This window comes from Leifsonia sp. 21MFCrub1.1 (assembly GCF_900107895.1).
GTDB lineage: Bacteria > Actinomycetota > Actinomycetes > Actinomycetales > Microbacteriaceae > Leifsonia > Leifsonia soli.
The window spans coordinates 3,730,546-3,785,185 of sequence record NZ_LT629867.1 but is presented as its reverse complement, the minus strand read 5'-3'; the positions used below and the strand labels follow the sequence as shown (position 1 = coordinate 3,785,185).

Here is a 54,640-nt window from a genome sequence, read left to right as displayed (position 1 = left end):
GGCGCGCACGCCGCACCATCGGGGTAACCCCCGAACAGACCCTGATCCGGTTCGCCGCTACTGCTGCGGCGCCTCGGCAGCCGGAGCCGCGGGCGTCGACGGTGTGGTGGGCTCCTCATCGGCGACCCACAGCTCGTCGTCTGCGCGGAAGGTCTGCCAGACGGCGTACAGCAGACCGACGGCCGCGACGATTCCGAGACCGATCGCGATCACGCCACCGGCGCCAGGGCCGGACTTCTGTGCGGGAGCCTTCGGCTTCTTCGAGAGCTCCTTGCCCGCCTTCGTGAAGTCGCCGGCGAAAGCGGCCGCACGGGCTGCTCGAGCGTGGTCGACCACCGAGAGCGCGGTGCCGACGGCCGTGCCCACCGCAGGGATGACGTCGTTCACCACGCGCTGCCGTGCCTGGCCCGCATAGTGGGTCGCCGTCTTCTTCGCGGTGTGAGCCGCCGGACGCACGTACTGGTCGTAACCGTCACGGACGCGCGGCGCGATCTCCTCACGCGTGTAGTAGGCCGCCTGCTTGCGCGCCTCGGCAGCGAGGGCGTTGGCGTTGGCCAGAACCTCCTGCTGCTGAGTCCACAGGTCCTCGGCTCCGCTGCGCAGTCGCTTGAGCTCCTTCTTGCGCTTCCGTGTCAGGCTCATCTGTTCCTCCGTTGGTCGGGGTGGCGACTGACTCCATCTTGCCACCGAAAGGGCTGGGGATGGCCCGAGAGGTCTCGAGCCCGCCCAAGTCAGCTATACGCGCTGTGCAAGAATTGGTGCCATGTCTAAGCACACCGCTGTCGCCACGCTCCACACTAACTACGGAGACATCAAGGTCAACCTCTTCGGCAACCACGCGCCGAAGACGGTGCGGAACTTCGTCGGGCTGGCGACGGGCGAGATCGAGTGGACGCACCCCGCCACGGGAGAGAAGTCCAAGACTCCTCTCTACGACGGCGTGGTCTTCCACCGCATCATCCCGGGCTTCATGATCCAGGGCGGCGACCCGCTCGGCCAGGGCGTCGGCGGACCGGGCTACCAGTTCGACGACGAGATCAGCCCCGACCTCGACTTCACGCAGCCCTACATCCTCGCGATGGCCAACGCCGGCATCCAGGGCGGCCGCGGCACGAACGGCTCGCAGTTCTTCATCACCGTCGCGCCGACCACGTGGCTGCAGGGCAAGCACACCATCTTCGGCGAAGTCGCCGACGACGCGTCCCGCAAGATCGTCGACAAGCTGGCCGAGGTTCCCACGGACGCGCGGGACCGGCCCCTCGACGACGTCGTCATCGAGTCCATCGACATCGAGCAGGTCTGAGGAAGGACGGGCGAGCAGCACACATGACTCAGCCCGTCGACGCGCGCGCGAACTACTGTTACCGGCACCCCGACCGGCAGAGCTATGTGCTCTGCCAGCGCTGCGGCCGGACGATCTGCGGTGAATGCCAGACCCCGGCCGCGGTCGGGTTCATCTGCCCGGAGTGCATGGCGCAGCAGCGTGCCACCCATCCGCGCACCAAGCCCGCGTGGCTGACTCGTCTCACCGGTTCCGGAGCTCCGGTCGTCACGTACGCGATCATCGCGGTCTGCGTGGTCGTCTTCATCGTCCAGACTCTGGGGTCGCTGCTCGGCCTGCCGGTGAATTCCGCATTGGTGTACGCCGGGGCCTACTCGTACCCGGGCGGCACCTTCGGCGTCGGCTTCGAGCCGTGGCGGATGTTCACGAGCGTGTTCGCGCACGCCAACATCATCCACATCGCGCTGAACATGTACACGCTGTTCGTGTTCGGCATGGCCCTGGAGCCTCTGCTCGGCCGAGCGCGCTATCTCGCGTTGTTCCTGATCAGCGGATTCGCTGGATCGCTGGGCGTGCTGCTGCTGGCGTCGCCGGTGCAGCCCGTCCTCGGCGCCTCCGGCGCCATCTTCGGCCTGTTCGGGGCCTTCTTCATCATCCAGCGCCGACTGGGCGGCAGTGCGACGCAGATGCTCGTCCTGCTCGCGATCAACCTCGGCATCGGCTTCCTGCCCGGCTTCAACATCGCGTGGCAGGCCCATGTCGGTGGACTGATCGGCGGTCTCCTGGTCGGGCTGATCTATGTGGAGACCCGGCAGCCGCAGCGCCGGCGCTGGCAGCTGCCCCTGCTGGTCCTGCTCTGCGTCATCTTCGTCGCCATCAGCCTCATCCACTTCTTCGTGTAGTTCCCCACACGGCGTGGATAAGTTATCCACAGGCTTATTAACACTGTGGGGAATTACACGCCTGTAACTCTCCACAGGCTTATTAACACTGGGGAAATCCCGGCCGAACGAGCGGCAACTGTTCACAGGGACCCTGTGGAGAACTGTGGAAAACACGAAGCCCGGGGCGGCTGACGCCGTCCCGGGCCCGGAAGACACGGAGAGTCGCGGGCTACCGCCAGCGCGTGGTCATCAGGAAGCCGATGAACGCGATGCCGAAGCCGACGAGGATGTTCCACGCGCCGAGCGCGGGGATCGGGTACTGATTCTGGCTGACGTAGAAGACGATGATCCAGATCAGGCCCAGCAGCATGAAGCCGAACATGACCGGCTTGAACCAGACGGGGTTCGGGGCCTCTTCGCCGGATGCCGCGGCGCTGCGCTCTGCGCGCACGGGGCGCTCGGTTCTGGTCTTGGACTTGCTGCGTGCCATAGCACCACAGTGTAGCGGGCAAGCTCCGGAGGACGCTGATGCCCCCGAACGGGGGAGGCCTGTGGACAACCACGAGGATTCCCAGCGACAGTCCCTAGAATCGGCGACGTGACCACCCCTCGCAGGCGCGCCGCTCGGCCGCACCGCCGACCCACCGTGCTCGGTGTCATCGGCGAGCTTCTGGTCACGGCCGGCGTGCTGGTCCTGCTCTTCCTCGGCTGGCAGGTCTGGTGGAACAACCTCGTTCTGGCCGGGCAGCAGACGAACGCGGCCGCCGAGCAGAGCCAGAAGTGGATCGACGACGCCCTCAAGGCGCCGAAGCCCGCCCCCGACACGTCCACTGCCCAAGTCGATCCGCCCGTGATGGCGAAGCCCGCTCCGTACCAGCCGTTCGCGGTCATGTACGTTCCCCGGCTCGGCGCCGACTGGAAGCGCACCATCCGGCAGACCGTCGACGTCGAGCGCGTGCTGAACAGCTACACGGCGGGCGTCGGCCACTACATCGACACCCAGCTTCCCGGCCAGGTCGGCAACTTCGCCGTGGCCGGTCACGATTCGGGGTGGGGCAACACCTTCATCGACCTCTCGAAGCTGCACATCGGCGACCGCATCTACGTGCAGACCGCCGACGGCTGGTACACCTACGTCTTCCGCAACTTCGAGTACGTCCAGCCATCGGCCGTGCAGGTGCTGCTGCCCGTTCCTCGGCAGCCGCAGGCCACCCCGACCGAACGACTGATGACCATCACGACCTGCAACCCCCCGTTCCACGCGGGGGAGCGGCTCATCGCGTACAACGTCTTCCAGTCGTACGCGCCGCCGCAGGACGTTCCGAGCGAGATCGCTGCCGCGGTCGGGCAGGGAGGCTGATCGTGTACGGAGCTCTGTGGCGCGTGCTGCCCGGTCCGGTGTGGCTGCGCATCCTCCTCCTGCTCGTCCTCGTGGCGGTGGTGCTGTTCGCCCTGGTGACCTGGGTGTTCCCCTGGGTGGATTCGCTCCTCGGGCCGCAGGAAGGTACCGTGGGCCCGTGACCCGCGTACTCGTCATCGACAACTACGACAGCTTCGTCTACACGCTGAACGGCTACCTGCGCGAGCTCGGGGCCGAGACCGACGTGGTGCGCAATGACGACATCGCCGTGGCCGACCTCCCGGCGAAGCTCGCCGAGTACGACGCGGTGCTCGTCTCACCCGGCCCGGGCAAGCCCGCCGACGCCGGCGTCTCGATCCCGGTCGTGCAGCAGGCGCTCCTCACCGGTCAGCCGCTGCTCGGCGTGTGCCTCGGGCACCAGGCCATCGCCGAGGCGTTCGGCGGCGTCGTCACCAATGCCGAAGAACTGATGCACGGCAAGACCTCGCAGGTCAGCCACGACGACAGCGACCTGTTCGACGGCGTCGCCCAGCCGTTCACGGCCACCCGGTACCACTCACTCGCCGTCGTGGACGGGACGCTTCCCGACGACCTGCAGGTGACCGCGCGCACGGCGGGCGGTGTGATCATGGCGCTGCAGCATGTCGAGGCGCCGATCTACGGCGTCCAGTTCCACCCGGAGTCCGTGCTGACCGAGGGCGGTTACCGGATGCTCGGCAACTGGCTCGAGGTCGCCGGCCTCGCCGGTGCAGCGGAGGCGTCCCGCGCACTCAACCCGCTGGTGAAGCTGGGCTGATCCCCGGCCGGTCGACCGGGTCGGCTCAGCCCGAGCAGTAGGTCAGATCGACCGTCGACCCCTGCGGCACGTCGCCCGGTGAGACGGACTGCGTGTGGACCATGGTCGCGCCCTTGTCCTGGGGGCACGTCGGGTCGGGCTTCGGATTCCCGGTCAAGCCGAGCTGGGACAGGATCCCCGTCGCCGCCTGGATGGTCTGGCCGGTCAAGTCGGTCAGGGTCACCTTGCCACTCGACACATGCAGGCCGATCGGATCGCCCTCGTGCGCCGAGGCGTTCGCGGCCGGATCGGTCGTGATCACCACGTTCGCCGGCACGTCGGGGGAGTTCTCCGACGTCTTCGGACCGACCGTCAGGCCGGCCTGTTGCAGGGCCTGGGTGGCGGCATCCACCGTCATGTTGTGGACATCCGGCACCGAGACCGTCTTCTTGCCGGTCGAGACGTAGAGCGTGATGGTGTCGCCGGTCGCGACGACGATGCCCGCGCCCGGATCGGTGCGGATCACCTGGCCCTCGGCGTAGGTGGGGCTCGACTCCGTGGTCTGCACCCACTTCAGCTTCATCTCGTCGAGCTGCGAGGTGGCCTTCTCGAGGGTCTGCCCGGAGAGGTTCGGCACCTTGCGGGACGAGTCGGGCATGGTCGTGCTCGGGGCGAGCCTGAGCACCCAGGCGAGCACGGCGACGATGACCACCGCCATGATCGCGATTCCGGCCCAGATCCAGATCACGGGTGGACGACGCTGGGTGCGCGTCATCGTCTGGTCCTCGGCCAGCTGCCGGAAGGCGGCCTCCGGACCGGAGACAGAGCTCGGCGGTGCCCCGAACAGGGTTTCGGCGAGCTCGTCCTCGTGCTTGCGCTTCGGGATGCGGCCGGCGGCGGCCTCCTCGAGGTCGGCGCGGAACTCGGCGACCGTCTGGTAGCGCTCGAAGCGGTCCTTCGTCATCGCCCGGGCGACGACCACATCCATCGCCGGGGAGACCTTCGGGTTGATGGTGCTCGGCGGGACCGCGGTCTCGCTGACGTGCTGGTAGGCGATCGCCACCGGGGTGTCGCCGCGGAACGGCGGCCGGCCGGTGAGCATCTCGAAGAGCACGACGCCCGTCGAGTAGAGGTCCGTGCGCGCGTCGACCGACTCGCCCTTGGCCTGCTCGGGTGAGAAGTAGCTGGCGGTGCCGAGAACGGCGGTGGTCTGGGCCACGGTCGCCGAGGAGTCGCTGATGGCGCGGGCGATGCCGAAGTCCATCACCTTGACCTGGCCGGCCTTCGTGATCATCACGTTGCCCGGCTTGATGTCGCGGTGGACCACACCGGCACGGTGCGAGTACTCGAGCGCGGTGAGGATGCCCTCGGTGACGCGCACGGCCTCCGCGCGTTCCAGCGGGCCCTTCTTGATGAGGTCTTTGAGGAGGACGCCGTCGACGTACTCCATCACGATGAAGGGAAGCTGCGCCTCGTGGCCGTCCGGCTCGCGCACCGTCTCTTCGCCGGCGTCGAAGACGCGGACGATGGTCGGGTGCGTCATGCGCGCGGCGGCCTGGGCCTCCTGCCGGAACCGCGTGCGGAACGCCGGGTCGGTGGCGAGGGACGGCTTGAGCAGCTTGATGGCCACTGTGCGGCCCAGCCGGGTGTCGGTTCCGCGATGGACGTCCGACATGCCGCCCCGGCCGATGAGTTCGCCCACCTGATATCGGCCTGCGAGCAGGCGGCTATCTGGGCTCAATGCGAACTCCTTCTCGGTGACGACTCCGGCTAGTGTAGCGGGGCGATTCTGGGGAACTCCCCGAGCGTTTCGAAGCGACTATTTGTTGCCGGTTCCTCCGGTGCCCCCGCCTCCGCCGGTGCCGGATGTCGGCGGCGCGGAGACGACCTCGTACGAGGTGGCCGGCGACTGGCTCGACTCCACAGACTCTCCGCAGAAGATCGTGTACGTGAGCTGGTAGGTGGCTGCCGCGCTCGGCGACCAGACCATCTTGGTGTCGTTGACCGGCGTCTGCGGCTGCCCGTTGATGTAGAGGCGGCGGCCGACGAGGTTCTGCCCGGCCGGGCAGGTGGCGGAGCCGAAGTTCACCGTGATCTGCGAGTTCGGGGTGCCCTGACCGGACGGCGGGGTGGCCGAGACGGTGTCCGTCGGCGTCGGGATGGGGGCGACCGGGCCGTACACCTTCACCGAGACCGTCGAGCCCTTCGGCACAGGGCCGGTCGGGTTGACCGAGTAGACCTTGTTGGCCTGGTCGTTGGTGGTCGCCGCGTTGCCCTGCGAGACGTCGGCGACCATGCCGAGCCCCTGCAGCTTGTCGCGGGCCTGGTCGGCGGTGAGACCCAGGAAGTCGCTCTCGGTGATCTGGACCGTGTTGCTGGTCGGTGTCGGAGTGGGCTTCGGGGTCGTCGGCTGGGTCTGCGTCGGGGTGTTCGACGGCGTGTTCGACGGAGCCGGCTTCGGGGCGACCACCAGTGTGATGATCGTGCCGATCAGCACGAGGGCGAGCAGTGCGATGAGGGCGATCAGCGGCCACGTCCACCGGCTGCGCTTGCGCTCCTCCACGGGGGCGGCGGCCTCCTCGTCCACGACCGGCGCGACGGCCGTCGCGGGGAGGACGGTGGTGGCCGCGGTCGGAGCGGCCGGCGGCTGCATGAGGACGGTCGAGGCGTCGGCCAGGGCGGCGCCGCCGAGGATGGCGGGCACCGACTGCGCCGCAGCGCGCACGTCCCCACGGCGGAGCGCCTGCGCGGCGCGGGCCAGGTGGGCGGCGGAGGCGGGGCGGTCGGCCGGGTTCTTGGCGATGCACGCGAAGACGAGGTTGCGCACCGGCTCTGCGACGGTCGCCGGAAGCTCCGGCGGCGCCTCGTTGATCTGCGCCATGGCGATGGCGACCTGCGACTCGCCCGTGAACGGCCGGCGGCCGGCCAGGCACTCGTAGGCGACGATGCCGAGGGAGTAGATGTCGGTCGTCGGGGAGGCCGGGTGACCGGACGCCTGCTCCGGCGAGAGGTACTGCACCGTGCCCATGACCTGGCCGGTGGCGGTGAGCGGCACCTGGTCGGCGATGCGCGCGATGCCGAAGTCGGTGATCTTGACGCGGCCGTCGGGCGTGATGAGGAGGTTGCCCGGCTTGATGTCGCGGTGGACGAGACCGGCGGCGTGAGCTGCGTGCAGAGCTGCCGCGGTCTGCGCGACGATGTCGAGCGTCCGGTCGGTGCTGAGGACGTGCTCCCGCTCCAGGATGCTCGAGAGCGCCTCACCGGGGACGAGCTCCATCACGAGGAAGGCGCTGCCCTCCTCCTCGCCGTAGTCGTAGACGTTGGCGATGCCCTCGTGGTTCACGAGGGCGGCGTGGCGGGCCTCTGCGCGGAAGCGCTCGAGGAAGCCCGGGTCGCCGAGGTACTCGTCCTTCAGGATCTTGATGGCGACGGTCCGGCCGATGACGAGGTCGGTGGCCTGCCACACCTCGCCCATCCCGCCGATCGCGATCCGCGACTGCAGCTCGTAACGTCCCCCGAAGGTGAGCCCTGCTGTGGGTCTCATTTATTCAGCACCGCCTCTAGTACTTTCCTCGCGATCGGAGCGGCGATGGAGTTACCCGTGCCGCTCTGACCCTGTCCACCGCCATTTTCGACAACTACAGCCACAGCGAACTCCGGGTCGTTCGCCGGCGCGAAACCGGTGAACCAGAGCGAGTAGGGATCGTTGTCCCCGTTCTGCGCCGTACCCGTCTTACCGCCGACCTGAACCCCACCTATTCTTGCATTGCTCGCCACGCCGTGATCGACGCCGTCGACCATCATCTGCTTGATGGTGTCGGCGTTCTGCTGGCTCAGCGGCCGCGAGAACTCCTTGGGCTGGAAGCTCTCCAGCGTCTGCAGATCCGGCGACCGGATGGAGTCGACGAGGTTCGGGGTCATGAGCGTGCCGCCGTTGGCGATCGCCGCGGAGACCATCGCCATCTGCAGCGGCGTCGCCCGGTCGTCCTTCTGCCCGAAGGAGCCCAGGGCGCGCTCGGCCGCGTCGGGGTAGAGCGGGTACACGCTCTTCTCGACCGGGATGGGGATGTCGAACGACCGGTTGAACCCGAACTTGTCCGCCTGCTCCTTGATGACCTCCGGCTTCAGCTGCATCCCGAGCTCGGCGAACGGGATGTTGCACGACAGGATCTGGGCCGTTGCGATCGACACCGTCTCACCGGGGCCGCAGGTCGTCAGCGAATCGTTCTTCACGACCGTGGGCGAGTCGGGGAGCTGGAGGGAGGCCGGGTTGGGGAGCTGGCTGTCCTTCGTGTACTGACCGGTGCCGAAGGCGGAGGCGCTCATGACCGGCTTGAACGTCGACCCGGGCGGATTGAGGTCACCGCCGATGGTCCGGTTGATGAGCGGGTCGCCGGGAGCGGCGAGAAGCTGGTCGTAGGTCGACTGGACCGCGTCGCCGTCGTGCGACGCGAGGGCGTTCGGATCGTAGGTGGGCTTGGAGACCATCGCCAGGATCTTGCCGGTCTTGGGCTGCAGCAGCACGACGGCGCCCTGGTAGTCGCCGAGCGCATCCCACGCCGCCTGCTGCGCGACGGGGTCGATCGTCGTCTCGACGGTCGCGCCCTGCGGGTTCTTCCCGGTCAGGATGGCGTTCACGCGCTCGAAGAACTGGGCGTTCGACGAGCCGCTCAACTTGGAGTCGAGGGCGCCCTCCAGGCCGGTCGGCTCGCCGTTGATCGGGAAGAAGCCGGTGACGGCGGAGTACAGCGGACCGTTGCTGTAGACGCGCTGCCACTTGTAGACGTCGTTCGACGGCACGGACTGCGCGATCGGCTGCCCGGCGACGAGGATGGCGCCGCGCTGCGCAGAGTAGCTGTCGTTCCTGGCGCGGGTGTTGCGCGCGTCGGCGCCCAGAGCATCCGTCTGGATCGCCTGGATGATCGAGGTCGACACCAGCAGCGCCAGGAACATCGCCAGCACGATCGTGCTGACGCGCTTGATCTCGCGATTCATCTCAGCTCACCACCAGCCGGGGTTGATTGCGGACGGTGTCGGACAGCCGCAGCAGCAGCGCCACGATGATCCAGTTGGCGACGAGGGACGAGCCGCCGGCCGCGAGGAAGGGGGTCGTGAGTCCCGTCAGCGGGATGACACGGGTCACGCCGCCGATGACGATGAAGCATTGCAGCGCCACCGTGAACGACAGGCCGACGGCGAGCAGCTTGCCGAAGTCGTCCGCGCCGGCGAAGCCGATGCGGAGGCCGCGCGCCACGAAGACCAGGTAGAGCGCGAAGATCGCGAACAGACCGGCCAGACCGAGCTCCTCGCCCAGGCTGGCGATGATGTAGTCGCTCTGCGAGATGGGGGTGATCCACGGCTGGCCCTGCCCGAGACCGGTGCCGATGAGGCCGCCGTGCGCCAGGCCGAACAGACCCTGCACCAGCTGGTAGCTCCCGCCGAGCTCGGCGTCGTACCGGCCGGACGAGAACGGCGTGAGCCAGTTCGCGAACCGGTCGTGCACGTACGGCAGCACCTGGCTGGCGATGACGGCGCCGCCGACGACCAGCAGGAGGCCGAGGATGACCCAGCTGATGCGGGCCGTCGCCACGTACAGCATGACGAGGAACAGGCCGAAGATCAGGAGGCCGGTCCCGAGGTCGCGCTGGAAGACGATGACGGCCATCGACATGAGCCAGACGATGAGGATCGGGCCGAGGTCCCTGGCGCGCGGGAACCGCATCCCGAGGAACTTCTTGCCCACCATGGAGAGCGAGTCGCGGGCCTGGACCAGGTACCCGGCGAAGAAGATCGCGAGGCAGATCTTGGCGATCTCACCGGGCTGGAAGCTGAACGGGCCGATGCCGATCCACACCCGGGCGCCGTTGATCTCGCGCCCGATGCCCGGAAGCATCGGCAGCAGCAGGAGCACCAGCGCGGCGAATCCGAAGAGGTAGGTGTAGCGCTGCAGGATGCGGTGGTTGCGGAGGAGGATCACCACGAGGATCGCGCAGATGATCGCGATGGCGCTCCAGGCGATCTGCTTGACGCCCGCGCTGTCCCATCCGGCGTCCTTGTAGTGGATGTCGATGCGGTAGATCTCCGCGATGCCGATGCCCGTGAGGAGGGTCGCGATGGGGAGGAGGAACGGGTCGGCCTGCGGAGCGACGAACCGGAGCGCGATGTGCATGCCGAGCACGAGCGCGGAGAGCCCGGCGCCGAGGTAGACCAGCGTGAGGTCGACGTGCCCGAGCGCACCCAGCTGCACCAGCACGACGGCGGCAGCGTTGATGGCGCAGGCGATGAGGAGGAGGACCAGCTCGCGGTTGCGGAGCTTCGCGGGCAGGCGCAGCCGCTTCACCGGCCCGGTGGCGTTCCGGGTCGGGGCCGCCTGCTCGCGCGCGGCCGTATTACTCTCGGCCGGCATCGCTCAGCTGCTCCACGATCGTCTTGGCCGCCGGAAGGTCGTCGGCGTTGATGGTCTGCTCGACCTGCTGCTTGTCGTACGCGGGGAGGTCGTCCACCTTCACGTCGGACTCCTCGTACAGGTGCGACAGGCTGATCGGCCCGATGCCCTGCTGGACGCCCTGGTAGATCGCCACATGGCGGCTCGGCGACATTCCCACGTAGTAGCGGGACTGCGTCCACTCGTAGCCGAAGACGATGGCGAGGACGATGGCGACGACCAGCAGGATGAGGCCGATCATCCAGGTCAGTCTGCGGCGGCGGACGCGGCGAGCATCCTCCTCGATGAGCTCGTCGAGGTAGTCCTCGGACTGCGGCTCGAAGTGGGTGGGGCCGGTGGCGGGCCGGATGGGGTGCAGCCGCAGTCCGGGCAGGCGCGCCGCGCGGGTGGTCGGCTTCGGCTCGGAGCCGAACTGCAGCGGCGCCGCGGCGGATCCGACCGTGACCGGCTCCTTGAGCACCTCGCCGGGGGTGGTGTCGGCGATGTCGACGATGACCACCGTCACGTTGTCGGGGGCCCCGGCGTCCAGGCTGTGCTTGAGGAGGCGGTCGGCCACCTGCTTCGGGCCGTCTTTGGAGGCGAGGGCCGCCAGCATGTCGTCGTGCTTCACCACCCCGCTGAGGCCGTCGGAGCAGATCAGCCAGCGGTCGCCGGGGCGCGTGTCGAGCGTCCAGGTGTCGATCTCGGGCGACGCGTCCACGTCGCCGAGCACGCGCATCAGCACCGAGCGGCGAGGGTGGACCATCGCCTCCTCCTCGGTGATGCGGCCGCTGTCGACCAGGCGCTGCACGAACGTGTGGTCAGTGGTGACCTGCTTCAGCTCGCCGTCGCGGAACAGATAGATGCGGGAGTCGCCGATGTGCGCGAACGCGATCTGGTCGCCGACGCGGACCATCGCGCTCACGGTGGTGCCCATCCCGGTCAGCTCGGGATGCTCGAACACGGTCTCGGCGAGGAGCGAGTTGGCGGCGATCAGCGCCGACTGCAGGGCGAACTCGGCCTCGGCCGGCGAGGCGTACTCGCGGTCGGCCTCGCGGATGCGGGTGACCGCGATGGCCGAGGCGACGTCGCCTCCGGCGTGACCGCCCATGCCGTCGGCGACGACGAACAGGTCCCGGCCGGCATAGCCCGAGTCCTGGTTGTTCGAGCGGATCTTCCCGACGTGGGAGAGGGCCGCCGCCTTGTTCGCCGCCACCCGTCTACCGCCGCAGCTCGAACGTGGTCGTGCCGATCTTGATCGGCGTGTCGAGCGGGACCTGGGTCGGGACGGTCACCCGGCGGCCGTCGAGGAACGTGCCGTTGGTGGAGTCGAGATCCTGGATCATCCACTCGTCGTTCCAGAGGAGCAGGCGGGCGTGGTGGGTGGAGGTGTAATCGTCGCGGATGACGAGGTTCGACTCGCCGGAGCGGCCGATGGTGATGGGATCGCGGCCGAGCGCGAGCTCGGTGCCGGCGCGGGGTCCGGACGTGATGACGAGCCGGCGCGCGCTCTGCACGCTCGCGTTGGTGTGCCCGCCCGCGCGGTTGGCGCCGGACGGCAGCGACGAGACGGGCGCGGACTTCATCACGGGCTCGGTGACGCCGGCGGGCGCAGCGGCCGGCGCGCTCGCCGCGGCTGCCGCGGGGAACGGGGATGCGGCCGCCGGCTGCGGCGACTCCGGGAGCTTGCGGACCCGCTGGCCGAACATGTCGCTGCGCAGGGCGTAGACGATGCCGAAGACGAACAGCCAGAGAACCAGCAGGAAGCCGAACCGCAGCACCAGCAGGGTCAGCTCGCTGGGGTTCACGAGGGGCTCCAGAAGTTGCCAACATCGTGCCGCCGGGTGGTGTCGTCCGCACGGCCGCGGGCTGCGGGCGCCGCCTGGGGGAGCACGCGGAACACGATGCGGGTGCGGCCGAGGGTCACGACGGACTCCGGCTCCAGGATCGCCTTGCGAAGCGGCTCGCCGTTCAGCTTGGTGCCGTTGGTCGATCCGAGGTCCTCGACCTGCGCGCGGTGGCCGTCCCAGGTGATCATCACGTGACGGCGGGAGATTCCGGTGTCGTCGACGGTGATGTCGGCGTCCGCGCCGCGACCGACCACGGTGCGGGAGTGTGTGAGCGGGTAGTGCGTTCCGTTGATGTCGAGCACCGGGGTCCAGGCGACATCGCCCTTCACGTTCTCGGACTCGACCTGGAGCATCCCGACGGAGAGCTCCGGATCCTCGGCGAGGTCGATCGAGATGCCGCCGGCGAACGCGTAGTGCTGGCTCGCGGCGTGCTTCTGCACGAAGTCGATGAGCTCGTCGGTGAGGGCGGCGCCCATCGACCGCATCCGCGCGTAGTCGGCCGTCGACATCCGCAGCACGAAGCTGTTCGGGGCCAGCACGCGGTCGCGCGCGACGACGGCGGCCTTCGTGTCGAGTTCCTTGCGGAGCGCGCTGGTGAGCTCGACCGGCTGCAGCCCGGAGCGGAAGGTCTTCGCGAACGCGCCGTTGACGGCGCGCTCGAGCCCCCGCTCGAAGTTGTCCAGAATGCCCACAGTCTCCCGCTTCCGGCTCGATGACTACATGCATGTTAGTCGGAACCCTGGAAAAGGGACTGGCTATCCGGTGAAGATACGCCCTGCGGAGCACGCGCGGATTCGTGAAGGATCGCGGCATCGTGTTAGAGTTCCTGGGTTCGCGCGAGTGGCGGAATTGGCAGACGCGCTGGCTTCAGGTGCCAGTGCCCGCAAGGGCGTGGGGGTTCAAGTCCCCCCTCGCGCACGGACGAGAAAGGGCCGGATCGAGACATCGATCCGGCCCTTTCCGCATCGCTGGAGGACTGCCGGGAACCGGTCAGGCTCGCCCGCCGGGAAGGATGTCCGCGAGGTGGGCGCGCAGCTGCGCGGCGACGTCGACGCTCGCGTGGTCGTAGAGCCACTGGTACTGCAGGCCGTCCCACAGGGCCAGCAGCCACAGTGCTTCGTGCTCCGGGTCGCGGTGCGCGGGGAGGGCGCCGTCCTTCGCGGCGGCGCGGAGCAGGGTGGCGAAGCCGTCGAGGGCGACGGTGAAGCGGTGCTCGAAATAGGCGTGGGCGTCGTGGCTGCGCGGTGTCGCCTCGGACGAGATGACCGCGTAGAGCTCGATCAGTCCCGGCTGCTCGGCCTCGTTGGCGGCGGCGCCGTCGGCGAAGCTGCGGAGCACGTCGGCCGCCGAGGCGTCGGGGTCCGTCGTGCCGCGGTCGTCGATACGGCGGTCCCGCTCGCGCATGACCTCGTGCAGCAGGGCGTCCTTCGACGGGAAGTGGTGGTACAGCGCCGACTTCGAGACGCCGACGCGTGTGGCGATGTCGAGGAGGCTGGTGTCGCCGTAGCCCTCGCGCGCGAACAGGGCCGTCGCCCCGTCGACGATCTTCGCGCGGCGCTCGCGCCCGGTCCGGTAGCCGGCGTCCGGGCCGGAGGGTTCCTCCGCGATCGGGGGCAGCTTCGGTGCGGGCGGCGACGGTTCCGTCGCCGAGGGCGTGCCGGGCGGGACCCAGCCGCGTGGATGCGCGATCAGCTCCTGATGGCGCTCCAGGGTGGCGGCGATGTCGACGCGGTCGGGAAGGTACTGCCGCAGCATCCGCAGACCGTCCCAGGCGGCGGTCAGTCGCAGCGCCTCGTCGTCGGCGGAGCGGTCGGCGGCGACGAGCCCGCGCCGGGCTCCCGCGGCGATGGCGTCCGCTCGGCCGGACCGGAGCTCGGCGGCGCGCTCGCGCATCCATGCATGGAGGGGATGGGAGGCGGCGGACGCCTCGCCCGTCAGCGCCGCGAAGAGCGGCACGAAGCCCGGGACCGCATCCTGCCGCCGGGCGGCCGCGGCAAAGGGCAGCGCGTCGAGGGGCGTGCTCGTCGCGGCGGACGCGACGTCGAGCCGTCGCGCGACCTGGCCGAGCAGCTCCTCTTTTCCGGCGAAGTGCTTCAGCAGCGCGGGATGGGTGATGCCGGCCTCGGCGGCGATGTCGCGCAGTGAGACGAACCGGTAGCCGTTGCGGCAGAACAGCTCGGTGGCGGCGTCGAGGATCGCCTGACGGGTCGCCGCGGCGCGGGCGAACCGGGACCCATCGATCACCGACGTCACGTGCACCTCCCCGACCTCATCATCGTAGTCAGGTTACCGTAGCGTCGGATTTCAGTTACCACATGGTCGCTTTTGTGTGTATGCTGGCCGCCATCGTCAAAGCCGACGGTACGAAAGGACTCGAGAAATGACAGAGCTGTCTCCCGCCGCGACAGCGGCGGCAACCGGGACCACCGGTATCAAGACGCCCGGCTCCACCCCGGCGCGCACACCCCGCGGCTACACGCCGGCGCTCTCGGCCGTGAACTTCGGCGTCCTCCTGGCGCTCCTCACCCCCGTGCTCGTGTCGATGGCCTTCAAGGTGCAGCACCTCAGCGCATCCACCGAGGAGGCGACGGCCCAGCTCGGACTCATCCTCGGCGTCGGCGCCCTGTTCGCCCTGGTGGCGAACCCCCTCGCCGGCCGGCTCTCCGACCGCACCACCTCCCGGTACGGGATGCGCCGGCCGTGGATCCTCGGCGGCAGCATCGTCGGTGTCGGCGCCTTCCTGCTGATCGGCGCAGCGAGCTCCATCTGGGTCGTGCTCATCGGGTGGTGCCTCGTGCAGGCGTCGCTCAACGCCGTCCTGGCGGCCGCCAACGCGACCCTTCCCGACCAGGTGCCGTCCGCCAGCCGCGGCAAGGTCTCCGGTCTGGTCGGTGTCACCACCCCTCTCGCGATCCTCGGCGGCAGCTTCCTGATCAACTTCATCGGCGACGACCTCCTGCGCTTCCTCATCCCCGGCCTCATCGCGCTCGTGCTCGCCGTGATCTTCGTGGCGGTTCTGAAGGACCGCCGCCTCGCCGAGAAGCCGAAGCAGCGGTTCACCGTCGGGCAGTTCTTCGGGTCGTTCGTCTTCAACCCGGTCAAGCACCGCGAGTTCGGCTGGACGTGGCTGACCAAGTTCTTCGTCATGTTCGGCTACGCGGGCATCGCGACGTTCCTGCCGTTCTACCTGACCGAGAAGTTCCACCTCGACGAGCAGGGCGCCATCTCGACCATCCTGCTGGCGAACCTCGCATCCACCGTCGGCATGGTGATCTCCAGCCCCATCGGCGGCTACCTCTCCGACCGGCTCGGCAAGCGCCGCCCGTTCGTCGCGGCGGCGGGCGTCATCATGGTGGTCGGACTGGTCATCCTCGCCTTCGCACCGACCGTCGCCATCGTCATCCTGGCCCAGGCCGTGATCGGCCTGGGGGCCGGCTCGTTCTTCTCCGTCGACCTGGCGCTCGCCACCCAGGTGCTCCCGAGCCCGGACGACACGGCGAAGGACCTCGGGGTGCTGAACATCGCCAACGCCCTCCCGCAGTCGATCGCCCCCGCGATCGCGCCAGGGATCATCGCCCTCGGCTCCGCCACCGCGATCGGCGGCTACTCGGTGTGGTACCTCTTCGGCGCCGTCGTCGCCCTGCTCGGCGCCGTGCTCGTCTACCGGATCAAGGGAGTGAAATGACCGACACCGTCACCGAAACCAGCCCCGCCGAGGCACCCGCGGGCCGGCCCTGGCTGGATGCGCAGCGTCCCGTCGCCGAGCGCGTGGAGCTGCTGCTCGCCGAGATGACCCTGGAAGAGAAGGCCGGGCTCTTCTTCCACACCATGATCGGGATGGGTCCGCTCGACGAGCCGAACCCGACGTTCTCCCTGCCCTCCGCGGTGGAGTACGTCGAGCGCAGGCACATGTCGCACTTCAACCTGCTGGGCGTCGCGCCGACGGGCCGGGAGATCGCGGAGTGGCACAACGCGCTGCAGCGTCTGGCCGCATCCACCCGGCTCGGCATCCCGGTGACCCTGTCGACGGACCCGCGGCACTCGTTCACGGACAACCCCGGGACGGCCATGCTCTCCGGACCATTCTCGCAGTGGCCAGAGCCGCTGGGGCTCGCGGCGATCCGCGACGAGGACACGGTCGAGCGGTTCGCGGACATCGCGCGACAGGAGTACCTGGCCGTCGGCCTCCGGGTGGCCCTGCACCCGCAGGTGGACCTCGCGACGGAACCGCGCTGGTCCCGCCAGGCCGCGACGTTCGGTGAGGACGCCGAGCTCACCGCGCGCCTGGGCTCCGCGTACGTCCGCGGCTTCCAGGGCAGCTCGTTCGGTGCGGGATCCGTGTCGACGATGACCAAGCACTTCCCCGGAGGCGGCCCGCAGAAGGACGGGGAGGACCCGCACTTCGCCCACGGGCGCGAGCAGGTGTACCCGGGCGACGCCTTCGAGCTGCACCTCCGGCCGTTCAAGGCGCTGATCGAGGCCGGCACCCGCCAGATCATGCCGTACTACGGGATGCCGGTCGGCACGGCCTACGAGGAGGTCGGATTCGGTTTCAACCGATCCGTCATCACCGGCCTGCTCCGCGAGCGCCTCGGATTCGACGGACTCGTGTGCACCGACTGGGGGCTGATCACCGATGCCGAGATCTTCGGCCAGCCCTTCCCCGCGCGGGCCTGGGGAGTCGAGCACCTGACCCCGCGTGAGCGGATGAAGAAGATCCTCGACGCCGGCGCCGACCAGTTCGGCGGAGAGGCCTGCCCCGAGCTCCTGATCGAGCTGGTCGAGTCCGGCGATGTCCCGGAGTCGCGGATCGACGAGTCGGCGCGGCGCATCCTGCGCGAGAAGTTCGACCTGGGGCTGTTCGAGTCGAGCCTCGTCGACCCGGAGGCCGCCGACGCGATCGTCGGACGGGACGTCTTCCGTGCCGAGGGCGAGAGGGCGCAGCGTGCCTCCATCACCCTGCTGGTCAACGGTCGCGATGGCGAGCCGCTGCTTCCGCTGCGCGGCCGTCCGCGTCTCTACGTGGAGGGCATCGATCCGGAACGCGTCGCGGCCTATGGCGACGTGGTCGCGACCCCCGACCAGGCGGATGCGATCGTCGTGCGCCTGCAGGCGCCGTTCGAGGAGCGACCGACGGTGTTCGAGAGCCTCTTCCACTCGGGCTCGCTGGAGTTCCCCGCCGAGGTCGTCGATCACGTGCGGGAGCTTGCCGGGCACGCGCCCACCATCGTGGACGTCTACGCCGACCGGCCCGCGATCCTCGAGCCGCTCGTCGGGTCGGCCACCGCGCTGACGGTCAACTGGGGCGCGAGCGCCGAGGCGCTGCTCGACGTGCTTACCGGACGGTTCTCCCCGCAGGGGTCGCTGCCGTTCGACCTCCCGCGGTCGATGCGCGCCGTGGAGGAGTCGCGCCCCGACGTGCCGTTCGACACGGCCGATCCGCTGTTCCGGTTCGGCGACGGGCTGCGCTACTGACGGGCGGGGTTCCCGGAGGTCACCGGAGGGTCACCGAGTTGGCCTGGTCGTTCATGCTGCCCAGGGACGACGCGTTGACGGCGTAGCCGTACGACGCTCCGGTGTATCCCGTCCCCTGCCACAGCTTGGTGCTGCACCCCGAGAAGCTCTTGAACGAGCTCACGCGGCCCGACCATCCCACGGAGCCCAGTGGGCCGAAGTACCAGGTGGTGCTTCCGTTGCACGCACTCGAGTTGGTGATCTGGAAGAACGATCCGCCGTATCCGGCGTCGTCGTAGAGCTGGCTCTGCACGAAGGTGGCGCGGACGCCCGCGGGCAGGAGCCGGTCCGCGGGCGCAGCGCCGGCCAGCGCGTCCGGCTGCGCCGGAGGGGTGACGACCAGCAGGTGGGTCTGCTCCAGCACGGCCCGGTTCAGGTCCTCGCCGGGATCGACGCACACCAGGGTGCGGGTGCCCAGATCGTAGGAGCACGACTGCGCGGCCGGCTCGGCGGCGGACGCGGGCCCGGCGGTGGCCGACATCCCCACCAAGAGCGCGGTCAGGGCCACGGCCGACGCCATCGATCGACGCGCCGGAACAGACGATCCCCTCATCGATTCCCCCCTGGAGTGATCAGCACCCGGACCCCTGCCGGGCACGGCCATTCTGCCCCACCGATGTCGCGGCGACCGAATTCCGGATTCGCTGAGAGGATTCGGCGGGAGGACACATTTCCTGGGTATGAGCGAGTTGGCCGAGCCGCAGCGTGCGGCGGATGCGGGGGAGGAGTCCGTTCCGACGGACCTCGACCTCCTCCGCCGGCTCGCCGAGGGCAGCAAGGCCGCGCTCGCTGCCCTCTACGACCGGTACAGCCGTGTCGTCTACGCCTACACCGCCGCCCGCCTCGAACCCCGCGAGGATGTGGAGGAGATCAGCCAGGACGTCTTCGTCACCCTGTGGCGGAAGCGGGCGACGATCACCATCGCCGGCGAGTCGGCTCTTCCCTGGCTGCTCGTCACCAGCCGCAACCTGATCGCCAACCGCCGACGCTCTCTCCAGGTGGTGGAGAAGCGGCGCAGCGACAGCCCCGCCGACGTTTCGCTCGCCGACGTCCGCCCGGGGCCGGAGGAGCTCGCCGAACGCGGCCAGCTCCTGGCCTACGTCGACTCCGTGGTCGCCGCGCTCACCGAGCCCGACCGCGCCGTGTTCGAGCTGTGCATCCGCGGCGATCACAGCTATGAGGAGGCTGCCCGCCAGGTGGGCCTGAGCGAGGGAGCCGTCCGCAACCGCCTCTCGCGGCTCCGCGGTCGCCTCCGGAACGAACTCCGCACCCTCAGGGGGATGCCATGACCGCTCACGAGCTCCTGCCCACCGACGAGCGGTTCGAGCAGATCAAGGCGAATCTGTTCGAGACCATCGCCATCGACGACCGCCGCCGGACCCGGACGCACCGCATCATCGCCATCGGAGTGGCGGGGGCAATCGTCGCCGGAACGACCGCCGGGGCGATCGCCATCGCCCGCGCAGCCCAGGGTCAGGTCAACAACGTCACCGACTGCTACGCGGCCGCCGACCTCGGGTCCCGGCACGGCACGACCGTCATGGCGACGGCGGACCTCGACGAGAAGACGCCGAACGCCCTCGACCAGCGCATCCGCCTCGCAGAGGAGATGTGCGCGGCCACCTGGCGGATCGGCACGTTCTCACCGGAAGGGTCCTCCAGCACGGCGGACCTCCCGGTGCCCCACCTGGAGACCTGCCAGCTGCCCGACGGGCGACTGGCCGTGTTCCCCTCCGACCAGGCCCTCAGCGAGCTCTGCTCGCGGCTGGGCCTCACGATCCCGCACGAGTGATGAGAAGGGGTACTCCACGACGTGCGGGATAAGGGACGGTGCCCGCCGCATCCGACGCCTGGGGGTAGGCGGCGGCGGGCACCTTCCGACCTCACCTCGCGGCGACGCGCGACCGCGACTCGTGAGGGCGACTCACGCGTGCAGGGCGCGGAGGGCCAGCCACGCCGCCGTGCGGTCGTCCGCGTCGGCGAGCGAGAGCCCGAGCAGAGCCTCGATGCGATGGATGCGTGCCGTCAGGGTCTGCCGGTGCACCCCGAGGCGCTCCGCGGTCGCGCCCCACGCGCCGTTCTCGGCGAGGAAGACCCGCAGGGTCTCGGTCAGCTGTCCGTGGCGACCCGCGGCATCCCGTAACGGATCGAGCAGCCGCGCGATGCGCCGGGCGTCGTCGTCGTCGAGCCGGTCGAGGACGAGGGAGATGGTCGGGATGGCGCGGTAGCGCACGACGCGCCGCCCTTCGGCCCGCGCCGACTCGACCGCGTGCCGGGCTTCGGCGGCACTGCCGGCGAGAGCATCGGTCGGAGCCGGCGTTCCGACACCGAGGAACATCGCCGACGAGTAGGCCTCCACCCGGGCGGCCACCGCATCCACATGGTCGTCGCGGAGGAACCCGGTCACCACGCCGTGGCTCTCGGTGTGGATGTGGGCGGCGCCCAGCTCGTCGAGCCAGTGCGACACCAGCCGCTCCACCTCGACGGAGGCCGACCGCGCGGTGAGCGCGAACGCGGTGAGCGAGCTCTCGTGCACGCCCCACTGACGCAGCAGGGAGACGGCGGCGGGGCCGCCGGCGAGCAGCGCGTCGATCATGACTGCCCGCCCCAGGCGTTCGGTGCGCGTCGGATCGTCGGTCCGGAGCACCAGGTCGAGCAGCGCGGCCGCCTGCGACCCCAGCTCGCGGGCGCGGCTGGACGACTCCGTCCGCGGGCTGACGACCAGGCGGGCCGAGAGGTCTTCGCCGGAACCGACCGTGTGCACCTGCAGCGCCCGATGCCGCACGCGCACCGGCCGGGAGAGCGCGACGGCCATCGCATCCTGCACGTGCAGACCGCCTGCTCCCGCGCTCGTGATGACCTGACCGTGCCGGTCGAGGAGCACCGCCCAGCCGTCGATGCGATGGGCGAGCTCGGCGACGACGCCGGAGACGCCGCCGCGCCGCGCGGCCAGGGTCAGCACTTTCATGGCGCTCGTGACCGCCCGGTCCTCGGCGGCCTGGTCGACGGCCAGCAGCGCGGTGAGGGTGGGGACGAGCAGCGCGTCGGAGACGGCCGTCGCCACGATCGCCGTCGTGCCGGTCCGGGCGAGGGCGCGGAGGAGGGCCGGGTCCGCGCCGTGACTGACGACGACGGCGCTGCGGAGGGCCTCGGCGCGCTCGTCGCCCGCGGTGAGGGCCGTCGCCGCCGCGCGGGCCGGAGCCACGACGAGCGTGGCGAACGCGGGATGGCCGACCACCGAGAAGTCGTCGAGCCCGACCACCGCATCCACCCGCGTCCCCGCGTCGAGGCGCCCCTCGATCAGCCGGCCCGGGAGGGAGCGGGCGACGGAGGCGATGTCGCGGCTCATGGCCTCAGTGTACGGAATGTCGAAGCAGCGCCGCGGTTCCACACTTTCTCTGGATGACACCGGCAGTCGGCGGTTCCTAGCATCGAGCGAGACCCGCACACGAAGGAGTACCCATGCAGGCCGTCGTCTTCACGGAACCGTCCGAGCCCATCCAGTTCACCGAGGTGGAGCTGGCGGCGCCCGGCCCGGGGGAGGTGCGCGTGCGCATCGCCGCGGCCGGCGTGTGCCACTCGGACCTGCACGTGAAGCGCGGCGAATGGGATGCCCCGGCGCCGCTGGTGATGGGCCACGAGGGCTCCGGCGTCGTCACCGAGCTCGGCGACGGCGTCACCTCCCTCGCCGTCGGCGACCACGTCGTCCTCAGCTGGGTGCCGCCGTGCGGCGACTGCCGGTACTGCCGTTCCGGCCACGAGGCGCGCTGCCAGAAGGTGGCGACCATCGTCGCCCCGAAGGGCGTGCTGTTCGACGGCACCTCGCGGCTGTCCCGCGACGGCGAGACCATCCACCACTACCTCGGCGTCTCCTCGTTCGCCGAGGAGGTGGTCGTGCCGGCGTCCGGAGCCGTCAAGGTGCGCGACGACGCCCCGCTCGACGTCATCGCGGTCGTCGGCTGCGCGGTCGCGACCGGTGTCGGCGCCGTGCTGAACACGGCAGCGGTCGAGCCGGGCTCGACGGTCGCGGTGATCGGCTGCGGCGGGGTCGGCCTCAACGTCGTCCAGGGCGCGCGCCTCGCCGGAGCCGAGCGGATCGTCGCGATCGACGTCCTTCCTGACAAGACCCAGATGGCCCTCCAGTTCGGCGCCACCGACCGCATCGACGCCTCCCGCGCCGACGCCGTCGAGCAGCTGTTCGAACTCATCCCCGACGGCGTCGACTACGCGTTCGACGCGATCGGCCGCACCTCCACGACCGAGCAGGCCATCCGCATGCTGGGCCTCGGCGGCGCCGCGGTGATCGTCGGCCTGCCGCCAACGGGCGCGAAGGCGTCGTTCGAGCCGCTGGTGCTGGCGGAGGCCGACCAGCGCATCCTCGGCTCCAACTACGGCTCCGTGCGCCCGTCCATCGACATCCCCGCCCTGGTCGACCGCTACATGGACGGCCAGCTGCTGCTCGACCCGCTGATCTCGGGCAGGCGTCCCCTCGCCGAGGCGGCGGAAGCCTTCGACGACCTCGAGGCCGGCTCCGTGCTCCGCACCCTCCTCATCCCCTAGCCCCCGAACCCCGACGACTCACTGGAGAGCCATGTCAACCACTGAAACCCGGGCGAGCAGCCCCACCGACGCCGGACTCCGTCGCGGCGTGATGAGCGGCCCCGAGCTGGCCGCCCAGGCGATCGCGAACATCGCTCCGAGCGCCGTCATCGCGTTCACGGCGATGTCGATCTTCGTCGGCGCCGGCAACGGGACGATCTACTCGTTCGTCCTCGCCACCATCGTCATCCTCTGCGTCGGCTACTGCGTCGTCGTGTTCGCCCGCAAGCACGCCTCGGCGGGTTCGCTGTACACGTACGTGGCGAAAGGCCTCGGGCCGACCGGCGCCTACCTCGCCGGCGTGACGCTCGTCATCGGCTGCTGGGGAATCGCCGCCGGCTCGCTCGGCGGCGCGGTCTCGTACTTCAACCAGTTCCTGGTGCTGCTCGGCGTACCGGCGGGCGGCGTCGGCTGGTACATCGGCCTCGCCGTCGTCCTGGGCGGCCTGGCGACGCTGTTCACCATCCGCGGCATCCGGCTGTCGGCCCGGGTCTCCCTGGTGCTGGAGCTGATCTCGGTGACGATCATCACCATCCTGCTCATCGCCGCGCTGGTCTGGGCCGGCCCGGCGGCGTGGGACCCGGCGCAGGTGTTCGCCACCGGCGCGCCGTTCCAGGGCATCGCCGCCGGCATGGTGCTCGGCATCCTCGGCTTCGTCGGATTCTCGTCGGCGGACGCCCTGGGCCGCGAGGCGAAGAACCCGTACACCGCCATCCCGCGCGCCATCATGTGGAGCGCCGTCGTGGTCGGCGTCCTGTACGTTTTCGCCGCGTACACGCAGATCGCGGTGCTCCACGGCGACCTTGCGACCAGCGCCAGCCCGCTGGAGGACATCGCGAAGCTGATCGGGATGCCGGCGTGGTTCGGCCCGATCCTCACCTTCGGCGTCGGGGCGTCGTTCTTCGCCGTCGTCGTCGCGCCGCTCAACGTCGTCGGCCGCGTCATCTACGTGATGGGCAAGGAGGGCGTCGTGCCGGAGCGGTTCGGCCGGACGCACGAGCGCCACCTGACCCCGCACCGGGTGCTGCTGGTCGCCGGTCCCGCGGCGATCGTCCTCGACGTGATCCTGCTGGCCGTCGGCGCGAACCCGATGGACATCGTGGTCTGGGTCGACACGTACGGCACCTACGGCTACATGGTCGCGTACGCGCTCGTCGCCATCGCGTGCATCGCCTACACGCGCCGCGCGGGCATCCCGAACACGCTGGTCTGGGTGTGCGCGGTGGTCGCGGTCGCGGCGATGGCCTACGTGTTCTTCGCGAACGTGTGGCCGGTGCCCGCGTTCCCGCTCAACGTCATCCCGTACCTGTTCCTGCTGACGCTGGTCGGCGCCGTCGCCTGGTTCGTGTACCTGCGCAAGCGCCGTCCGCAGGTGATCCAGAACATCGGCAACACCGAGACGGACGCCCTGGAGGGCGTGGGCTGAGGCTCAGCGCCGACGCGGGAGGCGCACGGTGACGATCGCGCCTCCCGCGTCGCGGTTGGCGGCGCCGACCGTTCCGTGGTGGCGGCTCACCACCTCCGCGACGAGGGCGAGGCCGAGGCCGTAGTGACGGGCCCTGTCGGCGCCGGCCTGCGCATCCCGTGCCGTGGCGAAGCGCTCGAACGCACGATCCTCGACGCCGGAGGAGAACCCGGGCCCGTCGTCCTCCACGGTCAGGACGACGTGGTCGCGCGTGGCGGACACGGTCAGCCGGACGTCGCCGGCGGCGTGATCCAGCGCGTTGTCGACCAGGGCGACGATCATCCGCCGCAGTGAGACCGGCGCCCCGGTGACAGCGGCCTCCGGGTCGCTCCGCACGGCGATCGAGATCCCGCGCTCCGCCGCGCGGCCCTCCGCCGATCGCGCGACCGTCGCGGCAAGCTCGCCGAGATCGACGCCCTCGCTCTCCGCCGTCTGCCGCGGGTCGGCCACGGCCAGGAGGTCCTGCACGATCTCGGTCAGCGCCCGGCTGTCGTCGACGATCTCATCGAGCCCGGAACGCAGCTCGTCGTCCGTCCCGGACGACTGCGCCACCACATGGCGCCGGAGGAGTTGGGCGCGCGTGCTGAGCAGGGTCAGCGGAGTGCGGAGCTCGTGGCCCGCATCCGCGACGAATCGGCGCTGCAGGGCGAGAGCGTCCGCCAGGGGCCGGATCGACCGCCGGGCGAGCACGAGGCCGACGCCCCCAGCAGCGAGGGTGGCGATCGCTCCGGTGACGACCAGCGCGAGCACCAGGCGGTTCAGCTCCTCCTGCTGCTCGCCGAGCCCGTACGCGACCTGGACCACCTTGCCGTTGCGCACATCCGTCACCGTCAGGTAGCGCTCACCATCGGCCTCCACGGAGCCGGACACCGGCGTTCCCGTGCGCATGACCTGGTCGATCGCGTGCTCGTCGGGGAGTCCGTCCGGCATGTCGGGTGAGCTCTGGCGACCCTGCGGCGTGACGACGGTGACGAGGAGGTCCCGCGGGGCGTCATGCACCGAGTCGACCATCGAGGCGTCGGCGAGCGCCCGTCGCGCGGCTTCGGCCTGACCGGCGGCGACGACGCTGTAGACGACGATGCCGAGGGCGACGAACAGGCCGACGATGATCAGCGCGAACTGCGCCGCGAGCTTGAGGGAGGCGGACCGGAGTTCGCGGTCGTCGGTGACGCTCACGGGAGCGATCCCATCCGGTAGCCGATCCCGCGCACGGTCTCGACGAGCGATCGCCCGAACTTGCGGCGCAGATGGTGGACGTACGTGTCGACGACCCCGGGGTCGTCGGCGGCGGCGAACACCTCGTCCAGCAGCAGAGCGCGCGAGAAGACCTGCCCTGGCCGCCGGGCGAGCAGCTCCAGCAGGTCGGACTCCCGCTCGGAGAGCACTGTGCGCGAGCCGTCGTCGAGCGTGACCGTGCGGCTTCCGGTGTCGAGCCGGCCCCCGGGGAAGCGGACCATCGGGACGATCGCGGCCGCCCGGCGGGTGAGCGAGCGCACCCGGGCGACCAGCTCATCGATGTCGAACGGCTTCGCCAGGTAGTCCTCGGCGCCCGCGTTCAGCCCGTCGACGCGGTCGGGGGCCGTGCCGAGTGCGGAGAGCACCAGGATGGGCGTCGTCACGCCGTCATCGCGCAGACGCCGGAGCACATCCAGCCCGTCCACCGCGGGGAGCCCGCGGTCGAGCACGATCGCGTCGAACCCGCCGGTGAGGCCGAGGTGGAGCGCTCGCTGGCCGTCACGGGCGAGCTCGACGTCGAAGCCCTCCGAGCCGAGGAGCGCGTCGAGCATGCTCGCGAGGCGGCTGTCGTCCTCGGCGACCAGCACACGCGGCTTTCCGCTCACATCCGCAGTATAGGAGCCGGACGCGCCCTGCTCGGGTGCCGCGGCCGCCGTCACGGGGTGGTCACCGGGCGGGCGAACGCGAGGTCGCCGGCGGCGCGGATGCGGCCGGCCGCATCCACGGCGAGCACCCCGCGTGCGCCGGAGCGCAGCGCGTGACCGACGCCGTCCGGTCCCATCGCGAAGACGGTCGTCGCGAGCACATCCGCGGTCGTCAGGTCGTCCGCGACGACCGTCGCGCTCAGCAGCCCCGTGGCGGGTGTCCCGTCGCGGCCGTCCACGATGTGGGCTCCGCGTTCGTAGGCGCCCGAGGTGGCGACGGCCCCATCGGCGACCTCGAGGACGGCGAGCATGGCGGAGGCGTCGTGCGGCGAGCGGATGCCGACGCTCCAGCGGCGTCCGCCGCCCGGGCTCCCCGAGACGACGACGTCGCCGCCGGCGTTCAGGCAGAAGTCGCGCAGGCCGGCGGCCCGCAGCTCCTGTGCCGCGCGTGAGGCGGCCCATCCCTTCACGACGCCGTCGAGGTCCCAGGAGCCGTCGGCGCGGCGGATCCGGAACGCACCTTCCGAGGCGCGCGCGGCGGCCTCGCCGATGGCGACGACCTCGCGGAAGTCGGCGCTCCGCGCGGTCTCGGCCGCCTGCGCAGGGGAGGCATTGACGCGGCTCACCTCGCTGTCCGGGCGGTAGGTGCTGAAGCGCTCGTCCGCTTCACGCAGCACGCGGAAGGCGCGCTCGGCGGCGGCGCGCGCATCCACGTCGTCCCGCACATCGATGGACATCGGGATGCCCATGACCGTCTCGAGGAACCTCATCGCTGGTCGATCGCCGACTGCACCGACTGGATGTAGCCCTCGGAGGTGTAGGTGGCGCCCGACACGGTGTCGATGTTCGCCGACTGGGACGCGAGCACCTCCTGCTCGAGGATGGGAAGGGCCTGGCTGTTGATCTCGACGTCACGCCCGTCGCGGTCCGGGGCCTGGAGGGTCTTGAGGGCCGTGATCGTGGTGCCGGAGAAGGTGACTTCCACCTGCACGGCGCCGTAACGGGTGTCGACGGCCGAGCCGGTGATGGTCTTCGTGGCGGACGAGGACGACGAGGCCGTCGGCGTCGGGGTGGACGAGGCGGCCGAGCCGCTGCTCGACGTGCCCGACGATCCTGTTCCCGACCCGGTGGTCGTCGATCCGGTGCCCGACGCGGTCGAGTGGACGGAGGAGGACGCCGTGGTCACCTCGTCTCCGAGCCCGTAGAGCTTGAGGCCGACGGTCGCGCCCATCACGACGAGGATGACGGTGAAGAGGACGGTCCCCCGCCAGGATCTGCTGTTCATGACATGCTCAGTTCTTCTCGGTGGATGAATCGCTTGGGCATCCGGAGGGCGCGGAGGGAGGACTCGACGCGTTCGCCCATCCCCTCCGGGCCGCAGATGAACGCCTCCCAGTCGTGGAGGTCCGGGATGAGGTGGCGGAGCGGCTCGACGTCGAGGGGGTCGTAGCCGAGCTCCGAGCGCCGGCCGACCAGGGGGATCACCGTCACGCCGGGCAGGGCCTGCAGCTCGCCGAGCAGGGCCAGGTGCTGCGCCGATCGTGCCCGGTAGAGGACGACCGGGCGGGCTCCGCGGCGCGCCAGCTCCTCGGCCAGTGCGCGGATCGGACCGACGCCCGCACCGCCGGCGACCAGCAGGATGCGCGCGCGGCTCGCCCGGTCGGCGGTGAAGCGTCCGAACGGTCCCTCGGCGAAGACGAGCGACCCGGGCTTCAGCGCCGGCAGGCGGGTCGAGTGGTCGCCGATCGCCCCGACGGTGATCCGCAGGTATCCGTTGGCGGGGACGGCCGACACCGAGTAGGGGTGCGCCGTGCCCAGGTGGCCCCAGCTCAGGAAGCGGAACAGCAGGAAGTTGCCCGCTCGCACGCCCAGCTGCTCGACGTGCGGCCCGGTCAGCCAGACACTGCTCACGCCCTCGCTCTCCGGCACGACGGCGGCCACCCGCATCCGCCCCTTCCACGCGTCGAGCGTCGGCAGGATGAACCGCCAGGTCAGCACGGCGGAGGCGGTGCCGAGGTAGAGCGCGATCCAGAGCACGCGGTTCACCGGCGCGGAGACGAAATGCGCCCCGCCGCTCAGCTGGTGGAGGAAGGTGAGGAAGATCGAGACGTACGTGGTGAGGTGCAGCCAGTACCAGACCTCGTACGACAGCTTCGCGCGGATCAGCCGGGCGCTGCTGAGACCGACGACCAGGAAGGCGATCGTCCCGACGAGGGCCGTGAGCATGTCCGGGTAGTTCTGCAGGATGCTGACGAACTCCGTCCACGGCGGGTTCCTGTCGAGCAGCTCGCCGCCGAAGACCAGGAACAGCACGTGCGCCACGATGAGGAACAGCACGGATGCGCCCAGCGAGCGGTGCCAGGAGACCAGCCGGTCGAGGCCGACCGCCCGCTCGAACCACGGGACGCGGGCGATCAGCAGGATCTGCGCGCAGACCAGGAACCCGCCGACCATCCCGGCCAGCTCACCGATCGAGGTGAGGGCGTTCGCGGGCGTGGCGGCGAAACCGGCAGGGACGCTCAGCCACCACATCCCGAGAACGCCGACCACACCGAGGGCCAGGACCGCGCGCACCGTCCGCGCGCCCCGCCGGGGGTGGTCGGCGCGGCGCCGGGGCGCCGGTCGGGTCGGCGCGGGAGCGCTCAACGTCTGATCCATGTGTCCCACGATGCAGACGCATTCTTTGTGAATTCTTACGTGGGCTGGGAGCGGCCTATGCGCGCGGTATGAGTTGCGGACTCCCGCTCCTCTTCTATACCGCCTTGTTGAAGCCCGTCACCGGCTGGCTCTCGTCGAATCCGGCGACCGGACGCCGGAACCCGCGGGTGAGGAACAGCAGGTAGGCGAAGCCGATCACGGCCCAGACGATGCCGCCGATCAGCGCGTCGGCGTGGAGGTTCACCCACAGGATGCCGGTGAGCACCATCCCGATGCCCGGGAGGACGATGAACCGCACGATGTCCTTCGCAGTACGGCGGCGGCCCTGGCGGATCGCGAACCAGGCGATCACCGAGATGTTGACGAACGTGAACGCGATCAGGGCGCCGAAGTTGATGAACGCGGAGATCAGCTCGAGCGAGAACGCCATCGCCAGCAGCGAGATCACACCGACGAGCACGATGTTGAAGATCGGCGTCTGCGTCTTGGGGCTGATGTAACCGAAGAAGCGTCGGGGGAGGACGTTGTTGCGGCCCATCACCAGCAGCATCCGGCTGACGGACGCGTGCGACGCCAGGCCGGAGGCGAGCGTCGCGCAGAAGCCCGCGGAGACGAAGATCGCCTGGAACACCGGGCCGCCGACGATGCGTCCGATCTGGGGGAGCGGGTCGTCGGTGAACTCGCCGAACGGCGCGTTGGTCGGGAAGCGCAGCTGGGTGAAGTAGGCGGCGACCAGGAAGATCGCTCCGCCGATGATCACCGTGAAGAGGATGGCGCGGGGCATGATCTTCGGCGTCTTCGCCTCCTCCGCGTACATCGTGACCGCGTCGAAGCCGATGAACGAGAAGCAGACGACGGTCGCTCCGGTCAGGATGGCGCCGAGCGTCACCCCGTCGTGGACGAATGGCTTCACCGAGGCGACCGTGCCGTCCCCGGCGCCGCCGGCGAGCTGGACGACGACCATGACCACGAACACCGTCATCACGGCGACCGCGAACACCAGCAGGATCATGTTGACGTTCGAGGTTCCGCGCATCGTCACGGCGATCAGAGTCGTCACCCCGGCGCAGTAGACGACCACCCAGATCCAGCCGGGGACGGCGGGGAACAGCTGCTCCAGGTACAGCCGGATGATCAGGCAGTTGACCATCGGGAGCAGCACGTAGTCGACAAGCGAGGTCCAGCCGACCATGAATCCCAGGTTCGGGTGGATGGACTCCCGCACGTAGGTGTAGGCGGAGCCGGCGCTGGGGATGGCACCCGCCATCTTGCCGTAGCTGATCGCGGTGAACATCATCACGACGAGGGCCACCAGGTAGGCGGCAGGCACGACGCCGTGCGTCTGCCCGGAGACGATGCCGAAGGTGTCGAAGACGACCGTCGGCGTCATGTAGCCGAGGCCCAGCCCGACGATGGCCCACAGTCCGAGGCTGCGCCGCAGCGAGGCGTCCTTCGCGGTCGTCGTCGGCAGGGTGGTCGTCACAGGCGTCTCCTTCGGTACCGGTTCCAGCGGCGGCGACTACGACATCGTGGATGCGGAGAGGACGCCGACTGCCCCTCGACGTTAGCCGATCCTGCCGCCCGGCTCGGAACTCGGGGCGGCAGGTGCGATGCTGGCACTGACGAAGGGAACGAGCAGTGGACGACAACGCGTTCTTCGAGCGGGCGATCCTCGCATCGGCCGCCGGCCTCGGTGACGATGACGCCATCCGGCAGCTGGGCGAACTGTTCAGCCCCGACGAGCTGGCAGCATGGAGGGCCTCGCGCACCGCCGCCATCCCCGTCGTCGTCCCGGTCGGGCACGACGACGAGGGCGACCGCTATTGGGCCGATTGGGGCGACTTCGGCATCCAGGGCACATCGCCTTCGTCGTACGAGGAGGCCATCGCCGACCTCGCCGGGCACGTCCGCTCCTGGGCCCAGGCGACGGACGGCGGCGAGCGCGCCCTCGGCCGCACCGACGCCGTCCGTGCGCTCGCCGCCGAGGTCGCCGCCCTGGGCGACGAGGATCTGCACACCTACCTCCTCGTCCGCGCATCCTTCGACCGGGGACACCTCACATTCGGGATCGCCGACTTCGTCGAAGAGGACGGCACCACGACGCAGCGCGCCGTCCCGTTCGACGAGGGCCGCCCGCCCGCGGAGATCGACCTCCCGGTGGATGGGCGGATGAAGACCTACCAGAGCAGCGTCCGCGGCGATCGCGTCGCGTTCTCGCCGGTGGGCTCGGGCCCGAGCATCGTGGACACGCACCGCCAGGAGGACCCCACCGGCGACTTCGACGCGGAGTTCCCGCGCCCGGATCTGCGCCCGCGGGAGCCGGAATGGTGACACCGGAGGTCGCTGTCGCCGAAAGCCGTCAGCGGGACACCCGCCCGACGTTCCGCTGATCGCCTCCGGGCACAGCCCGTTGACACGGGGTGCGCACGCGGGCACTATCGCGTCCAGGCCGGAAGACCGGGTGGCCGACGAGAGGGGTCCACGTGGCAGGGTGCGAGGTGGAGGCGCGAGAACTGTCCGACGCCATCGCTGCGCACGAGCTCGAGGTGCACGTCCAGCCTCAGATCGACCTGGCGACCGGCGAGATCGTGGCCGTCGAAGGCCTCAGCCGGTGGACGCATCCCACCCGAGGTCCGATCCCCCCCGCGGAGTTCGTGGCGCTCGCCGAGGCCAGCGGCTCCATCCACGAGCTCGGCCTGTTCGCGCTGCGCGAGTGCTGCCGCATCGGCCGCGACTGGCGGGAGCGCGGCTGGGAGCTCGCCATCGCCGTCAACGTGTCGCCCCTGCAGCTCGAGACGGACCGCTTCTTCGACGAACTGGAGCGCCAGCTGGCCGAGTCGGGCCTGCCTCCCGCCGACCTGATCGTCGAGGTGACGGAGGCCGAGCGCATCGACGACTACGCGGTCGTCGCCGGCCGGCTCGACATCGTGCAGCAGTGGGGCGTCACCGTGTCGATCGATGACTTCGGGGCCGGCCACTCCTCCATCGAGCGAGCGGTGGGCGTGCACGCGCGGGAGCTCAAGCTCGACCGCAGCCTCGTCGCCCGCGGCGACTGGGACGCCGTCGGCGACGCGGTCGCGATCGCCCAGCACAGCGGGATGCGGGTCGTCGCGGAGGGCATCGAGACCAGAGAGCAGCTCGAGCAGATCCGCTCGTCGGGGTGCGACCGGGCCCAGGGCTACTACATCGCGCGCCCCTGCCCTCCCGACGACTTGGGTGACCGACTCGGATCATTCGTGCGCTAAGTTCAATCTGTCCTCGCCGCGAAGCGGCCCAGCCATCCGAAGGAGAGTGCGGTGCGGCCCATTGCTGCGGACGACCTGCCCTGCGCACTCGTCGAGGTGGACGCAGACGGCCGCATCCAGGACGCCAACGATCTCTTCGTCTCGTGGACCGGCCTCTCGATGGCCGAGCTGCAGGGCCGAGCGTTCAGCTCGCTGCGCACCAGCATCCCCACCGTCGACGGTCGCGCCGACGGCCTCATCCGGCTCGCGCACGTGGACGGGTCGTCGAGAGCCGTCATCGTGGGCCGCCGCGAGACCGGGGCCGGCGAGCTGCTGACACTGGTGGATGCGACAGAGCGCGCGGAGCACGAGCAGGAGATGGCGCGCTCGCACGCTCTCGAGGAGCGGACGCGCAACCGTCTCGAACTGATCATCGACTCGTCGATCGCCTTCTCGGCGGCGACGAACGAACAGTCGCTCGCCGACATCCTCGCGACGACCGTGGCCAAGGCGTACCAGGCGGAGCAGTCGGCGGTCTTCCTGATCGACGAGTCCGGGACGTTCGCGCAGGCCTCAGGCAGCAACCCGCTCCGCTCGGTCGAACAGACCGGATCGCTCGTGACGCAGGCCTCCCAGCTCCGCAGCGTCGTCGCGCTCAGCGGTGCGGCGGCCGCGGACGAGATCGCCCCCGTGCTCGGGCAGGCCATGCGCGACGCGGGCGTCCATGCCGTTCTCGTGGCGCCCATCCAGCACGACGACGTGCTCTTCGGGCTCTTCGCCGCGTTCTTCCTCCACCCGCGGCAGTTCGACTCCGAGGCCGCCCCGCTGGCCGACGCACTGGCCGGCCAGGCCGCGCAGACCATCACCACCCTGCGCCTGCAGCGGCAGCTGGAGCACGCGGCGATGCACGACGAGACCACCGGGCTTCCGAACCGCCGGCGCCTCGAGACGCAGCTGGTGGAGTACCAGAGCTCGACCTCCACCCTGGTGGCCACCCTGTTCATCGACCTGGACGGGTTCAAGCGCGTGAACGACGCCCTCGGCCACCACACGGGCGACCTCCTGCTCCGCGAGGTCGGCCTGCGGCTGCAGGCGGCCGTCCGTCAGGAGGACCTGGTCGCGCGCTACGGCGGCGACGAGTTCGTGGTGGTCTGCGAGGTGCCAGAGGTGGCAGCGGCGGAGGACGTCGCCGATCGCATCCGCCACTCCATCGAGCAGCCCTTCCAGGACATTCCGGAGGGCTTCCCGATCAGCGCGAGCGTCGGGATGTCGATCGCGCGCACCCAGGACCCGGCCTGGAACCCGGACCGCCTCATCCGCGAAGCCGACCACGCCATGTACTCGGCGAAGAACGCCGGCGGCAACCGCGTGGTGGGCGCGCCCGTCGCCTGAAGCCGGTCCGGCGCTTCGGGGCCCACGGGACTGTCGCAGAGCGAATGTCGCGGCTACGGTGGCGCGCATGGATGTGGTCGACTGGCTTCTCGATTCCGATCCGGCGATCCGCTGGCAGGTGCTTCAGGACCTCGCCGGAGCATCGCCCGACGAGGTCGCCGCGGAGCGCGCCCGCGTTGCGACGGAGGGCTGGGGCGCGACCGTCCTCGCCGAGCAGGCGGAGGACGGGCTCTGGGACGGCGGCACGTACCGGCCGGGGTGGATCCCGCCCGAGCGCGACGGCTTCGACGCCTGGAGCGGAACGCACTTCAGTCTCCAGCAGCTCGTCGACTTCGGGCTCGATCCCGTCAGCCCCCAGGCGCGGACGGCCGTCGCCCGCGTCCGCGAGAACGTGCGCTGGGAGCACGCGGGCGAGCCGTACTTCGACGGCGAGACCGAGCCGTGCATCAACGGCGTCGCGCTGACCATCGCCGCGTACTTCGGTGAGGGCGGCGATCGGATCGCACGGACGCTCGTCGGCTCGCGCCTGGAGGACGGCGGCTGGAACTGCTGGGCGGAGTTCGGCGCGCGGGTGTCGTCCTACCACTCCACCATCTGCGCCGTGGAGGGACTGCGGGCCTGGATGCGCGCCGGCGGCGACGACCAGCGTGCGACGGAGGTCGTCGAGGCCGGCGAGGAGTACCTCCTGGAGCGCGGCCTCTACCGGCGGCGCACGGACGGATCCGTCCCCGACCCGCGGATGACGATGCTGTCGTACCCGGTGCGCTGGTACCACGACATCCTGCGCGGGCTGGAGCACTTCCGGCAGCAGGACCGCCGCGACCCGCGCCTGGCGGACGCCGTGGAGCTGGTCCGGGGCAAGGCGGACGGCGACGGCCGGTGGGTTCTCGAGAACCTCCACGAGGGGCCCGTGATCGTCGAGTTCGAGATGGAGGGGTTCCAGAGCCGGTGGGTGACTCTCCGGGCGCTCCGCGTCCTGCGCTGGTGGGACGCGGCCTGAGGCGCATCCCGAGGCCGGCGCATCCCGCGCCTGTGCTCCCGGGTCAGGGCTTGACGGCGGTCAGATCGTCGACGCTCAGGGTGACCGGTGCGTTGGCGACCCCGCCGGAGAGGTATCCGGTCACCGCCAGGCCGCCCGCGCCCTGGAGGGCGGCGGTGCTGTCGGTGGCCGACCGCTGCCACGCCGAGGGCTCGGCGCTGCCGTCCGCCCAGGCCTTGGTCTCCACGAGCGTCGGGGCGGTACCGGTCGTCCGCATCCGCACGTTGAGGCGCATGCCCGCGGTGTAGGTGACGTTCGGCACGGTGACCGAGGACTGCACGACGACTTCGTTCCCGCCGTTCTGGTCGACGCGGACGATCTGGATGGTGACCTTGCCCGCCGCCGAGACGATCAGCTTCGACCCGTACGAGCCGGCCGTCGCGATCCGCCGACCCTGGACCGTCACGTACACGTTGCCGGAAGACGGCAGCTTGTCGATCGCGAGGCCGAGCCGGAGGTCGATCCCGGTCGCGCTCACACCGGGCAGGCGCCCGGTTCCGCCCGAGCCTGCCGGGAGCTGGATGCGTCCGGTCCCGCCCGCCACCGCGTACAGGCTGGAGCTGCCGGAGACGGACCAGGTGCCGCCGGTCGGCGCCGTGCCCCAGCCGTTCGTGACCGCGCGCTCGAACGGATCGGCGGCGAGGGTGTCGGGTGGCGGCGGTGGTGCGGTGACGACGAGGGTGCGCGTCGTCGCGGCGGTCGCGCCTCCGTCGTCCAGCACGGTCAGCCGCGCTGTGTAGGTGCCGGCGACGGCGTACGTGTGCGCGATGGTCCCGCCGGTGCCCGACGATCCGTCGCCGAAGTCCCAGGCGAACGACGTGATGACGCCGTCCGGATCGGTCGAGCCCGTCCCGTCCAGCGAGCACGTCAGGTCGGCGCAGGAGGCGGCGAAGACGGCGTTCGGGGGCTGGTTCCCGGCGGCGGGCGGCCCGACCGTGAAGCCGTCGGTGAACGACGCTCCCGCGGCGCGGACGAACGACGCGGTCAGCTGGGTCGCGGTCGCGCTGACGTCGAGCGAGCCGTAGACGGGCGTTGCCGCGCTGCCGTATGCGGCGGCGAAGTAGCCGGCCTCGCTGTCGGCCGGGTGGACGTCGTAGTTGCCGTTCCCTCCGGTGCCGACGGTCGCGAAGACGGTCCCCGACCCTTTCACCAGGGTGCTGTCGGCGTCCGCCACGCACGCAGCGGTGGAGGTTCCCGGCGTGATGGCCGGGCAGCCTGCTCCCGTCGCCAGCTGCTTGCTGCGCTGATAGAGGTGCTCGTGTCCGGTGAGCACGAGATCCACGCGCTTCGACACCAGCAGGTTGAGGAGGTCGGCCCCGGCTTCGCAGGGGTAGTCGCCCAGCGAGAGGCAGGGCTTGTGCATGCCGACGACGACCCACGGCGTCCCGGCCGTCCTCGCCCCGTCGATGGCGGCCTGCGTCCACGCGTAATGGGATGTGCCGGACGCGTACGTCCAGGTGCCGTCGGAGAAGGGGAGGCCGGGCGAGATCATGATGAACCGCACCAGCGGGGCGCCCTGCGGCACGTCGACGTAGTACTCGCGGCCGTACGTGCCGACCGCGCCGGGGAGCTGGTTGGGCAGGCAGGCGGAGAAGTCGTTGATGTTGCCGTTCTGGCCGCTGCTCTCGTGGTTGCCGGAGACGAGCTCGAACGGGAAGCCGGGCCCCGTCCTGCTGGTGACGAGGTCGCACCAGGCCTGCTCCTGCCCGGTGGCGCCGTAGGAGAGATCGCCGAGGGCGAGGTGAAGGTCGGGGCCCAGGTTCTTGATGCCGGTGAGCACCGCCTGCGCCGAGGCGCCCGGTCCGTAGTCGCCCGACGCGGTGAAGTGGACGCTGCCCGCTCCGGCCGCAACGCCCTCGACGCTCTGCGGAACGCTGACGCTGAGAACGACCGCCGCGGCGGCCAGTGCCGCTACGGCGAGGATTCGATGCTTGGCCATCGCCGACGCTCCCCGGCCCGTTCCGTTGCGGGCCTGTCGCGGCACAGGCTAGCGCGCGCCGGGCTCCAGGGGGAGTAGAAGACGAGGTTTCCTCAGGCTGCTAGTCGACCGCGTAGTGCAGGGCGACCGTTCCCGAGGCGAAGGTGCGCTCGTTCAGAAGCCGCAGCCTCAGGAAGTGCCCGTGGGGGAGGGCCGGTGTGCCGCCGCCCACCGCGACCGGGACCAGGATGAGCCGGACCTCGTCCACCAGCCCGGCGGCGAACGCGGCCGCGGCGATGGTCGGCCCTCCGATGGAGACGTCATGGTCGGCTTCCGCGACGAGCCGGCGCACCGCGTCCGGATCGAATCGCGGCTCCACCCGGGTCTTCGGCGTCGTCGGCTCCCGCAAGGTCGACGAGAACACGACCTTGTCCGAGTTCTGCCACACCGCGGCGTAGTCGGCGATCACCGGTTCGTCGCTGTCGCCCAGGTCCTGCCAGACCCGCATGGTCTCGTACATCCTGCGGCCGTAGAGGTTGGTGCCGATGTCGCGTTCGAGGTCGTTGACGTACGCGTGGACCTCCGCGTCGGGGTTCGCCCAGTCGAACGATCCGGAGCTGTCGACGGTGTAGCCGTCGATCGAGGCGATGGCCGAGAAGATGAGTCGTCCCATGCCGGGACTCTAGGGGGAGCGGACCGCAGGGGCCAGGGCCGGGTCAGCCGATCTGCGGGAGCAGAGCCCGCAGTGCGCGCAGCTCGTCGTCGAAGATCCACGGCACCATCACGTTGAGCACCAGGCCGACGCCGATCATCAGCAGGGTCGCGCCCGCCGCGATGAGGACGAGCGTCACGAGCAGCTGCAGGTACGGGTTCCCGGTGACGGCGGCGAGCAGCCCCCGCGCTCGCCGCCGCACCGGCACCGATGCCGTACCGAGTGTCGGTGCGGTCCGCAGTCCGTGTCCCAGTGTCGTCATCGGTCTCCCCCTTCACGTCGACGCTCGAGACGTGAGCTCGAGCCGACGTATCCGAGTCAACCGGGTGGGCGCTCGCGGGGCATCGACCGCAGGTAGGGAGCAGGTCATCCCTGGGGATGATCCCCGGCCGGGTCAGGCTGGGTCGATGGTGCACCCGCAGCCGTCGGCCGGCTCCGGGATGCGGTGCTCGGCGCCGGCGAGGCGGCGGGCGAGCAGCTCTCTCCGTCGCTCCAGGGCGGCGATCGCCGCATCCAGCTCGGCCAGTCCGTCGCGGTAGGCGTCGCGCGAGGCGGGGCATTCGTCGCTGTGGGCGTGGCCGGAGCCGAGGCAGTCGATGAAGGGGCGCGCTTTGCCCGGCGGGATGCCGGTGGCCGCCAGCTCGCGGATCTCCAGCACCGCGCGCAGGTGATCGTCGCCGTATTCGCGGTAGCCGTTGCCGAGCCGGTCCGGCGCGACCAGCCCGAGCCGCTCGTAGTACCGCACGGCCTTGACCGTCACACCTGCCCGCTCGGCAAGTTCGCTGATGCGCATGTCGTCCTCCGCTGTCAGCGTAGACCTTGCCCTCCGGGTCAGGGTCCAGGTGGCGTACACTATTCGTTAGTGCACTAATGAATCGAGGGATCATGGCCGGACGCTTCGCCCGCTGGTACTCGCGGTGGAACGAGAAGCTCATCCGTATCGCCGGTCCGGCGCAGCTCGGTGCGGGCCATCCGGAGGCTCCCGACCGGCGTTCCACGTCGGCCCCCTGCCCCATGTGCGGCCGGCCGATGACCGAGCACGAGGTGCTGCGGCCCGGGGGACAGCGCGACGCCACCCGGCTGGTGTGCCCCGCGCCCGTTCAGGCGGCCTGAGCCGGGATCACGCGGTGCGGACGGCCGCGCCGATGATCGTCTGCAGGCTCTCGCGCAGGTTCTCGAGCTCCGACACCGGCAGCCCCAGCCGTTCGACGATGCGCGGCGGGATCTTCTCCGCCTCGGCGCGGAGAGCACGTCCGGCCTCCGTCAGCCGCACCTCGAGCGCGCGCTCGTCGGCCGCGCTACGCCTCCGTTCGACGTATCCGGTCGCCTCGAGCCGCTTCAGCAGCGGGGAGAGGGTCGCCGGCTCGAGCGCGAGGGTGTCGCTCAGATCCTTCACGGATCGGGGCTCGCGCTCCCACAGCGCCAGCATCACGAGGTACTGCGGATGCGTCAGCGACAGAGGTTCGAGCACCGGCCGGTAGAGCGCGATGACGCTTCGCGCCGCCACGGCGAGGCCGAAGCACACCTGGTTCTCGAGCGCGAGGAGGTCGTCCGACATCCGGCCATTGTATGGCCGGGTCCCGGTCTCAATACTCATCGGTGCGCCGCTCGATCCGCTGACCGGTGGCGGGGTCGATGCCGTCCTGCCGGACCGAGGTCCGCGGTCTGCGCCGCAGCGCGAAAGCCAGGGAGATGATGAAGACGACCAGGCCGGCACCCATGAGGATGTACCCGGTGATCTTCAGGTCGATCCAGCTCACCTGCACCTGCAGGGCGAAGGCCAGGATGAGCCCGACGACGAAGATGAAGATGCCGCTTCCGATGCCCATGCGCACGCTCCTTCACGTCCGGGGCTCAAGCTACTCCCCGTCGTGGCGGAGCGCATCTCATCGCTCGGCCTCCGCGCACCGCCCGTCTATTCGGCGCGGGAGAACTCCGACGCCCGAGCGACCTGCTCCGGCGTGAGCAGCACGCCGGTGTAGCGCTCGAACTGCCGTGCTGCCTGCAGGGCGATCACCTCGGCGCCGGTGATGACGGCGGTCTCCGTCGCCCGCGCGGCGCGGACCAGCGGTGTCTCGGACGGGAACGCGACGACGTCGAACACGGTCGTCGCGCGCTCGATGAAGGCCTCGTCGAAGGCCATCACGTCCTCCGCGTCGCCGCGCATCCCGAGCGGCGTGACGTTGACGATGACGTCGAAGCCCGGCTCCGGGTCCTCCGCCACCCACTCGTATCCGTACCGCTCGGCGAGGGCGGGGCCGGCCTCGGCGTTGCGCGCCAGGACGGTCAGCTCGTCGAAACCCGCGCCGCGGAACGCCGCGACGACGGCCTTCGCCATGCCGCCCGACCCGCGGACGAGCACGCGCTGCGCGGTGTCGACCTCGTGCTCGGCCAGCAGCTGCGCGACGGCCTCGTAGTCGGTGTTGGAGGCGGTGAGCAGGCCGTCCTCGTTCACGACCGTGTTCACGGACTCGATCGCCACGGCCGACGGCTCGAGGTTGTCGACGAGCGGGATGATCGCCTCCTTGAACGGCATGGAGACCGAGCATCCGCGGATCCCGAGGGCACGGATGCCGCGCACGGCCCCCTCCAGGTCGTCCGTCGTGAACGCCTTGTAGACGAAGTTCAGGCCGAGCTCGTCGTACAGATAGTTGTGGAAGCGGGTCCCGATGTTGCTCGGGCGGCCGGCGAGGGAGATGCAGACCTGCATGTCCTTGTTCAGGATGGGCATGTCCTCCATCATCGCAGCCCGTGTCAGTGTTCTCAGGGTCGTCACCCGATATGGGGCCAACTCTTGCGTTCACAGCTTGACTACAAGACCCCGATCGTTCACGCTTGTCGCTATGACCGCCACTCCGGGGCTGATCCCTCGTGGCGCACGCAATCCCGGGTCGCAGGGCGCACTGAGGCACTTGAACCAGGAACGACTCGTCGAGTTCCTCCTGGCCAACGGACCGTCCACCCAGGCTGAGCTGGCGCGCGGGACCGGCCTGTCCACCGCCACCGTGTCCAACATCGTCCGCGACATGGCGGCGAAAGGCGTGGTCGCGACCTCCCCGGTGACCTCGAGCGGGCGCCGGGCGCTGCTGGTCCAGCTCACCGACACCGGCGACATCGCGGTCGGCGTCGACTTCGGGCGCCGTCATGTGCGGATCGTCCTCACCACACTCGGTTACGACGTCATCGCCGAGGAGCAGGTGGCCCTCGAGCCGGGGTACGACGTGCTCGGCGCCGTGCGCGAGGCGGCACACCTCCTCGATCGGATGCTCGCCGAGGGCGGGCACGACCGCGAGTCCGTCCTCGCCGTCGGCGTCGGGATCCCCGGGCCCATCGACCGCCGCACCGGCACGGTGCTGCAGGGTGCCATCCTGCCCGAATGGGTCGGCATCACCCGGCGGGAGCTGGAGGACGTGTTCGGCTTCCCGGTCGTCGTCGACAACGACGCGAACCTCGGCGCGCTGGCGGAGGTCACCTGGGGCGCCAACCGCGGGGAGCGCAACCTGATCTTCGTCAAGATCGGCACGGGGATCGGTGCCGGCCTCATCCTCAACGGCCAGCCCTACTACGGGTTCCTCGGCATCACGGGCGAGCTCGGCCACACCCCCGTCGCGGAGCACGGCGTCATCTGCCGGTGCGGCAACCGCGGCTGCCTCGAGACGATCGCGTCGACCAGCGTGATGCTCGAGTCGCTGGGCCGTGGCGACGGGGCGCGCACCGCATCCGACATCCTGCGCCGCGGGCTCGCGAAGGACCCGGCGGTGCTGCGCGTGGTCAGCGATGCGGGCACGGCGATCGGCCAGGCGATCGGCAACGTGGCCAACGTCATCAATCCCGAGCTGGTGCTGATCGGCGGACCGCTCGTCGGCCTCGGCGACGCCCTGCTCGACCCGATCCGGCACGGGATCCGGCAGAACGCCATCCCGATCATCGCCGGAACGACGACTGTCCGGATCTCGTCGCTCGGCGACCGCGCCGAGTCGCTCGGGGCCGCCGCGATCGTCATCAAGGGCGCCCTCGCGGGGCAGGACGGCTGACTCCCTCCGGAGCTCATCCCGCCGTTATCGCATCGTTGTCTTCACTATTTGACGACAAGTGAGAAGATAGCGTTTACTACTTAGGCACATCCATTCCCGAGCCCGCAAGGAGCGACGATGCCGTCGAACGCAGTCATCCTCGAGATGCGCGCGATCACCAAGGAGTTCCCGGGGGTCAAAGCGCTGGAGGATGTCTCCCTCACCGTCCACGCCGACGAGATCCACGCGATCTGCGGCGAGAACGGCGCGGGGAAGTCCACCCTGATGAAGGTCCTCTCCGGCGTGTACCCCTACGGGACGTACAGCGGAGACATCGTCTACCAGGGCGAGGTGATGCGGTTCAAGGACATCAAGTCCAGCGAGCAGCAGGGGATCGTGATCATCCACCAGGAGCTCGCGCTCATCCCCGAGCTGTCGATCACCGAGAACATCTTCCTCGGCAACGAGCCCGGCCGCGGCGGTGTCATCAACTGGGGCGAGGCCAAGCGCCGAGCCGTCGAGCTGCTCGCCCGCGTCGGCCTCTCCGACGACCCGGACACCCAGATCAAGAACATCGGCGTCGGCAAGCAGCAGCTGGTCGAGATCGCGAAGGCGCTCAACAAGAACGTCAAGCTCCTCATCCTCGACGAGCCGACCGCGGCGCTCAACGAGGCCGAGTCGCAGCACCTCCTCGACCTGATCCTCGGCCTGAAGGGCCGCGGGATCAGCTCCATCATCATCAGCCACAAGCTCAACGAGATCGAGCAGGTGGCCGACGAGATCACCATCATCCGCGACGGTCACTCGATCGAGACGCTCGACGTCAAGGCGGACGGCGTCGACGAGGACCGCATCATCCGCGGGATGGTCGGCCGCACGCTCGAGAGCCGCTACCCCGAGCGGACCCCCAACATCGGCGAGACCTTCTTCGAGGTGCGCGACTGGGTCGTGCAGCACCCGCAGATCCCTGAGCGCCTGGTCGTCAAGAACTCCAGCTTCTACGTGCGCCGCGGCGAGATCGTCGGATTCGCCGGCCTGATGGGCGCCGGCCGCACGGAACTCGCGATGAGCGTCTTCGGCCACTCCTACGGCACCTGGATCTCGGGCGAGATCTACAAGGACGGCCACCAGATCCAGGTGCGCAACGTCTCCGAGGCCATCGACAACGGCCTGGCGTACGTGAGCGAGGACCGCAAGGTGCTCGGCCTCAACCTCCTCGACGACATCAAGCAGTCGGTCGTGGCGGCCAAGCTCAAGAAGATCGCCAAGCGCGGGGTCGTCGACGACCTGCAGGAGTACGCGGTCGCCGACGAGTACCGCAAGCTCCTGCGCATCAGGACCCCCGACGTCGACCGCGGTGTCTCCACGCTCTCCGGCGGCAACCAGCAGAAGGTCGTGCTGGCGAAGTGGATGTTCACCGACCCGGACATCCTGATCCTCGACGAGCCGACGCGAGGAATCGACGTCGGCGCCAAGTTCGAGATCTACGGGATCATCCAGCAGCTGGCCGCACAGGGGAAGGGCGTCATCGTCATCTCCTCCGAGCTGCCAGAACTGCTCGGCATCTCCGACCGCATCTACACGATCTTCGAGGGTCAGATCACCGCCGACTTCCCGATTGCGGAAGCGACCCCGGAGACACTCCTGAAAAGCATGACTTCCGCCAAGAAGAGGGTGACCCGATAACCATGACCACGCAGATCGCAGAGAAGAAGAAGTCCGGAGGCATCCGCGACCTCGGGAAGATGTTCGGCGGCGGCCAGTCGACCGGACGCCAGTTCGGCATCCTGGGCGCGCTCGTCGTCATCATCGTGTTCTTCCAGATCGCCACCGGGGGCAAGACCCTCGATCCGGTGAACCTGATCAACCTCGTGAACCAGAACGTCTACGTTCTGATCCTGGCGATCGGCATGGTCATGGTGATCATCGCCGGCCACATCGATCTCTCGGTCGGATCCGTGGCGGCGCTGGTCGGCATCGTCGTCGCCGAGGCCATGACCAACTGGAACGTGCCGTGGCCGCTCGCCATCGTGCTCGGCCTCCTGGTCGGTGTCGTGATCGGCGCCTGGCAGGGCTGGTGGGTCGCCTACGTGGGGGTCCCGGCCTTCATCGTGACCCTGGCCGGCATGCTCATCTTCCGAGGCCTCAACCAGCTGATCGGCAACGCCAACACCATCCCCGTTCCGGACGGCTTCACCTACATCGGCGGCGGCTTCCTCCCCGAGTGGGGCCCGAACACCGGGTACAACAACTCCACGCTGCTGCTCGGCCTCATCATCGCGGTCGTCATCGCGCTGATGGAGGTCCGGATGCGTCGCAAGCAGACCAAGATGGGCTCTGAGAAGGCGCCGCTCTGGGTCAGCGTCTTCAAGGTCGTCATCCTCGACGCCGTCGTGATCTACGCGGCGATCCTGTTCGGCAGCGGCCGTGTCGGCACCTCGTTCCCCGTCGCCGGCGTCATCCTCGGCGTTCTGATCATTCTGTACTCGTTCATCACGCGGAGCACGATCTTCGGTCGTCACATCTACGCGGTCGGCGGCAACTCGCACGCTGCGGAGCTGTCGGGCGTCAAGATCCGCCGGATCAACTTCTTCGTCATGATGAACATGTCGGTCCTCGCCGCGCTCGCCGGCATGATCGCCGTCGCCCGCTCGGTATCGTCCGGTCCGCAGGACGGCCTCGGCTGGGAGCTCGACGCCATCGCGGCCGTCTTCATCGGTGGTGCAGCGGTCTCCGGCGGTATCGGTACCGTCGCCGGCTCGATCATCGGTGGTCTGGTCATCGCGGTCCTGAACAACGGCCTCCAGCTGCTCGGCGTCACCTCCGACAAGGTCCAGATCATCAAGGGTCTGGTGCTGCTGATCGCAGTCGGCATCGACGTCTACTCGAAGCGCCGCGGCGGCCCCTCCCTGATCGGCAGGATGTTCAACCGCGACAAGACGCAGCGCGCCGACGCTGCGGCCGAGGACCAGCCGGCGGTCGTCCCGACCGGCGAGCCGGCCGAGGACTCCTCGCGGTCGCTCACCTCCTGATCCTTCGTTCTTCCCTTCCCAACCTGCAATACACAACACAGAGAAAGAGATAGCAATGCGCAAAATCGCACTCGCGACAGTGGCCGTCGCAGCTGCCACCGCGCTCGCCCTGACCGGCTGCTCCGGCAGCGGACGCGGCGGCTCGGGCGACGGATCGTCCGCCTCCGGCTTCGCAAAGGACGCCACCATCGGCGTCGCCCTCCCGACCAAGACGTCGGAGAACTGGGTTCTCGCCGGTGGCCTGTTCGAGGACGGCCTGAAGGAGGCCGGCTTCAAGGGCGACGTCCAGTACGCCGGTGGCTCCGGTGTCTCCGACCAGCAGTCGCAGATCCAGTCGATGATCACCAACGGCGCCAAGGTCATCATCGTCGGCGCCGTCGACGGCGGCCAGCTCGCCGCGCAGGCCAAGGCCGCGCACGACGCCGGCGCGACCGTCATCGCGTACGACCGCCTCATCCTCAACACGAACGATGTCGACTACTACGTCGCGTACGACAACGAGAAGGTCGGCGAGCTGCAGGGTCAGGCCCTGCTCGACGGCATGGCGAAGAAGTACCCGGGCAAGAAGAACTTCAACATCGAGCTCTTCTCCGGTTCGCCCGACGACGCCAACTCCGCGGTCTTCTTCAACGGCGCCATGAAGGTGCTCGAGCCGAAGATCAAGGACGGCACCCTCAAGGTCGTCTCCGGCCAGACCGAGATCAAGCAGACGTCCACCCAGGGATGGCTGCCGGCGAACGCGCAGACCCGCATGGACACCCTGCTCGCCGCGAACTACGGTTCGACCGAGCTCGACGGCGTCCTCTCGCCGAACGACACCCTGGCCCGCGCCATCATCACCTCGGTGAAGGGTGCTGGCAAGCCGGTCCCGATCGTCACCGGTCAGGACTCGGAGGCCGAGTCGGTCAAGTCCATCATGGCGGGCGAGCAGTACTCGACCATCAACAAGGACACCCGCAACCTGGTCAAGCAGGCCATCACCATGGTGAAGGACCTGCAGCAGGGCAAGAAGCCCGAGATCAACGACGACAAGTCGTACGACAACGGCAAGAAGGTCGTCCCGGCGTTCCTGCTCAAGCCGGTCATCGTCACCAAGGAGAACGCGGCGGAGGCGTACGCCAACGACCCGACCCTGGAGCCGCTGACCAAGTAACGGTTCTCACACCCCGGGTGTGAATACGAAAGGGGCCGGAGCGCGATGCGCTCCGGCCCCTTTCCCGATCCGTCCCCCGACGGGATCGGTCCCCCTGGCCGAGCCTGATGTCAGGCTAGGGCGCGCCTGCTGCCACCGACATCGGTGGCAGCACGGATATATGCATTGCGTGCCCGCTCGCGGTCGGGCGGCTGGGCGCCTGACGCCGCAGCGCCGCCCGGTAGAACCGGACGAGCTCGGCGGCCGAGGGGCGCTGCGCGGCCATCGTCGCGGCGTCCGTGCGGCGCGCGGCCATATGGTGCCGCCACGATTCGGCGGCGCAACGGTGGTCCCAGGCCGCAGCCGCCGCGGCCTCGAGCGTTCGGCACCAGCCGATCAGCTCCCGTCCGGATGAGGCCGGCGCCCAGGTGACCACCCGGAACCACACGTCCGGTCGATTGGGGTCGCCGAACGCGAAGCGGCGGATCACGCCGTACGGGCTGCCGAGCGCGCCCTGGCGCAGCAGCCACTCGGTGGGCTGCGCATTCGCCACCGGGTGCCAGGATGCGCTCACGGCGTCACGGTATGCGAGGCCGCCGACACCGCGGATCCGGCGGCGACGCGCTTTGTACACCCGCGTCGTCGACAGGGCCGATGATCGACGTCATGTCCATCGGCGGCGCCCGCCCGGCCGCCCTAGCATCCCTCCATGACCCCCGGTGCCGCAGTCGATCAGGAACGCGCCGACGACGACGTCGTCATCCTCGGCTACGACTGAGCCCCGCGAGGTCGGTCAGGTGAACAGCCGGATGAGGGCCGCGACCACCGCGGCCGCCGGCACGACGACGATGAAGGGCACCCGCAGCGCGTAGAGCCCTGCGGCGATCGCGACGGCGGGCAGGCGGGCGTCGAGTTGGAGCGACTGTCCGGCGCCGAGGGTCTGGACACAGATCAGGGCGGCGAGGAGCGCGGCCGTCAGGAGGTCGCTGACACGCGCCACGGTCGGGTGGTCGAGAGCCCTCGGCGGCACCAGCCAGCCGACGGCTTTGAGCCCGAGCACGCAGATCGAGGCGAGCAGGATGACGTGCCAGGTGGTCACGGCTCCACCTCCCGTTCCATGGGCACCGCCTCGGGATGCGGAGGGTCGTCCCTGCGGCCGAACAGGTTGAAGATGCCGACGACGATGGCGACGACCGCGGCCGCCAGCACGGGGAGGCCGGGGGTGAGGAACGGCGTCAGCAGCGTGGCGACGAAGCCGCCAGCGACGGCGACGGCCTGGGTCTGGCGCGCCTTCAGCCGGGGCCAGAGCAGGCCGAGGAAGGCGGCGGCGGCAGCGGCATCCAGCCCGTAGGCCTTCACGTCGCCGATCAGGTCGCCGAGGAGGGCGCCGGCCAGCGTCATCAGGTTCCAGCCGATGTAGACGACGAGTCCGGTGACCCAGAACCCGATCCGCTGCGCGCGCGGCTCGCTCTGCGCGGTCGCGACGGCGGTCGACTCGTCGATCGTCAGCTGGGTCGCCGCCGCGCGCTTCCAGAAGCCGGGCCCGATGATGCGGGAGAGACGCAGCGCGTAGAACGAGTTGCGCACGCCGAGCAGGGCGGCGCTGACGATCGCCGTCCCGCCGGCCGCGGCGCCGCCGGACGCGAGGACGCCGATGAGGGCGAACTGCGATCCGCCGCTGAACATGACCAGGCTGAGGACGCAGGTCTGCCAGACGTCGAGTCCGGAGGCCGTGGCCAGGGCACCGAAGGAGATGCCGTAGACGGCGGTCGCCACTCCGACCGCCCAGCCGGAGCGGGCCGCGGCGCGTTCCTCGCTGGTCCGTTCCTGGGGCATCGCCTCCCGACACTACCGGGTGGCGGAGGGGTCAGCGGAACAGGCGCTCGACCAGGTGTTCGGCGGTGGTGTCCTCGAGCGTCCAAGGCACGAAGATCACGCGGTAGATGATCGGCGCGACGACGACGTCGAGGATGTCGTCGTCGGTGACGGGGGAGTCCGGGTAGCGCTGGAGGATCAGCCCCGCCTCGGTTCGACGGTTGCGCAGGCAGTTCGACTGCCGTTCGCCGGCCGCCGAGGCGCCGCCGCGGAGAAGCGCGGCATTGACCGGGTTGCGATAGTGCTCGACGAGCTCGGAGGCCCACGCGGTGAGGTCGCGCTGCAGGTCGCCATTCTCGGGGAGCGGTCGCGCGGGATCGAGCTGGTAGGTGGCGATGTCGTTGATGAGGGTCGGGAGGTCGCCCCAGCGACGGTAGATGCTGGTCGGGTTGACGCCGGCGCGCTCGGCGATCATCGGAACGGTGACGCGGTCCTGGCCCTTCTCTTCGACGAGCTCTTCGACCGCGGTGCGCACGTTGTGGATGACCGCGGCGCTGCGTCCGCCCGTCCGCTTCGACGGAGTGGTCTTCGTGTCCATGGGAATAGCTTAAAGCAAATTCCGTTGCTTTATCGCACATCCCTTTGTATAGTCGCTAAAGCAATCCTATTTGCTTTAAGGAGATCGACATGACGACAGCCGAAGAGACCATCGCCACCGGTGGGATGTGCGCGGTCCGGCCCGCTCGCAGTGCTCGATCCCGCAGGCTCCGCCCCGCGGCGGCGTTCGCCGGGACCGCGCTCGCCTTCGTCGCCGTCGCCCTGGCTGTCGGCGCCCCGAGCCCGCTGTTCGTGCTGTACGAGCAGCAGTGGGGCTTCCAGCCGTGGCTGCTCACCGTAGCGTTCGCCATCTACGCCGTGACGCTCCTGATCACGCTGCTCATCGCCGGGTCGCTCTCCGACCACATCGGCCGGCGGCCCGTGCTGATCGGGGCGCTCGCGCTGCAGATCGTGGCGATGCTGATCTTCCTGTTCGCACCCGACATCGGCTGGATCATCGGCGCCCGCTCGGTGCAGGGTGTCGCAACGGGCGCCGCCGTGAGCACCTTCACCGCGGCTCTGGTGGAGCTCGCGCCCGAGCGGCAGAAGAAGCTCGGCGCGACCATCGGCAGCACGGCTCCCGTCGGCGGCATCGCCATCGGCGCCTTCCTGACCGGGCTCGCCGTGCAGTTCGTCCCGCAGCCCACGATCGTCGTGTTCGTTGCGCTCGCCGTGCTCTTCGCGGCCGGGATCGTCGTCATCGTCGCGTCGCCGGAGACGGTCGAGCGCCGCCCCGGCGCCGTTCGCTCGCTCATACCGCGCCTGCTCGTCCCCCGGGAGGCCCGCGGCGAGTTCGTGGCGGCCATCCCGCTCTTCCTGGCCACCTGGATGCTCGCCGGCCTCTTCATCGGCCTGTCCCCGTCCATCCTGCACGGCGTCTTCCACCTCGACAGCGGCCTGCTCAACGGCGCGATCGTCGCCGTGCCGCCGGCCGTCGGGGCGCTCGCCGGGCTGCTGCTGACCCGCGCCGCCGCGCGCCTGACCGTCGTGTGGGCGATGGCCGCGATCGTCGTCGGTGTCGCGGTCGCGGCGGTCGGCATCGCCGCGGCGATCCTCCCGCTCCTGTTCGCGGGCGCTGTCGTGGCGGGCGGAGGCTTCGGAGCCGGCTTCTCGGCGATGCTCCGCATCCTCGCGCCGCTCGCCCCGAACGACCAGCGGGCCGAGCTGTTCGCCGGCGTCTTCCTGGTCAGCTACCTGGCCTACGGCCTCCCCGCCCTGGTCGCCGGCGAGCTGATCACGACGATCGGCCTGCTGCCGACGGCCCTCGGCTACTCCGCGGCCATCGCGGCGGCGGCGGTCGTGGCGCTCGTGGTGCAGGCGGTCAGGACACGTCGATGAGCACCTTGCCCACGATGCCGTCCTCGACGGCGTCGTGGGCCGCTGCCGTCTGATCGAGCGGGAACCGCGTGATCGGGAGGCCGTGCTCCTCGCCCACGCGCAGGGCGCCGTCGGCGGCAGCGGCGGCGACCGCGCCTACGGCGGCCTCCTTGTTCTCCGGGTCGACCGTGTACGTGAGCACGAACTGCCAGCGGAGGTTCTTCGACATGCTGGGCCGGACCGGGATCGTCACCTCGCCGGCGCCTGGTGCGTCGGCGTAGCTGGCGATCGTGGCGTTGCGGCCGGCGACCTTGACGTCGAGCGCCGCGTTGGCGATCACGTTCACCTCCACCACGATGTCGACGCCGCGAGGCGCGAGGGCGCCGATCGCCTCCGCGGTGTCCGGGTCGGTGTAGTTGACGACGTGGTGGGCTCCGGCCGCCCGGGCCAGCTCGGCCTTCTCGTGGCTGCTGACCGTGGCGATGACCGTGGCCCCCGCCCAGACGGCGAGCTGGATGGCAGCGTGGCCGACGGCCCCTGCCCCGCCCGCGACGAGCACGGTGCGTCCCTCCAGCGAGCCGGGGGAGAGCTGTGCGGGCGCGTGCTCGTACGCGGTCAGCGCGCGGTGGGCGGTGAGCGCCGGGATGCCGAACGAGGCGCCCTCGTCGAAGCTCACGTCGTCGGGTAGGGCGACGACCAGGTTCTCGGGAAGGACGACCAGCTCCTGCGCGGTGCCGTCGGGGCGCTGGTAGGCGGCATCCCACACCCACACGCGATCGCCCGCGCGGAACGCGGTGACGCCGTCGCCGACCTCGTCGACCACGCCGGCGCCGTCCTGGTTCGGAACCTGCGGCCGGGGGAGCTCCGCCGGACCGCCGCCGCGCCGGGCCTTCCAGTCCGTGGGGTTGACACCGGACACGTGGATGCGCACACGCACCTCGCCGCGCCCGGGGTGCGGCTCCGGGCGCTCGCCGATGGTCAGGACGTCGGAGTCGCCTGTCGCGGAGTAGCTCACTGCCTTCATGTGACAAGCCAACCACAGCGTCCGGCAGCGCGGGAGTTCGTGCGCTGAGCGTGTCAGCCCGCCGAGCACGCCCCGGAGCTGATCGGAGCGGAGCCGACCGACGACAGCACCGGCCGCAGCTCGGCGAGGGTGAGCGCGTATCCGGTGTCGGGGTTCGTCGCACTGCGGGCGAACACGACCCCGGCGACCCGACCCTGGGCGTCGAGCAGCGGGCCACCCGAGTTTCCGGGGCGGACGACGCCGCGCAGCGAGTAGATGTCGCGGTCGACCGAACCGCTCTGGTAGATGTCGGTGCCGCGCGCCATGACCCGGTCGCGCACCCGCTGCGGTGAGACGGTGAAGGGTCCGTTGCCCGGGTACCCGGCCGCGTAGGCGGCGGCGTCGGCGGTCAGGTCCGGACCGATGTCGAGCGCCGGAGCGGTCAGGTCGGTCACATCGAGCACGGCGAGGTCGCGCGACGGGTCGAACGCGACGAGGGTCGCACGCTCGACATCCTGACTCCCGGACATCCGGACCACGACGGAGGACGAACCGGCGACCACGTGCGCATTGGTCACGACCCGGCCGCGCTGCACGACCCAGCCGCTGCCCTCGGAGTCGACCCCGCACGCCGGCTTGGAGGCGAGCACGGTGACGACCGACTGCTCGGACGCCGAGACGGCGGCCGGGACGGAGCCGTCCGGTGCCGGCACCGCCTTGATGGTCTCGGCACCCGCGAACACCTGGGGGAGCCCCGCTCCAGCGAGGGCGTCGTCCACCGCGCCGAGGACGGTCGACGACGGCAACGGCGCGATGCTGTTGAGCGTGGCGACCACCCGCGACGAGTTGGCCGCCTGCACGACCGTCGCCAGGCTGGTCGCCATCGCGAAGCCGGCCAGCAGCCAGACGACGACCGCCCAGGTGGCGAGCCCGAGCACGGCGCCGATGAGGGAGTCCAGCCAGCGGATGGGGCCGTGCCGCAGGAGTCTGCCGATGATGCTCGCCAGGGCGCCCGCGATGGCGTAGACCACGCCGGCGCAGACGATGATGACGACGGCCGCGACGACGGACCGCTGCGTGACGCCCCCGAATCCGGAGGCCGCGAACCAGCCGACGACGATGGGGGCGATGGTCAGCCCCAGCCAGAGACCGAGACCCAGGCCGACGAGCGTGCCGGCCGAACGGATGGCGCCCTTGCTCCATCCCGCCGCGATCGCGAGGATGCCGAGCACCACGAGCACGACGTCGACAACGATCTCCACGCGGCTTACCCTGCCCCACAAGACTGGATGCCCGCTCAACCGCGGCCCTGCGGGAGCTGGCGATCAGCTGTCTGCCCCGGCGGCCTGTCGGCCCGGGCGACGCAGGTCTACCGTTCGAGGCTCCACCGCATCCCGAGACGAAGGAGCACGTCATGTCCGGTTCCCGACCAGGCGAACCACTCGCGAACGGCGACGACGAGCGCGAAGACCTCGACGCGGGTGAGCGTCAGTACACGAGCGCCGACCTGACGGCGCACGACCCGGAGCACGGACAGCTCGAGGAGGCCGGAGAGGGCGAGGAGCCCTAGCCGTTGGGAGTGGGCGGCCCGCTCAGAGGCGGCCGTCCTCCTCATCGCCGTCGTCGACGGCGTCCGGCCCCGGCTGGGGAGCCGGCACGATGTCCGGATCCATCTGCTCCTCCGGCACGACGTCCGGGAAGGATTCGGTCTGCTGGTCGGTCGGCTGTCTGCCCATGCGCGAACGCTACGCCCGGAGTTCCCGGCCCGAAAGCCCCGTCCGCGTCAGAGATCGTCGTGAGAACTCTCGAAGCGCGCGTCGGCGTCCGGTGCGGACGGGCGGCGCCGCCGGGCGGTCAGCAGTACGATCACGACGCCGATGACCGCCAGCACCACGATGACGACGGCGATGCCGATCACGAGTCCGAGGTCGGTGCCGGAGGCCTGCGTCGTCGGCTGCGGCGTCGATGCTGCGGCAGTCGCGCTGGGGCCGCTGCCCGCCCGCGCGGACGGCGACGCCGGCTCCGTGGTCGCGGGTGCGCTCGCCCCCGCGGCTCCGCAGGCGGCGGCCTCCGAGCCCGCGGACGCCGGGGTTCCGGCCGGCGGCTGATACGTGAACGCGTAGGACGACGAGACGGTGTGCCCGTCGGCCGACACGATCTGATAGGTGACGGTGTAGCGGCCGGCGCCGCCCAGGGCGACCGGTGCGCTCAGCGCGGTGTCGGCGACGGTGGCGCATCCCGTCTCGAAGTGGCGGGTGCCTGCATCGGGACCCGTGACGGTGAGCAGATTGGTCGATCCCGTGCCGGAGAGGTCCAGCACTCGATCGTTGAAGGTCACGGTCACCGTCGTGAGCGCTGAGGTCACCGTGGAGCCGGCGGCCGGGTCGCTGCCGACGACGTAGTCGTGAGCCGATGCCGCCGCTGCAGGAGCGAGTGCGAGGGCGGCGGCCGCGGCGATGCCTGCGGCCGCGGCGAGCAGCCGGGTCGTCATGCTCAGAACCCTACGCCGCGCTGATCCGGGCCTCCCGTGATCGGAGGGCGGACGGACCACAACGGGGGTCGCCGGACCAGCGGGAACGCCGGGCGTGTCGCGTTATTCTGACGGGATGGACGAGTCTGCGCGGGCGGTGGGGAGCACCTGGCTCCGTCGCGCGCTCGTCGTCGAAGATCACGCCCTGATGCGTTCCCTCGTCTCCGATGCCTTCCGTGCCCGCGGATTCGAGGTCGCGTCCGCCGAATCCGCCGTCGAGGCCCTCGCGCTGGCCGATTCCTTCGACCCGGACCTGCTGGTGACCGACATCGACCTCCGGCAGCGACCGAACGGGGTCGAGCTGGCGACCATCCTGCGTGCGCGCGCCCCGCACGTCGCCGTCCTGTTCCTGAGCAACCTGTCCCGCGAGGCCGCCTCCTCGCACGCGCACAGCACCGTGGCGGGGGCGTCCTTCGTCAACAAAGCCGCCGTCGAGTCGGTCGACGAGCTCGTGGATGCGGCGGAGGCCGTGCTGGCCGACCGGCCCGTCTCCCGCGACCTCACCGCTTCGGACGCCCAGGCGCGCCTGCTGCGCCTGACCGCGGCGCAGCTGGAGACCACCCGGCTGCTGGCCGCCGGCCTGTCGAACGCTGAGATCGCCCGGCGGAGAGGCGTCTCGGTGCGCGCCGTCGAGAAGAGCGTCGAGCGGGTGTTCGCCGCGCTGGGGCTCGGCGGCGAGCGCTCGACACCCCGTGTCGCGGCCGCAACGCTGTACACGACGACGTTCGGCGATCCCTCCTCGGGGCTCTGAGCCGTGCTGCAGACGAACGTCCGCCGCTCCGTCGCCCGCGTCTACGGGCCGTCGGCGATCACCGTGTGGTCGTGGCTCATCACACTTCCCTTCGCGGTGACCGTGATGTCGGGGCTGCAGTACGTCGAGGGCGGGCCTCTGCAGGTGCTCGCGGTCTCCGCTCTGGCCCACGGCATCCTCGGCGGCGTCCTGCTGGCCGGCGCCGCTCTGCTGCGCCCGGTGCGCGGGCGAGCCCGGCCCGTCGTGGTGTTCCTGATCTTCGCCGTGGCGGGCGGACTGCGGCCGATCCTCTTCCTGGAGGCGGGCGGCCTCCTCTCCATCCCGGTCGTCCCGGGCGACCTGGTCGGGCGGATCGCCATCAACGTCGTCGCGCTCGTCGCGGCGCTCTCCCTGATCGCCGTCGGTGTCGACCTCGTCCGGGAGCACCGCGGCGTGTTCCGGCGGCTCCGGTCGGCGCAGCGGGCCTCGCAGCGCGACGTCGAGAGCGCAGCGGAGCGGCTCCGGGAGCTGCGAGCGGGCACGGTGGACGATGTCGTCGCGGCCCTCGAGGAGGCCGCCGCATCGGCCGCATCCCGACCGATGGAGCCGAGCGCGGCCGCCTGGATGCTGCGCAGGCTCGCCGAGGACGTCGTGCGGCCGGCGAGCCACCGCGTCTATGCCACTCCGGCACCGGACGAGGCCGCAGAGGTCTCGGCCGCAGGGGCGCGGGAATGGTCGGCCTCCGTGCTCGGCGGGATGCGCGCTGCTCCGCCGCTCGTGACCGCCGCCCTCTTCTCGGCGCTGGTGGTGCCGTTCGGGGTGCTCCTGTTCGGAGCGGTCAGCGCGCTCGCGATCGCCGTGGGCTTCGTGGTGCTGCTCGTGGCCAATGCCCTCGTCGCCCGGCTCCGCCTGCCGCACCATCCCGTCCCGAGACTGCTTCTCCTCGGCGGCGCATACGCCGCGGTCGGGGTGCTGCTGACGCTCAGTGGCGAGACGACCCTCCTCGTGGTGGGGGTGCGGCCCGAGGCAGTCTGGTTCGAAGTGCTGACCTACCCCCTGATCGCCCTGTCGGTGGCGTTCGTCGTCTCCCTCGCCGTCCGGACGCGACTCGATCAGGCGGAGCTCGAGACGGCACTGCAGTCGAACGTCGCGGCGGCTGCCCGCATCCGCGCGGAGTACGAGCGCGAGCGCGCGTCCCTCGCCCGCCTGCTGCATGCCGGCGTGCAGTCGGAGCTGATCGCCGGGGCGCTGTCGCTGACGGCCTCCGCGGGCCCGGGCGATGCCGGTGCACGCATGGCAGAGATCGTCGGTCGCGCGCGCGACGCCCTCCGGGGCCCGCATTCGGAGCCGGGCGCCGCCGAGCAGGTGCGGACCCTGCTCGACAGCTGGTCCTCCGCCATCGACCTGACCGCGAGGATCGGCGACGGCGCCTGGGAGCGGCTGGGGGACGCGTCGCGGTCCGCCGCGGTCGTCGACGCGATCTCGGAGGGGCTGG

General features: G+C 70.3%; 57 protein-coding genes and 1 tRNA gene (1 of these 58 cut by a window edge). 25 read left to right on the top strand and 33 right to left on the bottom strand.

The window, feature by feature from the left end:
- Nucleotides 1–57 precede the first annotated feature (57 nt).
- Nucleotides 58–642 carry a hypothetical protein gene (locus BLW09_RS17915; RefSeq protein ID WP_089915987.1) on the bottom strand — a complete coding sequence of 195 codons (585 nt, stop codon included), beginning with the start codon at nt 640–642 and terminating at the stop codon, nt 58–60.
- Nucleotides 643–763: 121 nt separating this feature from the next.
- Between BLW09_RS17915 and BLW09_RS17910 the strand changes: the two genes are divergently transcribed.
- Both BLW09_RS17910 and BLW09_RS17905 read left to right on the top strand, forming a co-directional pair.
- Complete coding sequence (locus BLW09_RS17910) at nt 764–1,303, top strand: peptidylprolyl isomerase (protein ID WP_018189046.1); 540 nt, start codon at nt 764–766, stop codon at nt 1,301–1,303.
- Between the two features lie 23 nt (nt 1,304–1,326).
- Entirely contained in the window at nt 1,327–2,184 is an 858-nt protein-coding gene (locus BLW09_RS17905; RefSeq protein ID WP_231946944.1) for a rhomboid family intramembrane serine protease, read from the top strand.
- Nucleotides 2,185–2,395: 211 nt separating this feature from the next.
- Here BLW09_RS17905 and BLW09_RS17900 read toward each other — a convergent pair whose 3' ends face one another.
- Nucleotides 2,396–2,656: a cell division protein CrgA gene (locus BLW09_RS17900; RefSeq protein ID WP_018189048.1), complete on the bottom strand. Its 261-nt coding sequence runs from the start codon at nt 2,654–2,656 to the stop codon at nt 2,396–2,398.
- A 108-nt stretch (nt 2,657–2,764) separates the two neighbouring features.
- Here BLW09_RS17900 and BLW09_RS17895 point away from each other — a divergent pair, with 108 nt between their 5' ends.
- From BLW09_RS17895 to BLW09_RS17890, 3 genes are read left to right on the top strand one after another with little or no spacing between them, the layout of a single operon-like run.
- Entirely contained in the window at nt 2,765–3,526 is a 762-nt protein-coding gene (locus BLW09_RS17895) for a class E sortase (protein ID WP_231946942.1), read from the top strand.
- 2 nt (nt 3,527–3,528) lie between these two features.
- Nucleotides 3,529–3,687, top strand: a complete 159-nt coding sequence (locus tag BLW09_RS19120) for a hypothetical protein (protein ID WP_172824257.1) — start codon at nt 3,529–3,531, stop codon at nt 3,685–3,687.
- Nucleotides 3,684–4,322 (top strand): anthranilate synthase component II, encoded by a 639-nt coding sequence (locus tag BLW09_RS17890; protein WP_089915977.1) that lies wholly within the window; start codon nt 3,684–3,686, stop codon nt 4,320–4,322. Before BLW09_RS19120 ends, BLW09_RS17890 begins: the two co-directional genes overlap by 4 nt.
- Nucleotides 4,323–4,347: 25 nt before the next feature.
- Here BLW09_RS17890 and pknB read toward each other — a convergent pair whose 3' ends face one another.
- The 7 genes from pknB to BLW09_RS17855 form a co-directional block, all read right to left on the bottom strand.
- Entirely contained in the window at nt 4,348–6,042 is a 1,695-nt protein-coding gene (pknB, locus tag BLW09_RS17885; RefSeq protein WP_172824255.1) for a Stk1 family PASTA domain-containing Ser/Thr kinase, read from the bottom strand.
- 78 nt (nt 6,043–6,120) lie between these two features.
- Entirely contained in the window at nt 6,121–7,845 is a 1,725-nt protein-coding gene (locus BLW09_RS17880) for a serine/threonine-protein kinase (protein WP_089915971.1), read from the bottom strand.
- Nucleotides 7,842–9,296: a peptidoglycan D,D-transpeptidase FtsI family protein gene (locus BLW09_RS17875; protein WP_089915969.1), complete on the bottom strand. Its 1,455-nt coding sequence runs from the start codon at nt 9,294–9,296 to the stop codon at nt 7,842–7,844. The genes BLW09_RS17880 and BLW09_RS17875 overlap by 4 nt, the downstream gene beginning before the upstream one ends.
- Nucleotide 9,297: 1 nt before the next feature.
- Nucleotides 9,298–10,707, bottom strand: coding sequence for an FtsW/RodA/SpoVE family cell cycle protein (locus BLW09_RS17870; RefSeq protein WP_089915966.1), 1,410 nt, complete (start codon nt 10,705–10,707; stop codon nt 9,298–9,300).
- Nucleotides 10,691–11,941: a PP2C family protein-serine/threonine phosphatase gene (locus tag BLW09_RS17865; RefSeq protein ID WP_089915963.1), complete on the bottom strand. Its 1,251-nt coding sequence runs from the start codon at nt 11,939–11,941 to the stop codon at nt 10,691–10,693. Before BLW09_RS17865 ends, BLW09_RS17870 begins: the two co-directional genes overlap by 17 nt.
- 4 nt (nt 11,942–11,945) lie before the next feature.
- Entirely contained in the window at nt 11,946–12,533 is a 588-nt protein-coding gene (locus BLW09_RS17860; protein WP_089915961.1) for an FHA domain-containing protein FhaB/FipA, read from the bottom strand.
- Complete coding sequence (locus tag BLW09_RS17855; protein ID WP_089915958.1) at nt 12,530–13,267, bottom strand: FhaA domain-containing protein; 738 nt, start codon at nt 13,265–13,267, stop codon at nt 12,530–12,532. The genes BLW09_RS17860 and BLW09_RS17855 overlap by 4 nt, the downstream gene beginning before the upstream one ends.
- 142 nt (nt 13,268–13,409) lie before the next feature.
- On the opposite strand from BLW09_RS17855, the gene BLW09_RS17850 reads away from it, so the two are divergent.
- Nucleotides 13,410–13,493, top strand: a tRNA-Leu gene (locus BLW09_RS17850).
- Between the two features lie 72 nt (nt 13,494–13,565).
- Here the strand turns inward: BLW09_RS17850 and BLW09_RS17845 are convergent.
- Entirely contained in the window at nt 13,566–14,834 is a 1,269-nt protein-coding gene (locus BLW09_RS17845; protein ID WP_089915955.1) for a TetR/AcrR family transcriptional regulator, read from the bottom strand.
- Nucleotides 14,835–14,955: 121 nt separating this feature from the next.
- Here BLW09_RS17845 and BLW09_RS17840 point away from each other — a divergent pair, with 121 nt between their 5' ends.
- A complete protein-coding gene (locus BLW09_RS17840; RefSeq protein WP_089915952.1) occupies nt 14,956–16,260 on the top strand; it encodes an MFS transporter in 1,305 nt (434 codons plus the stop codon).
- Complete coding sequence (locus BLW09_RS17835; RefSeq protein WP_089915950.1) at nt 16,257–18,050, top strand: glycoside hydrolase family 3 protein; 1,794 nt, start codon at nt 16,257–16,259, stop codon at nt 18,048–18,050. Before BLW09_RS17840 ends, BLW09_RS17835 begins: the two co-directional genes overlap by 4 nt.
- Nucleotides 18,051–18,069: 19 nt before the next feature.
- Here BLW09_RS17835 and BLW09_RS17830 read toward each other — a convergent pair whose 3' ends face one another.
- Complete coding sequence (locus BLW09_RS17830; RefSeq protein ID WP_231946939.1) at nt 18,070–18,609, bottom strand: hypothetical protein; 540 nt, start codon at nt 18,607–18,609, stop codon at nt 18,070–18,072.
- Between the two features lie 160 nt (nt 18,610–18,769).
- On the opposite strand from BLW09_RS17830, the gene BLW09_RS17825 reads away from it, so the two are divergent.
- Nucleotides 18,770–19,378, top strand: a complete 609-nt coding sequence (locus tag BLW09_RS17825) for an RNA polymerase sigma factor (RefSeq protein WP_089915946.1) — start codon at nt 18,770–18,772, stop codon at nt 19,376–19,378.
- Complete coding sequence (locus BLW09_RS17820; RefSeq protein WP_089915943.1) at nt 19,375–19,881, top strand: hypothetical protein; 507 nt, start codon at nt 19,375–19,377, stop codon at nt 19,879–19,881. The genes BLW09_RS17825 and BLW09_RS17820 overlap by 4 nt, the downstream gene beginning before the upstream one ends.
- Before the next feature lie 132 nt (nt 19,882–20,013).
- On the opposite strand, the gene BLW09_RS17815 is transcribed toward BLW09_RS17820, so the two are convergent.
- Nucleotides 20,014–21,438 carry a PucR family transcriptional regulator gene (locus BLW09_RS17815; protein WP_089915940.1) on the bottom strand — a complete coding sequence of 475 codons (1,425 nt, stop codon included), beginning with the start codon at nt 21,436–21,438 and terminating at the stop codon, nt 20,014–20,016.
- A gap of 113 nt (nt 21,439–21,551) precedes the next feature.
- Here BLW09_RS17815 and BLW09_RS17810 point away from each other — a divergent pair, with 113 nt between their 5' ends.
- Together BLW09_RS17810 and BLW09_RS17805 are read left to right on the top strand one after the other, a co-directional pair.
- Nucleotides 21,552–22,649: an alcohol dehydrogenase catalytic domain-containing protein gene (locus BLW09_RS17810; RefSeq protein WP_089915938.1), complete on the top strand. Its 1,098-nt coding sequence runs from the start codon at nt 21,552–21,554 to the stop codon at nt 22,647–22,649.
- Nucleotides 22,650–22,680: 31 nt separating this feature from the next.
- Nucleotides 22,681–24,114 (top strand): APC family permease, encoded by a 1,434-nt coding sequence (locus BLW09_RS17805; protein ID WP_089915935.1) that lies wholly within the window; start codon nt 22,681–22,683, stop codon nt 24,112–24,114.
- Nucleotides 24,115–24,117: 3 nt separating this feature from the next.
- On the opposite strand, the gene BLW09_RS17800 is transcribed toward BLW09_RS17805, so the two are convergent.
- The 6 genes from BLW09_RS17800 to BLW09_RS17775 form a co-directional block, all read right to left on the bottom strand.
- Nucleotides 24,118–25,329: a sensor histidine kinase gene (locus BLW09_RS17800; RefSeq protein WP_089915932.1), complete on the bottom strand. Its 1,212-nt coding sequence runs from the start codon at nt 25,327–25,329 to the stop codon at nt 24,118–24,120.
- The gene (locus BLW09_RS17795; protein ID WP_231946938.1) at nt 25,326–25,994 is read right to left on the bottom strand and encodes a response regulator transcription factor; all 669 of its coding nucleotides are present in this window, start codon (nt 25,992–25,994) and stop codon (nt 25,326–25,328) included. Before BLW09_RS17795 ends, BLW09_RS17800 begins: the two co-directional genes overlap by 4 nt.
- A 50-nt stretch (nt 25,995–26,044) precedes the next feature.
- Nucleotides 26,045–26,803, bottom strand: a complete 759-nt coding sequence (locus BLW09_RS17790; RefSeq protein ID WP_089915926.1) for an FAD:protein FMN transferase — start codon at nt 26,801–26,803, stop codon at nt 26,045–26,047.
- Complete coding sequence (locus BLW09_RS17785) at nt 26,800–27,318, bottom strand: FMN-binding protein (protein ID WP_089915923.1); 519 nt, start codon at nt 27,316–27,318, stop codon at nt 26,800–26,802. Before BLW09_RS17785 ends, BLW09_RS17790 begins: the two co-directional genes overlap by 4 nt.
- Nucleotides 27,315–28,691, bottom strand: coding sequence for a ferredoxin reductase family protein (locus BLW09_RS17780; protein ID WP_089915921.1), 1,377 nt, complete (start codon nt 28,689–28,691; stop codon nt 27,315–27,317). The genes BLW09_RS17785 and BLW09_RS17780 overlap by 4 nt, the downstream gene beginning before the upstream one ends.
- A gap of 94 nt (nt 28,692–28,785) precedes the next feature.
- Complete coding sequence (locus BLW09_RS17775; RefSeq protein ID WP_089915918.1) at nt 28,786–30,174, bottom strand: APC family permease; 1,389 nt, start codon at nt 30,172–30,174, stop codon at nt 28,786–28,788.
- Between the two features lie 155 nt (nt 30,175–30,329).
- On the opposite strand from BLW09_RS17775, the gene BLW09_RS17770 reads away from it, so the two are divergent.
- The 4 genes from BLW09_RS17770 (at nt 30,330) to BLW09_RS17755 (ending at nt 34,307) form a co-directional block, all read left to right on the top strand.
- Entirely contained in the window at nt 30,330–31,022 is a 693-nt protein-coding gene (locus BLW09_RS17770; protein WP_089915915.1) for a hypothetical protein, read from the top strand.
- A 152-nt stretch (nt 31,023–31,174) separates the two neighbouring features.
- The gene (locus tag BLW09_RS17765) at nt 31,175–31,936 is read left to right on the top strand and encodes an EAL domain-containing protein (protein ID WP_089915912.1); all 762 of its coding nucleotides are present in this window, start codon (nt 31,175–31,177) and stop codon (nt 31,934–31,936) included.
- Nucleotides 31,937–31,987: 51 nt separating this feature from the next.
- The gene (locus tag BLW09_RS17760) at nt 31,988–33,307 is read left to right on the top strand and encodes a sensor domain-containing diguanylate cyclase (protein WP_089915909.1); all 1,320 of its coding nucleotides are present in this window, start codon (nt 31,988–31,990) and stop codon (nt 33,305–33,307) included.
- A 67-nt stretch (nt 33,308–33,374) separates the two neighbouring features.
- Entirely contained in the window at nt 33,375–34,307 is a 933-nt protein-coding gene (locus tag BLW09_RS17755) for a hypothetical protein (RefSeq protein WP_089915906.1), read from the top strand.
- A 43-nt stretch (nt 34,308–34,350) separates the two neighbouring features.
- Here the strand turns inward: BLW09_RS17755 and BLW09_RS17750 are convergent, their stop codons facing one another.
- The 4 genes from BLW09_RS17750 to BLW09_RS17735 all read right to left on the bottom strand — a co-directional run bounded on the left by BLW09_RS17750 (nt 34,351) and on the right by BLW09_RS17735 (nt 37,769).
- Nucleotides 34,351–36,285 (bottom strand): PKD domain-containing protein, encoded by a 1,935-nt coding sequence (locus BLW09_RS17750; protein ID WP_089915902.1) that lies wholly within the window; start codon nt 36,283–36,285, stop codon nt 34,351–34,353.
- A gap of 100 nt (nt 36,286–36,385) precedes the next feature.
- Nucleotides 36,386–36,937, bottom strand: a complete 552-nt coding sequence (locus BLW09_RS17745; RefSeq protein WP_089915899.1) for a dihydrofolate reductase family protein — start codon at nt 36,935–36,937, stop codon at nt 36,386–36,388.
- Between the two features lie 43 nt (nt 36,938–36,980).
- The gene (locus BLW09_RS17740; protein ID WP_089915896.1) at nt 36,981–37,238 is read right to left on the bottom strand and encodes a hypothetical protein; all 258 of its coding nucleotides are present in this window, start codon (nt 37,236–37,238) and stop codon (nt 36,981–36,983) included.
- Between the two features lie 132 nt (nt 37,239–37,370).
- Complete coding sequence (locus BLW09_RS17735; protein ID WP_089915893.1) at nt 37,371–37,769, bottom strand: MerR family transcriptional regulator; 399 nt, start codon at nt 37,767–37,769, stop codon at nt 37,371–37,373.
- 92 nt (nt 37,770–37,861) lie between these two features.
- Here BLW09_RS17735 and BLW09_RS17730 point away from each other — a divergent pair, with 92 nt between their 5' ends.
- Nucleotides 37,862–38,089 carry a hypothetical protein gene (locus tag BLW09_RS17730; RefSeq protein WP_089915890.1) on the top strand — a complete coding sequence of 76 codons (228 nt, stop codon included), beginning with the start codon at nt 37,862–37,864 and terminating at the stop codon, nt 38,087–38,089.
- A gap of 7 nt (nt 38,090–38,096) precedes the next feature.
- Here the strand turns inward: BLW09_RS17730 and BLW09_RS17725 are convergent, their stop codons facing one another.
- From BLW09_RS17725 to BLW09_RS17715, 3 genes are all read right to left on the bottom strand, one after another.
- The gene (locus BLW09_RS17725) at nt 38,097–38,534 is read right to left on the bottom strand and encodes a MarR family winged helix-turn-helix transcriptional regulator (RefSeq protein WP_089915887.1); all 438 of its coding nucleotides are present in this window, start codon (nt 38,532–38,534) and stop codon (nt 38,097–38,099) included.
- 28 nt (nt 38,535–38,562) lie between these two features.
- Nucleotides 38,563–38,805, bottom strand: a complete 243-nt coding sequence (locus BLW09_RS17720) for a DUF6458 family protein (protein ID WP_089915884.1) — start codon at nt 38,803–38,805, stop codon at nt 38,563–38,565.
- Between the two features lie 86 nt (nt 38,806–38,891).
- Nucleotides 38,892–39,707 carry a shikimate 5-dehydrogenase gene (locus BLW09_RS17715; protein ID WP_089917082.1) on the bottom strand — a complete coding sequence of 272 codons (816 nt, stop codon included), beginning with the start codon at nt 39,705–39,707 and terminating at the stop codon, nt 38,892–38,894.
- A 112-nt stretch (nt 39,708–39,819) separates the two neighbouring features.
- Between BLW09_RS17715 and BLW09_RS17710 the strand changes: the two genes are divergently transcribed.
- The 4 genes from BLW09_RS17710 (at nt 39,820) to BLW09_RS17695 (ending at nt 45,174) form a co-directional block, all read left to right on the top strand.
- Nucleotides 39,820–41,010 carry an ROK family transcriptional regulator gene (locus BLW09_RS17710; protein WP_089915881.1) on the top strand — a complete coding sequence of 397 codons (1,191 nt, stop codon included), beginning with the start codon at nt 39,820–39,822 and terminating at the stop codon, nt 41,008–41,010.
- A 117-nt stretch (nt 41,011–41,127) separates the two neighbouring features.
- A complete protein-coding gene (gene mmsA / locus BLW09_RS17705) occupies nt 41,128–42,675 on the top strand; it encodes a multiple monosaccharide ABC transporter ATP-binding protein (RefSeq protein ID WP_089915878.1) in 1,548 nt (515 codons plus the stop codon).
- 2 nt (nt 42,676–42,677) lie between these two features.
- A complete protein-coding gene (mmsB, locus tag BLW09_RS17700) occupies nt 42,678–44,021 on the top strand; it encodes a multiple monosaccharide ABC transporter permease (RefSeq protein WP_089915875.1) in 1,344 nt (447 codons plus the stop codon).
- A 55-nt stretch (nt 44,022–44,076) separates the two neighbouring features.
- Nucleotides 44,077–45,174: a substrate-binding domain-containing protein gene (locus BLW09_RS17695; protein WP_089915872.1), complete on the top strand. Its 1,098-nt coding sequence runs from the start codon at nt 44,077–44,079 to the stop codon at nt 45,172–45,174.
- Between the two features lie 115 nt (nt 45,175–45,289).
- Here the strand turns inward: BLW09_RS17695 and BLW09_RS17690 are convergent, their stop codons facing one another.
- The 4 genes from BLW09_RS17690 to BLW09_RS17675 form a co-directional block, all read right to left on the bottom strand.
- Nucleotides 45,290–45,727, bottom strand: coding sequence for a hypothetical protein (locus BLW09_RS17690; protein ID WP_157696995.1), 438 nt, complete (start codon nt 45,725–45,727; stop codon nt 45,290–45,292).
- 219 nt (nt 45,728–45,946) lie between these two features.
- The gene (locus BLW09_RS17685; RefSeq protein WP_089915866.1) at nt 45,947–46,252 is read right to left on the bottom strand and encodes an AzlD domain-containing protein; all 306 of its coding nucleotides are present in this window, start codon (nt 46,250–46,252) and stop codon (nt 45,947–45,949) included.
- Nucleotides 46,249–46,989, bottom strand: coding sequence for an AzlC family ABC transporter permease (locus BLW09_RS17680; RefSeq protein WP_089915863.1), 741 nt, complete (start codon nt 46,987–46,989; stop codon nt 46,249–46,251). The genes BLW09_RS17685 and BLW09_RS17680 overlap by 4 nt, the downstream gene beginning before the upstream one ends.
- 31 nt (nt 46,990–47,020) lie before the next feature.
- Nucleotides 47,021–47,566, bottom strand: coding sequence for a TetR/AcrR family transcriptional regulator (locus BLW09_RS17675; protein WP_089915860.1), 546 nt, complete (start codon nt 47,564–47,566; stop codon nt 47,021–47,023).
- Nucleotides 47,567–47,655: 89 nt separating this feature from the next.
- Here BLW09_RS17675 and BLW09_RS17670 point away from each other — a divergent pair, with 89 nt between their 5' ends.
- Nucleotides 47,656–48,903: an MFS transporter gene (locus tag BLW09_RS17670; protein ID WP_089915857.1), complete on the top strand. Its 1,248-nt coding sequence runs from the start codon at nt 47,656–47,658 to the stop codon at nt 48,901–48,903.
- On the opposite strand, the gene BLW09_RS17665 is transcribed toward BLW09_RS17670, so the two are convergent.
- Nucleotides 48,887–49,906 carry an NADPH:quinone reductase gene (locus BLW09_RS17665; RefSeq protein ID WP_089915854.1) on the bottom strand — a complete coding sequence of 340 codons (1,020 nt, stop codon included), beginning with the start codon at nt 49,904–49,906 and terminating at the stop codon, nt 48,887–48,889. The genes BLW09_RS17670 and BLW09_RS17665 overlap by 17 nt on opposite strands.
- 53 nt (nt 49,907–49,959) lie before the next feature.
- Nucleotides 49,960–51,147 (bottom strand): MarP family serine protease, encoded by a 1,188-nt coding sequence (locus tag BLW09_RS17660; protein WP_089915851.1) that lies wholly within the window; start codon nt 51,145–51,147, stop codon nt 49,960–49,962.
- A gap of 152 nt (nt 51,148–51,299) precedes the next feature.
- Here BLW09_RS17660 and BLW09_RS19115 point away from each other — a divergent pair, with 152 nt between their 5' ends.
- Complete coding sequence (locus tag BLW09_RS19115) at nt 51,300–51,455, top strand: hypothetical protein (protein ID WP_172824253.1); 156 nt, start codon at nt 51,300–51,302, stop codon at nt 51,453–51,455.
- A gap of 22 nt (nt 51,456–51,477) precedes the next feature.
- On the opposite strand, the gene BLW09_RS19110 is transcribed toward BLW09_RS19115, so the two are convergent.
- Nucleotides 51,478–51,621: a hypothetical protein gene (locus BLW09_RS19110; RefSeq protein ID WP_172824251.1), complete on the bottom strand. Its 144-nt coding sequence runs from the start codon at nt 51,619–51,621 to the stop codon at nt 51,478–51,480.
- A 47-nt stretch (nt 51,622–51,668) separates the two neighbouring features.
- Entirely contained in the window at nt 51,669–52,376 is a 708-nt protein-coding gene (locus tag BLW09_RS17655; protein ID WP_089915848.1) for a copper resistance CopC family protein, read from the bottom strand.
- Nucleotides 52,377–52,491: 115 nt separating this feature from the next.
- Between BLW09_RS17655 and BLW09_RS17650 the strand changes: the two genes are divergently transcribed.
- Both BLW09_RS17650 and BLW09_RS17645 read left to right on the top strand, forming a co-directional pair.
- Nucleotides 52,492–53,166 (top strand): response regulator, encoded by a 675-nt coding sequence (locus tag BLW09_RS17650; RefSeq protein WP_089915845.1) that lies wholly within the window; start codon nt 52,492–52,494, stop codon nt 53,164–53,166.
- Between the two features lie 3 nt (nt 53,167–53,169).
- Nucleotides 53,170–54,640 carry the 5' portion of a hypothetical protein gene (locus tag BLW09_RS17645; protein ID WP_089915842.1) on the top strand. Its footprint extends 206 nt past the window's final position, so only the first 1,471 of its 1,677 coding nucleotides appear in the window; its start codon is at nt 53,170–53,172; the stop codon falls past the right edge of the window.

Coding starts and splice junctions, on each gene's coding strand:
- BLW09_RS17915 (WP_089915987.1), bottom strand. CDS start 642: ATGAGCCTGACACGGAAGCGCAAGAAGGAGCTCAAGCGACTGCGCAGC.
- BLW09_RS17910 (WP_018189046.1), top strand. CDS start 764: ATGTCTAAGCACACCGCTGTCGCCACGCTCCACACTAACTACGGAGAC.
- BLW09_RS17905 (WP_231946944.1), top strand. CDS start 1,327: ATGACTCAGCCCGTCGACGCGCGCGCGAACTACTGTTACCGGCACCCC.
- BLW09_RS17900 (WP_018189048.1), bottom strand. CDS start 2,656: ATGGCACGCAGCAAGTCCAAGACCAGAACCGAGCGCCCCGTGCGCGCA.
- BLW09_RS17880 (WP_089915971.1), bottom strand. CDS start 7,845: ATGAGACCCACAGCAGGGCTCACCTTCGGGGGACGTTACGAGCTGCAG.
- BLW09_RS17875 (WP_089915969.1), bottom strand. CDS start 9,296: ATGAATCGCGAGATCAAGCGCGTCAGCACGATCGTGCTGGCGATGTTC.
- BLW09_RS17870 (WP_089915966.1), bottom strand. CDS start 10,707: ATGCCGGCCGAGAGTAATACGGCCGCGCGCGAGCAGGCGGCCCCGACC.
- BLW09_RS17840 (WP_089915952.1), top strand. CDS start 14,956: ATGACAGAGCTGTCTCCCGCCGCGACAGCGGCGGCAACCGGGACCACC.
- BLW09_RS17835 (WP_089915950.1), top strand. CDS start 16,257: ATGACCGACACCGTCACCGAAACCAGCCCCGCCGAGGCACCCGCGGGC.
- BLW09_RS17830 (WP_231946939.1), bottom strand. CDS start 18,609: ATGGCGTCGGCCGTGGCCCTGACCGCGCTCTTGGTGGGGATGTCGGCC.
- BLW09_RS17825 (WP_089915946.1), top strand. CDS start 18,770: ATGAGCGAGTTGGCCGAGCCGCAGCGTGCGGCGGATGCGGGGGAGGAG.
- BLW09_RS17820 (WP_089915943.1), top strand. CDS start 19,375: ATGACCGCTCACGAGCTCCTGCCCACCGACGAGCGGTTCGAGCAGATC.
- BLW09_RS17815 (WP_089915940.1), bottom strand. CDS start 21,438: ATGAGCCGCGACATCGCCTCCGTCGCCCGCTCCCTCCCGGGCCGGCTG.
- BLW09_RS17810 (WP_089915938.1), top strand. CDS start 21,552: ATGCAGGCCGTCGTCTTCACGGAACCGTCCGAGCCCATCCAGTTCACC.
- BLW09_RS17805 (WP_089915935.1), top strand. CDS start 22,681: ATGTCAACCACTGAAACCCGGGCGAGCAGCCCCACCGACGCCGGACTC.
- BLW09_RS17790 (WP_089915926.1), bottom strand. CDS start 26,803: ATGAGGTTCCTCGAGACGGTCATGGGCATCCCGATGTCCATCGATGTG.
- BLW09_RS17785 (WP_089915923.1), bottom strand. CDS start 27,318: ATGAACAGCAGATCCTGGCGGGGGACCGTCCTCTTCACCGTCATCCTC.
- BLW09_RS17780 (WP_089915921.1), bottom strand. CDS start 28,691: ATGGATCAGACGTTGAGCGCTCCCGCGCCGACCCGACCGGCGCCCCGG.
- BLW09_RS17755 (WP_089915906.1), top strand. CDS start 33,375: ATGGATGTGGTCGACTGGCTTCTCGATTCCGATCCGGCGATCCGCTGG.
- BLW09_RS17750 (WP_089915902.1), bottom strand. CDS start 36,285: ATGGCCAAGCATCGAATCCTCGCCGTAGCGGCACTGGCCGCCGCGGCG.
- BLW09_RS17745 (WP_089915899.1), bottom strand. CDS start 36,937: ATGGGACGACTCATCTTCTCGGCCATCGCCTCGATCGACGGCTACACC.
- BLW09_RS17740 (WP_089915896.1), bottom strand. CDS start 37,238: ATGACGACACTGGGACACGGACTGCGGACCGCACCGACACTCGGTACG.
- BLW09_RS17735 (WP_089915893.1), bottom strand. CDS start 37,769: ATGCGCATCAGCGAACTTGCCGAGCGGGCAGGTGTGACGGTCAAGGCC.
- BLW09_RS17730 (WP_089915890.1), top strand. CDS start 37,862: ATGGCCGGACGCTTCGCCCGCTGGTACTCGCGGTGGAACGAGAAGCTC.
- BLW09_RS17725 (WP_089915887.1), bottom strand. CDS start 38,534: ATGTCGGACGACCTCCTCGCGCTCGAGAACCAGGTGTGCTTCGGCCTC.
- BLW09_RS17720 (WP_089915884.1), bottom strand. CDS start 38,805: ATGGGCATCGGAAGCGGCATCTTCATCTTCGTCGTCGGGCTCATCCTG.
- BLW09_RS17715 (WP_089917082.1), bottom strand. CDS start 39,707: ATGCCCATCCTGAACAAGGACATGCAGGTCTGCATCTCCCTCGCCGGC.
- BLW09_RS17710 (WP_089915881.1), top strand. CDS start 39,820: ATGACCGCCACTCCGGGGCTGATCCCTCGTGGCGCACGCAATCCCGGG.
- mmsA (WP_089915878.1), top strand. CDS start 41,128: ATGCCGTCGAACGCAGTCATCCTCGAGATGCGCGCGATCACCAAGGAG.
- mmsB (WP_089915875.1), top strand. CDS start 42,678: ATGACCACGCAGATCGCAGAGAAGAAGAAGTCCGGAGGCATCCGCGAC.
- BLW09_RS17695 (WP_089915872.1), top strand. CDS start 44,077: ATGCGCAAAATCGCACTCGCGACAGTGGCCGTCGCAGCTGCCACCGCG.
- BLW09_RS17680 (WP_089915863.1), bottom strand. CDS start 46,989: ATGCCCCAGGAACGGACCAGCGAGGAACGCGCCGCGGCCCGCTCCGGC.
- BLW09_RS17675 (WP_089915860.1), bottom strand. CDS start 47,566: ATGGACACGAAGACCACTCCGTCGAAGCGGACGGGCGGACGCAGCGCC.
- BLW09_RS17670 (WP_089915857.1), top strand. CDS start 47,656: ATGACGACAGCCGAAGAGACCATCGCCACCGGTGGGATGTGCGCGGTC.
- BLW09_RS17665 (WP_089915854.1), bottom strand. CDS start 49,906: ATGAAGGCAGTGAGCTACTCCGCGACAGGCGACTCCGACGTCCTGACC.
- BLW09_RS19115 (WP_172824253.1), top strand. CDS start 51,300: ATGTCCGGTTCCCGACCAGGCGAACCACTCGCGAACGGCGACGACGAG.
- BLW09_RS19110 (WP_172824251.1), bottom strand. CDS start 51,621: ATGGGCAGACAGCCGACCGACCAGCAGACCGAATCCTTCCCGGACGTC.
- BLW09_RS17655 (WP_089915848.1), bottom strand. CDS start 52,376: ATGACGACCCGGCTGCTCGCCGCGGCCGCAGGCATCGCCGCGGCCGCC.
- BLW09_RS17650 (WP_089915845.1), top strand. CDS start 52,492: ATGGACGAGTCTGCGCGGGCGGTGGGGAGCACCTGGCTCCGTCGCGCG.